This window comes from Caballeronia udeis, from assembly GCF_044909315.1.
GTDB classification, from domain to species: Bacteria; Pseudomonadota; Gammaproteobacteria; order Burkholderiales; family Burkholderiaceae; genus Caballeronia; species Caballeronia udeis_A.
In genome coordinates, this window is sequence record NZ_JBIYEB010000015.1 from 169,317 (window position 1) to 215,224 (window position 45,908).

At 58.9% G+C, this 45,908-nt stretch carries 40 protein-coding genes and 3 pseudogenes (1 of these 43 only partly in view); 30 read left to right on the plus strand and 13 right to left on the minus strand.

The window, feature by feature from the left end:
- Both gsiD and ABH944_RS23930 read left to right on the plus strand, forming a co-directional pair.
- Positions 1–624 carry the 3' portion of a glutathione ABC transporter permease GsiD gene (gsiD, locus tag ABH944_RS23925; RefSeq protein WP_404609835.1) on the plus strand. The gene continues 279 nt to the left of window position 1, outside the view, so 624 of the gene's 903 nt are visible here — the last part of the coding sequence; its start codon lies beyond the left edge, outside the window; its stop codon occupies positions 622–624.
- A 137-nt stretch (positions 625–761) separates the two neighbouring features.
- Positions 762–1,595, plus strand: coding sequence for a M55 family metallopeptidase (locus ABH944_RS23930; RefSeq protein WP_404609682.1), 834 nt, complete (start codon positions 762–764; stop codon positions 1,593–1,595).
- Positions 1,596–1,661: 66 nt separating this feature from the next.
- On the opposite strand, the gene ABH944_RS23935 is transcribed toward ABH944_RS23930, so the two are convergent.
- The 3 genes from ABH944_RS23935 to ABH944_RS23945 all read right to left on the minus strand — a co-directional run bounded on the left by ABH944_RS23935 (position 1,662) and on the right by ABH944_RS23945 (position 5,510).
- Positions 1,662–2,576 carry a PhzF family phenazine biosynthesis protein gene (locus ABH944_RS23935; RefSeq protein WP_404609681.1) on the minus strand — a complete coding sequence of 305 codons (915 nt, stop codon included), beginning with the start codon at positions 2,574–2,576 and terminating at the stop codon, positions 1,662–1,664.
- A gap of 172 nt (positions 2,577–2,748) precedes the next feature.
- Positions 2,749–3,363, minus strand: coding sequence for an ankyrin repeat domain-containing protein (locus tag ABH944_RS23940; protein WP_404609680.1), 615 nt, complete (start codon positions 3,361–3,363; stop codon positions 2,749–2,751).
- 92 nt (positions 3,364–3,455) lie between these two features.
- Entirely contained in the window at positions 3,456–5,510 is a 2,055-nt protein-coding gene (locus ABH944_RS23945; RefSeq protein ID WP_404609679.1) for a M3 family metallopeptidase, read from the minus strand.
- A gap of 529 nt (positions 5,511–6,039) precedes the next feature.
- Between ABH944_RS23945 and ABH944_RS23950 the strand changes: the two genes are divergently transcribed.
- The 7 genes from ABH944_RS23950 to ABH944_RS23980 all read left to right on the plus strand — a co-directional run bounded on the left by ABH944_RS23950 (position 6,040) and on the right by ABH944_RS23980 (position 13,845).
- Positions 6,040–7,035: an ABC transporter substrate-binding protein gene (locus ABH944_RS23950; protein WP_404609678.1), complete on the plus strand. Its 996-nt coding sequence runs from the start codon at positions 6,040–6,042 to the stop codon at positions 7,033–7,035.
- Positions 7,032–7,901 carry an ABC transporter ATP-binding protein gene (locus ABH944_RS23955; protein WP_404609677.1) on the plus strand — a complete coding sequence of 290 codons (870 nt, stop codon included), beginning with the start codon at positions 7,032–7,034 and terminating at the stop codon, positions 7,899–7,901. The genes ABH944_RS23950 and ABH944_RS23955 overlap by 4 nt, the downstream gene beginning before the upstream one ends.
- A 16-nt stretch (positions 7,902–7,917) precedes the next feature.
- Positions 7,918–8,667, plus strand: a complete 750-nt coding sequence (locus tag ABH944_RS23960) for an ABC transporter permease (RefSeq protein ID WP_404609676.1) — start codon at positions 7,918–7,920, stop codon at positions 8,665–8,667.
- A gap of 37 nt (positions 8,668–8,704) precedes the next feature.
- Positions 8,705–9,436, plus strand: a complete 732-nt coding sequence (locus tag ABH944_RS23965; RefSeq protein ID WP_404609675.1) for an ABC transporter permease — start codon at positions 8,705–8,707, stop codon at positions 9,434–9,436.
- 154 nt (positions 9,437–9,590) lie between these two features.
- A complete protein-coding gene (locus ABH944_RS23970) occupies positions 9,591–10,385 on the plus strand; it encodes an FRG domain-containing protein (protein WP_404609674.1) in 795 nt (264 codons plus the stop codon).
- Between the two features lie 809 nt (positions 10,386–11,194).
- Complete coding sequence (locus tag ABH944_RS23975) at positions 11,195–11,461, plus strand: hypothetical protein (RefSeq protein WP_404609673.1); 267 nt, start codon at positions 11,195–11,197, stop codon at positions 11,459–11,461.
- Positions 11,462–11,826: 365 nt separating this feature from the next.
- Positions 11,827–13,845, plus strand: coding sequence for a hypothetical protein (locus ABH944_RS23980; protein WP_404609672.1), 2,019 nt, complete (start codon positions 11,827–11,829; stop codon positions 13,843–13,845).
- A 198-nt stretch (positions 13,846–14,043) separates the two neighbouring features.
- On the opposite strand, the gene ABH944_RS23985 is transcribed toward ABH944_RS23980, so the two are convergent.
- The gene (locus ABH944_RS23985) at positions 14,044–15,048 is read right to left on the minus strand and encodes a LysR substrate-binding domain-containing protein (RefSeq protein ID WP_404609671.1); all 1,005 of its coding nucleotides are present in this window, start codon (positions 15,046–15,048) and stop codon (positions 14,044–14,046) included.
- 323 nt (positions 15,049–15,371) lie between these two features.
- Here ABH944_RS23985 and ansP point away from each other — a divergent pair, with 323 nt between their 5' ends.
- The 5 genes from ansP (at position 15,372) to ABH944_RS24010 (ending at position 20,624) form a co-directional block, all read left to right on the plus strand.
- Positions 15,372–16,862 carry an L-asparagine permease gene (ansP, locus tag ABH944_RS23990; protein ID WP_404609670.1) on the plus strand — a complete coding sequence of 497 codons (1,491 nt, stop codon included), beginning with the start codon at positions 15,372–15,374 and terminating at the stop codon, positions 16,860–16,862.
- Positions 16,863–16,993: 131 nt separating this feature from the next.
- Positions 16,994–18,409: a circularly permuted type 2 ATP-grasp protein gene (locus tag ABH944_RS23995; RefSeq protein ID WP_404609669.1), complete on the plus strand. Its 1,416-nt coding sequence runs from the start codon at positions 16,994–16,996 to the stop codon at positions 18,407–18,409.
- Between the two features lie 110 nt (positions 18,410–18,519).
- Positions 18,520–19,461 (plus strand): alpha-E domain-containing protein, encoded by a 942-nt coding sequence (locus tag ABH944_RS24000; RefSeq protein WP_404609668.1) that lies wholly within the window; start codon positions 18,520–18,522, stop codon positions 19,459–19,461.
- An 8-nt stretch (positions 19,462–19,469) separates the two neighbouring features.
- Positions 19,470–20,276, plus strand: a complete 807-nt coding sequence (locus ABH944_RS24005; RefSeq protein ID WP_404609667.1) for a transglutaminase family protein — start codon at positions 19,470–19,472, stop codon at positions 20,274–20,276.
- A gap of 96 nt (positions 20,277–20,372) precedes the next feature.
- Entirely contained in the window at positions 20,373–20,624 is a 252-nt protein-coding gene (locus ABH944_RS24010; RefSeq protein WP_404609666.1) for an ElaB/YgaM/YqjD family protein, read from the plus strand.
- 91 nt (positions 20,625–20,715) lie between these two features.
- Here the strand turns inward: ABH944_RS24010 and ABH944_RS24015 are convergent, their stop codons facing one another.
- Complete coding sequence (locus tag ABH944_RS24015; protein WP_404609665.1) at positions 20,716–21,786, minus strand: helix-turn-helix domain-containing protein; 1,071 nt, start codon at positions 21,784–21,786, stop codon at positions 20,716–20,718.
- A 534-nt stretch (positions 21,787–22,320) separates the two neighbouring features.
- On the minus strand, positions 22,321–23,631 hold the full coding sequence (locus ABH944_RS24020) for an Nramp family divalent metal transporter (protein WP_404609664.1): 1,311 nt from the start codon (positions 23,629–23,631) through the stop codon (positions 22,321–22,323).
- Positions 23,632–24,071: 440 nt separating this feature from the next.
- Here ABH944_RS24020 and mntR point away from each other — a divergent pair, with 440 nt between their 5' ends.
- Both mntR and ABH944_RS24030 read left to right on the plus strand, forming a co-directional pair.
- Positions 24,072–24,518, plus strand: coding sequence for a manganese-binding transcriptional regulator MntR (gene mntR, locus ABH944_RS24025; RefSeq protein ID WP_097274635.1), 447 nt, complete (start codon positions 24,072–24,074; stop codon positions 24,516–24,518).
- Positions 24,519–24,778: 260 nt separating this feature from the next.
- The gene (locus ABH944_RS24030; protein ID WP_404609663.1) at positions 24,779–25,243 is read left to right on the plus strand and encodes a hypothetical protein; all 465 of its coding nucleotides are present in this window, start codon (positions 24,779–24,781) and stop codon (positions 25,241–25,243) included.
- A gap of 289 nt (positions 25,244–25,532) precedes the next feature.
- Here ABH944_RS24030 and ABH944_RS24035 read toward each other — a convergent pair whose 3' ends face one another.
- The 3 genes from ABH944_RS24035 to ABH944_RS24045 all read right to left on the minus strand — a co-directional run bounded on the left by ABH944_RS24035 (position 25,533) and on the right by ABH944_RS24045 (position 28,573).
- The gene (locus ABH944_RS24035) at positions 25,533–26,360 is read right to left on the minus strand and encodes an SDR family oxidoreductase (RefSeq protein ID WP_404609662.1); all 828 of its coding nucleotides are present in this window, start codon (positions 26,358–26,360) and stop codon (positions 25,533–25,535) included.
- Positions 26,361–26,766: 406 nt separating this feature from the next.
- A complete protein-coding gene (locus ABH944_RS24040; protein ID WP_404609661.1) occupies positions 26,767–27,396 on the minus strand; it encodes a TetR/AcrR family transcriptional regulator C-terminal domain-containing protein in 630 nt (209 codons plus the stop codon).
- Positions 27,397–27,655: 259 nt separating this feature from the next.
- On the minus strand, positions 27,656–28,573 hold the full coding sequence (locus tag ABH944_RS24045; protein WP_404609660.1) for an AraC family transcriptional regulator: 918 nt from the start codon (positions 28,571–28,573) through the stop codon (positions 27,656–27,658).
- Positions 28,574–28,737: 164 nt separating this feature from the next.
- Here ABH944_RS24045 and ABH944_RS24050 point away from each other — a divergent pair, with 164 nt between their 5' ends.
- The 9 genes from ABH944_RS24050 to ABH944_RS24090 all read left to right on the plus strand — a co-directional run bounded on the left by ABH944_RS24050 (position 28,738) and on the right by ABH944_RS24090 (position 36,172).
- Positions 28,738–29,496 carry an SDR family NAD(P)-dependent oxidoreductase gene (locus ABH944_RS24050; RefSeq protein WP_404609659.1) on the plus strand — a complete coding sequence of 253 codons (759 nt, stop codon included), beginning with the start codon at positions 28,738–28,740 and terminating at the stop codon, positions 29,494–29,496.
- A 9-nt stretch (positions 29,497–29,505) separates the two neighbouring features.
- Positions 29,506–29,994, plus strand: coding sequence for a LysE family transporter (locus ABH944_RS24055; protein ID WP_404609658.1), 489 nt, complete (start codon positions 29,506–29,508; stop codon positions 29,992–29,994).
- A 314-nt stretch (positions 29,995–30,308) separates the two neighbouring features.
- Positions 30,309–31,085: an IclR family transcriptional regulator gene (locus ABH944_RS24060; RefSeq protein ID WP_404609657.1), complete on the plus strand. Its 777-nt coding sequence runs from the start codon at positions 30,309–30,311 to the stop codon at positions 31,083–31,085.
- Positions 31,086–31,103: 18 nt separating this feature from the next.
- Positions 31,104–32,717, plus strand: coding sequence for an OPT/YSL family transporter (locus tag ABH944_RS24065; protein ID WP_404609656.1), 1,614 nt, complete (start codon positions 31,104–31,106; stop codon positions 32,715–32,717).
- Positions 32,718–32,766: 49 nt separating this feature from the next.
- Positions 32,767–33,708, plus strand: a complete 942-nt coding sequence (locus ABH944_RS24070) for a DUF1177 domain-containing protein (RefSeq protein ID WP_404609655.1) — start codon at positions 32,767–32,769, stop codon at positions 33,706–33,708.
- An 11-nt stretch (positions 33,709–33,719) separates the two neighbouring features.
- Positions 33,720–34,400 carry an AroM family protein gene (locus ABH944_RS24075; RefSeq protein WP_404609654.1) on the plus strand — a complete coding sequence of 227 codons (681 nt, stop codon included), beginning with the start codon at positions 33,720–33,722 and terminating at the stop codon, positions 34,398–34,400.
- A gap of 51 nt (positions 34,401–34,451) precedes the next feature.
- Complete coding sequence (gene pepE, locus ABH944_RS24080) at positions 34,452–35,150, plus strand: dipeptidase PepE (protein WP_404609653.1); 699 nt, start codon at positions 34,452–34,454, stop codon at positions 35,148–35,150.
- 450 nt (positions 35,151–35,600) lie between these two features.
- A complete protein-coding gene (locus tag ABH944_RS24085; protein WP_047847868.1) occupies positions 35,601–35,837 on the plus strand; it encodes a type II toxin-antitoxin system ParD family antitoxin in 237 nt (78 codons plus the stop codon).
- The gene (locus tag ABH944_RS24090; protein WP_404609652.1) at positions 35,834–36,172 is read left to right on the plus strand and encodes a type II toxin-antitoxin system RelE/ParE family toxin; all 339 of its coding nucleotides are present in this window, start codon (positions 35,834–35,836) and stop codon (positions 36,170–36,172) included. Before ABH944_RS24085 ends, ABH944_RS24090 begins: the two co-directional genes overlap by 4 nt.
- Before the next feature lie 750 nt (positions 36,173–36,922).
- Here ABH944_RS24090 and ABH944_RS24095 read toward each other — a convergent pair.
- On the minus strand, positions 36,923–37,345 hold the full coding sequence (locus ABH944_RS24095) for a PaaI family thioesterase (protein ID WP_404659517.1): 423 nt from the start codon (positions 37,343–37,345) through the stop codon (positions 36,923–36,925).
- Between the two features lie 14 nt (positions 37,346–37,359).
- The gene (locus tag ABH944_RS24100; RefSeq protein ID WP_200658276.1) at positions 37,360–38,169 is read right to left on the minus strand and encodes an IclR family transcriptional regulator; all 810 of its coding nucleotides are present in this window, start codon (positions 38,167–38,169) and stop codon (positions 37,360–37,362) included.
- Positions 38,170–38,280: 111 nt separating this feature from the next.
- Between ABH944_RS24100 and ABH944_RS24105 the strand changes: the two genes are divergently transcribed.
- From ABH944_RS24105 to ABH944_RS24125, 5 genes and pseudogenes are all read left to right on the plus strand, one after another.
- Positions 38,281–39,843 (plus strand): acetate--CoA ligase, encoded by a 1,563-nt coding sequence (locus ABH944_RS24105; RefSeq protein WP_404609650.1) that lies wholly within the window; start codon positions 38,281–38,283, stop codon positions 39,841–39,843.
- 18 nt (positions 39,844–39,861) lie between these two features.
- Entirely contained in the window at positions 39,862–40,998 is a 1,137-nt protein-coding gene (locus ABH944_RS24110; protein WP_200658274.1) for an FAS1-like dehydratase domain-containing protein, read from the plus strand.
- Between the two features lie 58 nt (positions 40,999–41,056).
- Complete coding sequence (locus ABH944_RS24115; RefSeq protein ID WP_404609649.1) at positions 41,057–42,295, plus strand: CaiB/BaiF CoA transferase family protein; 1,239 nt, start codon at positions 41,057–41,059, stop codon at positions 42,293–42,295.
- Between the two features lie 105 nt (positions 42,296–42,400).
- Positions 42,401–44,017, plus strand: a pseudogene (locus tag ABH944_RS24120) (MFS transporter); the annotation flags it as partial.
- Between the two features lie 262 nt (positions 44,018–44,279).
- Positions 44,280–45,509, plus strand: coding sequence for a porin (locus ABH944_RS24125; protein ID WP_404609648.1), 1,230 nt, complete (start codon positions 44,280–44,282; stop codon positions 45,507–45,509).
- A 133-nt stretch (positions 45,510–45,642) separates the two neighbouring features.
- Here ABH944_RS24125 and ABH944_RS24130 read toward each other — a convergent pair.
- Together ABH944_RS24130 and ABH944_RS24135 are read right to left on the minus strand one after the other, a co-directional pair.
- Positions 45,643–45,768, minus strand: a pseudogene (locus tag ABH944_RS24130) (Crp/Fnr family transcriptional regulator); the annotation flags it as partial.
- 47 nt (positions 45,769–45,815) lie between these two features.
- Positions 45,816–45,905 (minus strand): annotated as a pseudogene (locus ABH944_RS24135) (PAS domain-containing protein); the annotation flags it as partial.
- Between the last annotated feature and the right edge of the window lie 3 nt (positions 45,906–45,908).

Genomic DNA, 45,908 nt, shown 5'->3' on the forward strand with positions numbered 1-45,908 from the left:
TTGTCGGGTACGCGTATCTCGCTTTCAGCGGGTTTCCTGTCGGTTGCCATCGGTGCGGCGATCGGTACGTTCTTCGGTCTGCTTGCCGGTTACTACGAAGGCTGGTGGGATCGCATCACCATGCGTGTGGCGGATGTCCTGTTTGCATTTCCGGGCATCCTGCTCGCGATCGGCGTGGTGGCCATTCTCGGCAACGGCATGGTCAACGTGATCTGCGCGGTGTCCATCTTCAGCATTCCGGCGTTCGCACGGCTCGTGCGCGGCAATACGCTGATGCTCAAGCAACTGACCTATATTGAAGCCGCGCGAAGCATAGGCGCGTCGGACTGGACGATCATCATGCGGCATATCCTGCCAGGGACCATATCGTCGATCGTCGTGTATTTCACGATGCGAATTGGTACCTCGATCATCACCGCGGCGAGCCTGTCATTCCTCGGTCTTGGCGCGCAACCGCCTACGCCTGAGTGGGGCGCAATGCTCAACGAAGCACGCGCAGACATGGTGACGGCGCCGCATATCGCGTTGTTTCCGAGCCTCGCCATTTTCGTGACCGTGCTTGCGTTCAACCTGCTCGGCGACGGCTTGCGTGACGCGCTCGATCCGAAGCTCGACCGGCAATGAGCCACATGCACCTCGCGCGCCGGTCCTCTATTGGCGTATTGCCGTGCGGGCCGCGACGGCCATCGACGTCTTTCATTACTCGACGCCGCGCCCCGATTTCGCGCGGCTGTTGACCTGACCTGATCTAAATTTTCCCGATGAACATCCTGATTTCAGTCGATATAGAAGGCGTTGCCGGCGTGTTCCATCCCGAGCAAACTCGTGCGGGGAACGGCGAATATGAACGCGCCCGCCGCTGGATGACGCTTGAAGCCAACGCCGCGATACGAGGGGCATTTGCCGGCGGCGCAACCCAGGTCCGGGTCAACGATTCGCACGGTGGGTTTCGCAACGTGCTGCCGGATCTGCTGGATGCCCGGGCGCAGGTCGTGCTCGGCAAGCCCCGGACGCTTGGCATGATGGCGGGGCTGGAATACGGAACCGAACTCGTATTCATGATCGGATACCACGCGATGTCGCAGAGCCGCGGCATTCTCGCGCACACCATCAACAGCTTCGCGTTTGCGCGGGTGCTGCTGAACGGCGTGGAGACCGGTGAAGCAGGGTTGTATGGTGCGCTGGCAGCGGAATACGGTGCGAGGGTCGTGCTGCTTTCGGGCGACGATATTTTCGCCGGGGAAACGCGAGTGCAATTTCCCGACGCAAGCTTCGTTATTACCAAGAGCGCGACCGGTCACGCGAGCGGCATGACACAGACGCCAGAAAGCGCGTGCGTGGCGATCGAGCGCGCGGCGCGCGCGGTGGTTGAACGTCACGTGGCGGCCGGCGCAATCCGCGACTCCGACCGTGTGTTACCCGCACCGGTTGAATGCGAACTGCGTGTGCAGACTACTGCGCTTGCCGATCTGTTTTGCCAGTGGCCGTCGCTTACGCGAGTGGACGGTGTGACACTGCGCTTTAACGCAGCGTCCGTCGAACATGTGGTGCGGATGTTGAACTGCCTGTCGGCGATGTCGTTCATGCTGAGATGAGTGTTCGGAGTCTCATGCAGGGCGTTCCACACAGAACTGACTGACAGCCTGGTCCGCCTGGTCCGTCTAAACCGAAGAGGCGAGCCGAAACGATCCTTCCATGACGCTGACACACTTGCCGCCAATCCGGGTCCGTGTCTTGCCGTGGTGCGTATCCACATTGGCGATCAAGACGCTCGGCCGCCCCATGTCTACTCCTTGACCCACTCGCAGCACCAGATTCGATACGCCCCGGACCTGTGCAACGAGTGCGGCCATGGCCCCCGTTGCGCTGCCTGTTGCCGGGTCTTCGGTCATGCGTGGCGTGAACATGCGGGCTTGCACATCGCAGTCAGCGTTAGTCACGTCCTGGCCTGCATCGCGCGTGTAGGCGTAGATAGACACCGCTCCGTCGATTGGCAACACCCTTTTGTAAGCGCCGAGGTCAGGCGTACACCTGCGGAGTGCATCCCTGGACCTAAGCTCGACAATGACGAACGGGAGGCCGACCGAGGCCACTTGCGGCGGGTGAGCGTCGATCAGGATATCGGCGGGGTCTAGTGAAAGACAGGCGGCTACGCGGTCTTGCGGCACGTGCGACAGCCGGTTTAGCGGCTCCGGCGCAACGAGTTCCGCTCCAACCAGCTTCCCGTCCTCTTTCAGTTGAGTGACCGGCACCAGGCCCGCTGCCTCCTCAAACACGAGTTGATCGTGTAGAGGCGTTGGACCCGCCGCCGCTCTTGCAGCCAGTACAAATGCCGTACCAATGTTCGGGTGCCCCGCGAAAGGAATCTCGCGGCTTGGCGTAAAGATTCTTACCCAGGCAGTGTTGGCGGGATCGCGAGGCGGCAAGACAAAGGTTGTTTCGCTATACCCGAATTCGGCCGTAATCGCCTGCATCTGATTCGTCGACAAGCCCTCAGCGTCCAACACGACGGCAACCGGATTACCCTTGAATTTCTCGTCCGTGAATACATCTGCCGTGACATAGCGACGGTTCATGAATGCCCCCTGGGTTCATTAAGCTTGAATGAGCTCGATTAAGCTCGCCAACGACGAACTCCTATTGTTACGCGATGAACCGTCAACACGCCCTGTACAGATACGCAATGATGAATCGGGCCAGTAGCGCCAATTCAAAGCCCTCATGCGCAAGTGTCTTGCATGCTGTTCTTCAGCCACCCAACCGGTCGATGATCTCTTTGGGCAGGCGTCTTGGGCGCGCGATGTCCACCGCGTCGCGGCCCGCAGAATCCGCTATAGCCGGGTTCGCGCCCGCTTTGATGAGGAGGTCCAGTGTCTTGAGCCGCTTAAGCCGGGCGGCATAGAAAATGGGTGTCTCACCATGCGCTCTGAGATTGAGATCAGGTTTGGATTTGAGGAGCGCGCGGCATAGAAGATCGTCGTCGCGCCATACTGCCGCCCAAAGTGAATAGCTGGCGTTCGCGCCGCGTTGCAAAAGGAATTTGACCAGAGTTAGGTTCTCCCCTCGTGCGACTGCATACCACAGCGGCGTTACCCGAAAATCGCCTTCGTCCTCGTTCATCGGCACTTCGCGTTCAAGCTCCGCACCGGCTTCGAGAAGGGTGGTAACGGTGCTGATCCCGTTCGGTTCGCGGAGTTGGGAATTACTCCCAGGTTTGACCGCGCAAGCACGATGCAGGGCGGTACGTCCCTGTGGATCGGTGACCCTGGCCAGCTCCGGCGCCAAGGCCATCGCCGCTTCGACCGAAGCGGCGTCCCACAGGCTGGCAGCAGTAAACAGTGATGTTCTGGAAGGCTTGGCCATCTCCGAATCCCGTATGCGACTGGCGCAAACATGACGCGCTGCATTTCCAGCAGAAGTGACGCGCGTGACCCCGGTCGCTCCTTGCAAAGCCCTCATTCCTCCCGCAGCAAATCCCGTTTGCGCAACATCGGCTCGGCGCGCGGATCACGGCCGCGAAATGCCCGGAACGCCGAGCGTTGTTCGCGGCTGTCGCCTGCGCTGTACACGTACCGCTGCAGTTTGTCCGCTAGCGCGGAATCGAACGCGTTGCCGGCTTCTTCGAATGCATCGAATGCATCGGCTTCGAGGACCTCGGCCCACATATAGACGTAATACCCGGCCGCGTAATAACCGCCGCTGAAGATATGGCCAAAGTGGGGCAACCGGTGGCGCATGCCCACTTCGCGCGGTACGCCGATACGCTCCCGCTCCGTCGCATCGAAGCGGGCGATGTCGATACCCGCAGGATCACTCTGCAAATGCAGCGCCATATCGATCAAAGCCGACGACGTGTAGGCCACGGTCTCAAACCCCTGGTTGAAGGTCTGTGAGGCCCTTATCCGCTCGATCAGCTCAGCCGGAATAGGCTCGCCAGTCGTCACGTGCCGGGCATGCTTCGCAAGCACTTCCGGCACGGTGGCCCAGTTCTCCATCAACTGCGAAGGGAGTTCCACATAGTCTTGCGGGACGTTGGTACCCGACAGACGGCCGTAGTTCACATCAGAAAGCAAGCCATGCAGGCCGTGGCCGAATTCATGAAACAGCGTGCGCACGTCGTCGAAACTGAGCAGCGTCGGACCTTTGTCCGTGCGGGCAAAATTGTTGTTGTTCACCACGATCGGCGTCACCTTGCCGCCATTGCGTGTTTGCCTCCGATAGATGTGCATCCACGCGCCGCCCTGTTTGTTGGGCCGGGCATAGTTGTCGCCGAGGAAGATACCCACCTGTTCGCCACCGCGGCGCACCTCCCACAGGCGAACGTCCGGGTGATACAGCGGCACGCCGGTTTGCTCGCTGGTTTGCTCGACAAACTGCAAACCAAACAAGCGTCCCGCGCAATCGAACATGGCGGCCAGCATCGCGTCCAGGCTGAAGTACGGTTTCACTTGTGCATCGTCGAGTGCATAGCGCGCGACCCGTACTTTTTCGGCCAGGTAATACCAGTCCCAAGGTTCAACCGACGTGGGTTCACCCAGCACGGCAGCTTGCTCCGCCAACGCCTGCCGCTCCTGCCCGGCGCTGGCCTTCGCCGGCTCCCATACCTGGCTAAGCAGTGCGTGAACCGCGGAGGCGTTGCCCGCCATGCGATCGGCAAGCGCATAGTCGGCGAAGGTTTCGTAGCCCAACAAACGCGCCTGCTCCTGCCGCAGCATCAGTATTTCGCGAGCAAGCGGCCGGTTGTCGCGCGCCGGGTTTTCTCCACGGCTGGTCCACGCGCGCCATGCGGTCTCGCGCAGATCCCGGCGGGTCGACCATGTAAGGAAGGGCTGCACCAGCGAACGCGAGAGCGTGATCACGTAGCCCTCCACACCGCGTTCCCTGGCGGCGCTCTGTGCCGACTCACGCAGAAAATCGGGCAAGCCGCCCAGGTCGGCTTCGGAGACAAGCGGCAACTGGTAGGTGGATTCGTCGGCGAGTATGTTCTGCGCGAACTGCGTCTGCAAATCTGCAAGCCGCGTGGCGATGGCCGCGAAACGCTCGCGTGCGGCCCCTTGCAACGTGGCGCCCGTACGAACGAAATCAGTATGCAGACGTTGCAGCAAGCGCTGTTGCTCTTCGCTGAGATCCAGCATGGCGGCTTGCTGGTGAACAGCGTCGAGCCTGGCAAAGAAACCGGCGTGCATCGCCACCTTGCTGTCGTGCGCCGCCAGCAGCGGCGCCATTTCGCGCTGCACCGCCTGCAACGCGGGCGGCGACTCGGAGGAGCACAGGTTTTCGAAGGTCAGCCTGACACGATCAAGCCGGGCGCCGGCTGCATCGAACGCGGCTACGGTATTGTCGAATGTCGGCGCGGCCGGGTTTTCAGCGAGTGCATCGATTTCCGCCAGATGCCGCTCGAAGAGCACCGCGAAGGCGGGCGCGAAGTGTTCGCTTCGGATCTGCCGGAACGGCGGTAACTGATACGGCGTGTGCCAGTCCTGTAGCAGCGGGTTACCGTTGTCGGTCATGTCGATCCGCCTCGCGCGGTAGGGATGGTCGGGAAGTGAACATGATATGACATTGCCGATGAACGTTTTCGGCTCGGTCAGCCCGGCGCTTTGGAGGCCCAGGCTGCACGCCTGCTTCAAAAGTTGGATGATTGACCCTGGGGCATCATTCATCTTCACCTGGGATGCTCAGCGAGAATCTGCTTCAGGAACCGTTATCGGGTTGCCAATCCGGGTTCCAATCCACCTCGTGCTGCTTTCTAATGCTCCGTTGCACCATTGCCGGGAGGCCGGCGCCGTCAAGATAATTGGGTTGTGTACGCTATTTATCCTGCGGTTTTCGCAGCCAGTTTGTTCGCGTATTTTTTGATTCAGTAAACTGAAGAATGCTAGGTGAATATTGAAACAAAGCCTGGTTTCAAAGGGGTCCACCGGGCGATATCACCCGGCATGCTTCACGCATAAGAATTGAAAATAACAGGTGTACGCTCTTTTTGACTGTGTAATCTAAAGCAAGTGATCCTCTCTCTATCCTGGTCCGGAGTAACCAATGAAGTCATTCATCACGCGTGCGGTCACGTCGTTTAGTATGTCACTACTCCTCGCTGCCGCCCCCGTGCGATTCAACGTCGCGCATGCTGATGAAATCTCGGTAACGCAATGGGGCAGCAGCTTATATGGACTTCCGTATGCAGTCGCCATGCATGACGGACTCTTCAAGAAGGCGGGCGTCGACATCACCGGCATCCTCAGCTCCGGCGGCGGAGGCACGACCGTTCGCAATATTCTCGCCAGTAAAACACCCTATGGCGAAGTGGCTGTTTCGGCGGCGCTCGCGGCCCAGCGCCAGGGACTCGACCTCGTTATCGTGAATGTGGGGACACGCAGCGTCGCCGAGGCGTCGATGGTGACCATGCCCAACTCTGACGTCAAAAATGTAGGTGACCTCGCCGGCAAGAAGGTCGCCATTACATCGCCGAAAGGGGTGTCTGAAATGTTGCTGCTGATGGTCCTCAAGGAAAAGGGCATAGACGCGAGCAAGGTCACGCGGATCGCATCGGGCGGGTATGTGAACGGCTTGACGCTGCTGGAGCAGGGTGGCGTGTCAGGGGCCGTATTGATCGAACCTCTTTCAATCATTCGCAACACTAAGTACCGCACGGTATATCGCGCCGGCGATATCCTCCAGCCCATGACCACCTCGGTTGGCATTACTACCCGGGAGTTTGCAAAAGAACATCCTGATACCTTGCGCGCGATCATCGCCGGACGGCGCGCGGGTGTCGATGCAACCTACGCGAATCCAGCCGCCGCGGCAGCATTGCTGCAGGAGAGTTTCAAACTGACGCCTGAAGTGGCAAAGACGGCAGTGGACAACATGGTCAAGTCGCGCATGTGGAGCACCGGCGAGTTCGATCGCACAGAACTTGATCGCATGACAGACGGTCTCAAGCTGATCGGCGAACTCAACGGCAACGTGGACTGGCCCAAGCTTGTTGACACAAGTTTCCTTCCCGCAGACCTGAAGGCCAAAGGAAAACCATGACCGCGGCGAACACATCCTTGAACCGGTCCGCGCCACTCAGGGTCCTGGACACGTCGCCGTCGCAGACGCCTGAGGAGGCGCACGCGACGCTCACCGGCGTTACGCGGCATTTCACGAAGAATGGCTCGAAGGAACTTTTTCATGCGCTGGGCCCAATCGACCTGACGCTGATGAAGGGTGAATTCTTTTCGGTGGTCGGGCCCTCGGGTTGTGGCAAGTCCACCTTGCTCGACGCACTCGCGGGCCTGTCCGAACCGAGCAGCGGAACCGTCATGTTCGAGGGGCGCCCGGTCAAGGGCGTACCGGATGGCGTAGGCGTCGTCTTCCAGGAAGACGCGTCGTTCCCATGGCTGAATGTGCGCGACAACATTTCGTTCGGGTTACGCATGGCGGGCATGGACGGCGCCGAGATCAAGCGCAGAACCGACTACGCAATGGGCTTCATGGGCCTGAAGGATTTCGCGGGCGCTTATCCGGCGCAATTGTCGGGAGGCATGCGTCAGCGCGTGTGTATCGCCCGTACGCTTGTAACGCAACCGCGGCTGATCCTGCTCGATGAACCCTTTGGCGCGCTCGACCAGCAAACGCGGCTGCTCATGGGGGACGAATTGCTGCGGCTGTGGCGCGAGACTTCCGCCACCGTGCTGCTGATTACGCACGCGCTCGACGAAGCCGCGATGCTGTCCGATCGTGTCGGCGTGATGTCGGCACGCCCCGGTTTGTTTATCGACATTGTGGAAACGGGCTGGAACCGGTCGCGCGACAGCCGCATTGTCTCAACGCCGCGTTTTGGCGAAGTCAACGCGAGGCTGTGGGAAAAGCTGCGCGTTGAATCGATGAAGGTGATGGGCACGGCCGCGCACTAACCAACCGGAACTCAACGTGAAGACCGAGAACATCTTGCGGGCGGTGGTGGTCATCAGCTTCATCGCGCTGATCGAAGTGCTATGCCGCCTGGGCGTCATCCCGGCGAGCGTGCTGCTGGCCCCTTCGGCAATGGTGACGCATGGTGTCGAGTTGCTGCGCGCGGGCAAGTTCAATCACGACATCGGGATCAGCCTCCTGGAGATCGTGACGGCATCAGTCATCTCGGTACTGCTGGGCTTTGTTGCCGGTTTGAGTATTCATGCGTTACCGCGGATGCGTCGGGCGCTTGAGCCCCTGTTGTCCAGCTACTACGCGGTGCCTACATTCATATTTTATCCGGTGTTCATCGTGGTGCTGGGCGTGGGCCCGCTGCCGATCATCGCCATCGCGGTATTGCTCGCCGTGGTGACCATGATTACCGCGACCCTCGACGGCCTCGATCGCATTCCCCGTGCGCTTCACAAAAGCGGGCTGGTCATGCGCCTGCCGGCATGGCGCTCGGCTTTTTTCATCAAGCTGCCCGCCGCGCTCCCGTATCTTTTCACGGGGGTAAAGCTGGCGGTGGCGTATTCGTTCATCGGCGTGATTGCGTCTGAATTCATCTTGTCCGGATCGGGCGTTGGGTATGCGATCGGCTACGCCTATAACAACTTCCAGAACGACGACATGTACTCGCTGATGTTGCTGATCCTGATTACCGTGACCCTGGTGAACATGTTGCTGAATCGCATCGATCACCGGTTCCAGTCCCGCCGTCAGCGCTAATCAAACCTCAAGCCTCATGCCATCCGCCGGAGCGCTCATGAAACATCCCTTCGACCCGTTGATTGTTGCCGCGGTCATTGTTGCTTGCTGGCAAGTGCTGCATCTGACGGTTGGGGACGGTTCGCTGTCCTCGCCCTGGTCGACGCTGACAGAGCTCGCGCATATGCTTGGCACACAAGCCTTCTGGTCCAATGCAAGCGAGACCGCAAAGGCGCTCGGGCTGGCGCTCATCATTGCGCTCGCGGGAGGCATTCTGCTGGGTGTGGTGCTCGGCGTGAACCGCATGTCCGGCGTTGTCGCCGAGCCGATTTTGCTGAACCTCTATTCGCTGCCGAAAGTGACGCTTTACCCGCTGGTGCTACTCGTGTTTGGCCTTGGACTGTCGGCCAAGGTCGCGTTCGGCGTCATGCACGGGTTGATCCCCATTTTGATGTTCACCATGAATGCGATCCGCCAGATGCGGCCGGTGTATTTGCGCGCGTCGCGGACCATGCGCCTGCCGCTGCATCGAACGATCCTTCATGTGGTGTTGCCCGCTGTGTTCCCCGAGATTGTCTCGGGACTGCGCCTGGGATTCTCCCTGACGCTGCTGGGTGTGCTGATTGGTGAAATGTTCGCGTCGCAGCGCGGGCTTGGCTACATGCTGACCAGCGCGATGAACCTTGGCGATATTCGCACCATCATGGCCGTCGCGTTGTTCCTTACCTTGTTTGCGCTGCTGTGCAACGGCCTGCTGTTGATGGCGAACCGCCGCCTGCAACACGGTTGATTGTCATGGTTCATCGTCATCATTGAGGCTGACCATAGTGAACAAGCTCCTCCCGGCGGGACCCGCGCTTTACGTTTTCCACTCGACTGTTTCTGCCACGTCCGGAACAGGTGATCGGGCACGAATCAGCGAGTGCTACTCTGGATAATTGACGATGCAAACTATCATTGTGTCGAGTTGGCAAGAGTTCATGGATCTCACCATTGAACTCGACGGTTGGGCGTTTCGGGGTCAGCAAGACGCCCGATGGCAATTGCAAAGCTCACTCTCGCGCTACCTGTCCGCGTTCGTTCCGGACCGCTCAGCGTGGCGCATTCAGGAACAGCGCGCCATTCGCATCTTCAGGCGCAAGGCGCACAACTATCTTTCCGATGTTCGCGCGCTGTCCGACGACCTGCGTTGCCTTGGCTTGATGCAACATCACGGCGCACCAACCAGGTTGCTCGATTTCACCAAGTCGCCCTTTGTTGCCGCGTTCTTTGCGCTCGAGCGCGCAGTGTCCAGCGCCGCTGTTTTTGCGGTCAATACGCCGGCGCTGTGGACGGATCGCGCCGTTCCTGTTTCGGCGCCGCATCTGGTGCGCGAAATGATCGACCCGCGCCTGGCCGGGAACTTCGAGAAGTTTTATCTCAGCGACGAAAACCCGGTGATGTGGTTCGGGGAGCCCGCCGAAATGGATCAGCGGCTGATTGCGCAAGCCGGCACCTTTGTGTTGCCCGGCCTGTTGCGCCAGCCGCTGGACATGATCCTCGATCAATACACCTGCAGCGACGAACTGCTGCGCAAGATCGTGTTGCCGTCGGATCTACGGGACGAAGCCATGCGTTCGCTCTACAGGATGAACATCACGAACGCATCGCTGTTCCCGGACCTTGAAGGACTCGCGCGTTCAATTGCGCTTGAACTGGAGATCGTATGGCCTGCACAGGTCATGAAAGCGCAGGTTTGATCCCGGCTTGATCAGGGGCAGGGCGGACGCAGTATTTCCCTAGCGTCGGTGATCGGATGGCTCAAGAATCAGACTCACTCGCTTAGCTCGGGATTGTTCCTGGTCGCCGCGATAATCGCAGTCGCTGGTATGGCCGTTATCATTCTTATCCCGGCAAAGCTGGTCAACCGACAACAATCAGGTAACGGAGGCACGCATGCTGTCTCCGTTCAATCGTTGCCCAGGGTATTTCGCTGTATTGACTCAGGAAGCGTCGCCAGAAACGCTTGGCCTTCCTTTGAATTCAAATTGAGCGCCCAGAGCGGCCGAATTGCAGTCAACTGCGTGTTAACCCACCCCTTCAGATAAGAAGCGAAAAGGGTAACGGTGCTTTCCTTGCAACGCGCACTCTGACTTTCTCCCCGACAGATAAAACCCCAACGTCCCCTAACGAAAGCAGTTCGTAATAGCGCATCCTTGCCATGCATTGAGACCGACCGAGGAAACGCCATTGACCGCCGCGTCGTAGCCCGAAAGTTTGAGCCGGGCATATTATATTTTTCGATAGATATTATGATTTGTTTGATAATGCGCTAATACCATTTATCATCCGGTCAACCTGCATCTCGCGCGGGCTGTGCGCTGAAAAGTGCCCTGGAGTAGGAGCAGCCGGCTGGTGGGCACGTCGGCATGGTGAGTACCGCACGCGCGGCAGTCGCCTGAACGCGACGTTTAATATCTGCGTTTTCACACGTTTCACACGATGTTGCGTAAGCATGCCGCAGTTGTGATTTGAACCCAAACAATGCGTAGCGTGGAGACGAGAACACATGCCCAGGCTTCCAGCCCTGAAGCAAAACAAGAATTCCCCGCTGATCATCGGCCCAATGCCACAACTAATCGAGCTTCGCCAATCCAGCGATCTGAAAATAGGTTTGGGGCGACGTGCGCCTCAATCGACCATTAGGCGTTTATCAGTTTATTCATCAGACAATATAACCAACAATCTTCAAGCGCTGCTCGACGGCAATTTAATGGGCTTCAGCGATCGTCTTCACGCAAAGACGGGTCTTCTGCGGAAATCCCGCTGCATCTAAAAATGCCGGACTCCCGCCGGACAGGCGGGGGCTTTTATCTTTCCGCACCGAAATGAACAATGATAAAACTCGATAAAGTTTCGATGTTTCTTGTGATCACCAGCGTATTTCTAAGCGCATGCGGAGGCGGCGGAGGGGGAAGCGACTCAACCAGTGCATCGGGTCAACCCAATGGCGTTTCCGGCTCGGCAGGTAGTCCGTCTTCGGCCAGCGGCGCGTCGGGCTCCAGCGGCGCAAGTAGCCCTGCCGCAGCTTCAAGTTCCTCAGGCGCTGCAACGGGGTCGTCCAGTCCCGCGTCGGCGGCATCAACGCCCGCTCAAACCTCGTCAGCCGGTTCGAGTACGTCGGTGCCAGGCGCCATTGTCATGCCTCTGGAAGTGATGAGTGCGAGCAGCGGCAAGATCATCAGTGCAACGCTTAGTGTTCCAAACGGCGCGTCGGCTAAAGTCCTGACCATGCAGGTCAACAATCTGTCGTACGACGCTAAAGGCTCCATTCAGATAAATGGCGGAAACTGGATTGATTTAACCAACGCGAACGTCACGGTGCTGGGCAATGCAAAATTGTACGGCGGCATAGGAGGGGGCTACGACACCATCAGCTTGAATGTGCCCGTCTCCGGTGCGGTCAATGGCAGCAACGTAGTCAACTTCCGGTTCAACACAACAGATGGAGTCAGTTCCGGATACAGGGTTTTGTCGTTCAACCTGCAGGATGGCTCCGGGCAAAATTTGATCCCGGCGAGTGCTTTCACTCAAGACGATCCTACCCAATGGACCACGCCGCTTCCCGGAGCCAGTGATATCAGTGCAGGCCAGACATTGTGGCAAAGCGCCACGTTGATAGATTCGCCAATCAACGCGGGTCAGCAGCTTAAGGCTCACTGCATGGACTGTCATTCCGCCAGCGGCAGTGACTTGTTCAAATTCAATTTTTCGAATAATTCGATTGTTGTGCGAAGCGAATATCACGGCTTGACTCAAAACCAGGGCCTGCAAATTGCCAGCTATATCCGCAGCCTGGCGAACCGGTACCCCACGCCGGGTCCGAACTGCAGACCATGGAACCCGCCTTATCAGCCGGGGCCGGGCTTGGACAGCGCTCCCGTCAGCGACTGGACATGCGGCGCCGGAATTAACGCGGTATCCGAGAACGACCTGGACACCCTTGCCGCGATTTTTCCGGGCGGGATAAACAAAGCTGCCATAGCGACCAAAGGGCAGATCAACATTCGCGAAATACCCATCGGTTTTCAGTTGCCGGACTGGAATCACTGGGTTCCTCACATTCATCCCAAGGACGCATGGGGCGACTATTTCACCAACAGCAACTTGAACAAGTTATATGCGGGTGAGGGTACGGGGAACGGAACATACAATATGAAAACCCAGCTTGCGACGGGCGGGACACCTTACGCGCAAGGCAAGACGGGCGATATTTTCAACGATCTCTATTACTGGGGCGTCGCACTCGGTGAGAACTTCGCTCCACCCAATGCGGGGGTGTCAGGAAGCTATACCATTCCTCAACAAGAAAATCTCTATGGGACGGTGCAGTGGCAGCTTGTGAAGTCCTGGGAACTGGCCCAGGACTACTCCCTCGAAGTCAATTGCCCGGCCGCATGGGTCAATGAGGAGCAAGCTCCCAAGGCTGAAGCACGGGGCTGGTGCGGATATTGGAGGTTCATATTCAATGCCTCCCCGCAAATACAGAATTTTCCGGTTGCGAACAGCATGTTCGGTAGTCCCGTTGCCCATTACGTGAAGGCAAATCAATGGTATTACCTGCAGATTTTGCTGAACCCTGGATCGGGAGCTCACAACGTACATTTGCCGACCGACTGGCAATACGCGTATGGCCTGCTTAACAACCTCTATCAGAGCAGCGGCAGACCCGAGCCGATCAGGAACTTCCTGTATGTCCTGAAGGGCGCCCAGGAAATGGATAACGGCGTGGGGGTCACCAACGTCGACCGTGGCTGGACCATTCGGGATTCCAGTCCCCTGGATGTGTGGAACGGCGGACAGAGCGGCGTTTGGAAAGGCACCAGCCTCGCGACGGAGCAGGCGATTGTCGGCGCATTCCTGTCGAACTGGATGGATACGACCACAAGCTTCGACATCAACACGTGGCAGCGTGAAGGCCAGCCGAACGCTGTACCCGGCGAAACGACCTGCTACTGGAGCATGAGGAGCTTATGCGCGATCAACTATGTCCACGGGACGCTGTCCGGCGGCACGGTCGAGAATTTCCCCACCTGGACGTGGAACCAGATCCCTCTGATGCAAGGCGAGGGAATCGATAAAGTGCAGGTGAACCGGCTGGCGACGTGGCTGAACATTGCCTATCCGAGCGGCAACTACCTGAGCCTGCTTCAGAACTGACCAGCGGCTGCGCGTGAGGTTTGAGGCTCGCGCTGCCCGGCAATACCGCAGTATTGTCGGGCAGCGGCCATTGGGGAAAGGGGGGGATGTCCGGCGGTGCGCTTGACGAGGTCGATCTGGCGTTTGCCAGGAATACGGTCAGGATGACGAACAGGCCGCCGGCTGCTTAGCCGGAGACAACAGGCCGTTCGTTGAAAGCTATTTGGAAGAATAGGATTGCGATGTAATCTCCGCAGGGACAAATTCTTGTCTATACAGTCCCCGGCTCTCCGATGGTCCCTTTACGCCCGTCTGAGGCGTCTGTTGTTCAACGTAAGACCATAGCTGTTCCGCTGCTCGACCTCTCTGCTTACCGGAACGGTACAGACGTATTTCCAGTTCGGTAGTCCACGCGTCAGAGCTCGCCCGGACAAGCGTGCCGTCGCTCAATTCCTTGGCAATACAGCTCTCCGGCAACCAGCCGATACCGTGGCCTGCCACCACCATACCTTTCAAGGCTTCGGACATGTGGGTCTCGAAGCATCTGTACAGAGCGTACGGCTCGGTTGCATTCAGCAACAGCATTTCGACCACGTTCCCGAGGAACGCTCCTGACGAATAAGCCAGCAAAGGCAGGGGTTTACTGCTTTTTCCGGGTAGCTCGAATAACGGTTTGCCATTGCTGCCCGCGGCAGAGACGGGCAGAACCCGCTCGACACCCAAGGTAAGGAACGGAAAGAGATTGGGGTCCAGCCCAATGGGAAGATGCGGATGGTGGTAGCCCATCAGCAGGTCGCTGTCACCGGCGAGAAGATGTTGCACGCCTTCGGGGACATTGACCGCCTGGACCCGGGCCATGATGTCGCCGAACCTGGCCGTAAGCCGCTTGAGCCAGTCCGGGAAAAGCGTGAACACCAGCGTGTGAGCGACCGAAAAATGAATCACATGATCACTGTCGGCAAACTGCTCATAACCGCCCACCATATTACGGGCAGCATACATACTCTTCAGGATGTCCGTTGCCAGGCTGCGGAATATGCGGCCCGCGGGCGTGAGCGAGATCGGGTTGACGCTGCGGTCCACCAGTTTCGTGCCCATCCAGGTCTCGAGGGCGACAATGCGCCGGCTAAATGCCGACTGCGTTAAATCCCGGTTGCGGGCCGACCGGGAAAAGCTTTTTGTCTCCGCAAGACTGAGGAAATCTTCCAGCCATTTCGCTTCCATAGTCATCGCTCTTATAAGGACGTCGACCGCTGCCATGGGTCAATAAGTTTCTCTAGCGTGCCACAGGTCGACTAACCGCCAATATCTATTTTCGAATGGCCTTAGTCGAAAATTGCATAGGCATTGCACCCGCCAATTTGGCACCCTAATTTGGGGCGTCCCTGGCTAAGTCCACATGTCGCCCGGCATGTCGATCGGGGTCTACGTCACTTGATAGCGTTTGCAAGACTGAGCCGGGAGGCTTTGGACAGGCACGACCCTACCGCCAAAGCTCAGCGCCAGTCTGTCAAATTTTGAAAACCGTTCTTGAGCAGGAGATGATTATGGCTACAGCACCCGATCAATCATCGGTTCAAACGCCTGGTGAGTTGGACAAGCAAAGCTGGCTGGAATCCCATGAAGCGGGGTACCACAAGACTTTAGGTAATCGTCAGGTTCAGATGATTGCAATCGGCGGCGCCATTGGCACCGGACTATTCTTGGGCGCGGGCGCGCGCTTGCAAATAGCCGGTCCGGCCCTGGCGCTGGTCTATCTCGTATGCGGTGCCTTCTCATTCCTGATCCTGCGCGCGCTGGGCGAACTGGTCATGCACCGACCCAGCAGTGGCAGCTTTGTCTCGTATGCACGTGAGTTCCTGGGGGAGAAGGCGTCGTTTGTCGCCGGCTGGATGTACTTCCTCAACTGGGCGATGACCGGCATTGTCGACATCACCGCGGTCGCGCTGTACATGCATTACTGGGCGGCATTCAGCGCCGTTCCCCAATGGTTGTTCGCATTACTGGCCTTATGCATTGTCGCCACGATGAACCTGATCGGCGTGAAATGGTTCGCCGAAATGGAGTTCTGGTTCGCCTTGATCAAGGTGGCGGCCATCTCGCTGTTCCTGCTGATCGGCGTCGCCATCCTGGGCACGGGTACGCCCGTCGCCGGACACGCAACGGGCTCTCATCTGATCACGGAGAACGGCGGGCTGTTCCCGCATGGCCTGATGGCTGCGCTGGTCCTCGTCCAGGGTGTGGTGTTCGCCTTTGCGGGGGTGGAACTGGTCGGCACGGCCGCGGGAGAGTGCAAGGACGCCCGCAAGGTGCTGCCGCGTGCGATCAACAGCGTGATCTGGCGTATCGCACTCTTTTACGTGGGATCCGTGGTCCTTCTCGTTTGCTTGCTGCCGTGGAGCGCCTATAAGGCGGGGCAGAGCCCGTTCGTCACGTTCTTTGGCGCGCTTGGCGTGCCTGGCGTCGGCTCGGTGATGAATATCGTGGTTCTCTCGGCCGCGCTGTCGAGCCTCAACTCGGGACTGTACTCGACCGGACGCGTGTTGCGCGCACTGTCAATGGGCGGCTCCGCGCCGCACTTCCTCTCACGCATGAGTTCGCAATCGGTTCCGTACGCCGGCATCCTGGTGACGGTGGCGATCTACATCCTGGGCGTGGTGCTCAACTATTTCGTTCCGTCGAGCGTGTTTGAGATCGTGCTGAATGTGGCGTCGCTTGGCATTCTCAGCACCTGGGGGTTCATCGTTGTCTGCCAGATGAAGTTGCGCCAGGCAGTGGCCCGCGGTGAAGCCGAGCCCGCTACCTTCAAGATGCCCGGCGCGCCGGTGACGTCCTGGCTGACACTGGCGTTTCTGCTCGGCGTGCTGGTGTTGATGGCGTTCGACTACCCGAACGGAACGTGGACGGTCGCGTCGATTCCCGTGGTGGTCCTGCTGCTGGTGGCCGGGTGGTATGGAGTGCGCCGCCGCGCACTGACCATGATGAAACCGACGATCCCGTCGGTCGCGCTGACCCAGAGCATTCTCGAAGACAACTAGAGCTAAGCGTGCCGGCACGGATGCGATCGTGACACCCGCATGGGTCGCGCTCGCGTGCTTTCCGGCCGCCCACGCGAATTCTGCGGCCACGCGAGCACCTTCCAATCCAACAAAAACCGCGGAGAAGTTACGTGAAGCCATTCGATGAGATGCTGACATCCGGTGATGGAGTCCGCCCGCCGTATAACCTGCTCAAGCAATGGCTGGATACGCAGAATCCCATGAATCTCGCGCAGAAGGCGCGCGACGCAGAAAGTGTTTTCCGCAAGACGGGCATTACGTTCGCCGTGTACGGAGAAGCAGAGGCAGCCGAACGCCTGATACCGTTCGACATCATTCCTCGCATCATTTCGGATACCGAATGGAATCGCCTGTCGCAGGGAATTGAGCAGCGTGTCATTGCGATCAACGCGTTTCTTCACGACATCTATCATCGGCAGGAGATCGTGAGGGCCGGGATCATTCCGAAGGAACTGATTGCCGATAACGAAGCCTTCCTGCCGGAGATGATCGGCTTTCGACCGCCGGGGAATGTCTACACGCACGTCATTGGCGTGGATATTGTGCGCACGGCTGAAAACCAGTTCTATGTGCTCGAAGACAACGCCCGCACGCCATCGGGTGTCTCCTACATGCTGGAGAACCGCGAGACGATGATGCAGCTTTTCCCCGAGCTTTTTCAACGGGTCAAGGTGCGTCCGGTCGAAACCTATCCGCAACTACTGCGGCAGTCGCTGGCGGCCGTGTGTCCGCCTGGCGGTAACGAAGCCAATCCGACCATCGCCGTGCTCACGCCCGGCATTCACAATTCCGCGTACTACGAACACTCGTTCCTCGCCGACCAGATGGGCGTTCATCTGGTCGAGGGCAGCGACCTTCAGGTGGTGGACGGCAGGGTCGTCATGCGCATGACGGAAGGCTTTCGCCCGATCGACGTGCTGTATCGCCGGCTGGATGACGCCTTCCTCGATCCACTGACCTTCCGGCACGATTCGGTGCTGGGCGTGCCGGGCATCATGGACGTCTACCGCGCCGGGAATATCACCATTGCCAACGCGCCAGGCACCGGGATCGCGGACGACAAGGCGATCTATTCCTACATGCCGGAGATTGTCGAGTTCTATACAGGCCGCAAGTCGATCCTGGAGAACGTGCCGACCTGGCGCTGTGCCGAGCCGGACAGTCTTCGATACGTACTGGACCATCTTGAAGAGCTCGTCGTGAAAGAGGTCCACGGTTCAGGCGGTTACGGCATGCTGGTCGGGCCGGCCGCGTCGAAGCAGGAGCGCGACGAGTTCGCCGTCAAGCTCAAGACCTGGCCGGGCAACTACATCGCACAACCCACGCTTGCGCTCTCCACCACGCCAATCCTGACCGAACAAGGCCTCGCGCCGCGCCACGTCGATCTTCGTCCGTTTGTGCTGGTGTCCGACCGTATCCACATTACTCCCGGTGGGTTGACACGGGTGGCATTGAAGGAAGGCTCGCTCGTGGTCAATTCGAGCCAGGGCGGCGGCACCAAGGACACCTGGGTGCTGGCTGAATGAGTTGGCTGAATGCGCCGCCTTGCGCGGCGTTGCATGTCATTCGTGCCGGGACGCGAGCGCGCCTCGCAGAAGGTCAACGGCATTAAACAAATATTGGAGTTGGACAGGACATGCTTCTTGGACGCACTGCAAGCGGTCTCTACTGGATGCACCGCTATATCGAGCGCGCTGAAAACATGGCGCGGATTGTCGACGCGGGCCTGCGCATGGCGCTGACCCGAACCTCCGATGCTCCCGCGGAATGGTCATCCGTCGTGGTGAGCGCGGGTACCGAGGACGGCTTTGGCAAGAAGCACGACGTCTATTCCGCCGGCACGGTCTCCGACTACCTGCTGCGCGACAGCGACAATCCGTCAAGCGTCCTGTCATGCATCGAGGCGGCGCGCTCGAACGCCCGCATGGTTCGCACAGCGCTGACCCGCGAGGCCTGGGAGAGTGTCAACGAAGCGTGGATGGTGATCAGGAGGGCACTGGCGAGCGCTGTGCCGGCGAGTGATCTGCCGGTTGTGCTCGACCAGATCAAGCGCGAGACCGCGCTCATTTGCGGCACCTTCCACGGCACGATGCTCAGGAACGAAATCTTCGACTTCGCGCGCATTGGGACGTTCATTGAACGCGCCGACAACACGGCTCGCATCCTTGACGTCAAGTATCACCTGCTGTTGCCGTCGGTGTCATATGTGGGCACGACCCTCGACAATTATCAGTGGGAGTCGATCCTTCGTTCCGTGGCCGCGCATAGGTCGTACCGCTGGGTCTACGATGTCCAGTACAAGCCCGTGCATATAGCGGACTATCTGATGCTCAACGGGCGCATGCCGCGTTCGCTGCATTTCTGCTATCTCAACATTGTCGAGAACCTGGGCTATCTCGCTGAAGACTACGGTATCCGCCACGCTTGCCACGAGACTGCTGACGACACATTGGCCACGCTCAAGGGCAACACGACCCAAAAGATCTTTGCAGATGGCCTGCACGAATTCCTGACCCGGTTCATCGGCCAGAACAACCGTCTCGGCTTCGATATTGCCGAAACCTACAACTTCGATTGAGTCCGGCCATGCGTCTCGCGATCCGTCATATTTCCCGGTATCACTATGATCAGCCCGTGCCTTACGCGCTGCAGCGGTTGCGGCTTCGTCCCCAGTCGGGTCCCGGGCAGAACGTCGTCGACTGGCAGGTGAGCGTCGATGATATTGAGCCGACAGTGTCATATGTTGACGGGTTCGGTAATCGCGTCGATCTCGTCCGTCACGAGCGCAATACACAGAAGATCGTGATTGTGGCGGGAGGGACGGTGGAAACCGAAGACACAGCAGGAATATTCGGCACGATGGATGGCATCGCGCCGCCCTGGATCTTCGAGCGGGTGACCAAGCTGACGCATGCCGGAGAATGTATCGAGGCGCTCACGGCTTCCCTGCGTTCCCGAGGCACGCAGCTCGACTTGCTGCATGAGTTGATGAGCGGATTGCACAGCCGCATCGCTTATCGGCCCGGTACAACCGAAGTCGGCACGGACGCGGAGACGGCGTTACGCAACGGGCAGGGGGTTTGCCAGGACCACGCGCATGTCTTTATTGCCGCTGCGCGTCTTCTTCGAATTCCCGCGCGCTACGTTTCGGGCTATCTGCTGATGGACGACATGCCGGCACAAACAGCGAGCCATGCGTGGGCCGAAGCGTACCTCGACGGACTTGGTTGGGTCGGGTTCGACGCAGCGAATGACACTTGTCCGGATGAGCGTTATGTGCGGATTGCGACCGGCCTGGATTATCGCGATGCAATGCCCATTTCGGGTGTGCGCACGGGGAAGGGTGCGGAGACGTTGTCAGTTGAGATCGAAATCGTGCGTTCGCCGGTTTGACGCTGACGGCGGTTGAGGGCTCGGAGCCATGACGCTGCCTTGCAACGATTGCTTTAGATGTTGTGTTTTCCTAACCATGAGTATGGAGGTACTAGCATGTCAGATTCCTACAATGCGTTGAACGATGTGGATAAAACTCTGGAAACGGGGACACTTGACTCTCGCAAGGTACGAGCACGTCTTAAGCACGCCCGGAAAAAGGTGGCCGATGCCCAGGTCGTAGTCATCACGCGCGGGCGCGAATCAGCGAAGCTGGCGGACAACTACGTGCACGACCGTCCATGGGAGACCGCCGGGGTGGCCCTGGGTGTCGGGTTACTCATTGGGTGGCTGGCCGGCCGGAGATAGCGGCCGATGGAACCGTGACGGGGGGCGCTCGGCCATCGGTGCAGCCGTGATGGGGACGCCGAGCGCCAACCCTGTGTCCAGCACCGCCCGTCTATCTGAAGCTCCCCACGGGCCAGGAAGCATGCCGCTCTCGCCTTGCAGGTTCGCCCCGGAGCAACGGCGCATACGCGTGCAGTTCTCGAGGCGCGATGTCGAAAGCACGGCGGAATGCGCGCGTAAAGCTCGACGCATCATTGAAACCCAGCCCCGAAGCAATGTCCTGCACCTCCACATGCGGAAAGCGAACCAGTTCATCGGCGGCCCTTCGCAACCTGCGGCTTCGGATATAAGCGGCCAGGCCGCCTTCATACTCGAATAGACGGTACACGCTGGCGCGCGATAACCGCAGCGATGCCAGCACGCTTTCGGGCGACAAGCCCGGGTCGTGCAGATTGGCCTCGACGTAGCGCCGCACCTGTTCATAGACTGCGGCGCGCAACGCCGCGCGGGCGTTGCCCGAAAGACCTGCTTGCCGGCTGAACACCGCGGCCAGCAGCTCAACCGCGGTGAGCATGGCATGATGCGCCGCGTCTTTGCTCAGGCCGGCGATTTGCCGATTGAGTGCCACCAGGTGCGCTATCAGCGTGCGCGCCAGGGGCGTGGTGGCCTGAACCAGACGTCCATGCAGCGAGGCGGCGTCCGGAAACGCCTTTTCGATCATCGCGCGCGGTACAAAAAGCAGCAGTATCCGGCCATGAGTGCTCCGGACGGTGCATGGCTGATCCATGTCCAGCGCGAGGATGCTTGGCACGGACGGAACGTGCGGTACGTCGGACCGTTGCTTGTTGCCCAGGAAGTGCCCGGGCGGACCTTCCAGGAACACACTGAAGCTGACATCGCAAATGCTTTCCGTCGACACGCGCCCCAGGGATCGCACGGCCAGGTTGGGGCTGGTGCGGATATCGAAGAAGCTCAGATTGTCGATCGAGTAACGAGACAACCCCGCGTCGAACGTTTCCTCACCGTGCTTCGATGAAGGCTGTATGTCGTAGACCGGACTCATGCGTTCCTGCCAGGCCACGAAACTGTGACGGGCGTCGCCTTGCACGCTGAAGCTGCTGTGCACAATACCCGGCGCAAGCGTGGGTGCCTCCGGCGGCAACAACAGGCGGCTCAGCGACATATGCTCGGGTGGCGGGCACCGGGTCCATGGGTGTGCATTGCTGGTTTCGATCCAGTTGTGATCCGCCCGGTGCGGTGGTTTTCAGGTTGAGCCCCAAGGCCGCCCCGTGCGCGCTGACGCTGATGCGGGTAGCGAAGCTTATCCTGTCCAGGCTATCGGCGCCAAGCGGCGGCAGCAGGTGAAACAACAGGTTGGCGATCCGCCGGAAACCCGCAAAAGATCAAGCGAACAAGGGGTATCGAAACAAAATGATGATGCCAATGACGAACAACATGACCGAGGCCGTGACCGTGGTCCTCGTCCTTAGTGCAGATGCCCTGGTTGAGCAGCCTGCCTCCCATGCGAGAAAAGCAAAACCAACGACGGCAAGCAATAAGCCAACAGCAGTTGCCAATATCATGTGCAGCCAATGCCGCAGGGAGTGTCCGTCAAGTAAGGCAATTGCGAAGTTCAGTGTGCTCGGGCGGCAAGCAGTGGGTGAGAACCAGGTGCCGGTAGGCACCGGGAAGCCCTGCAAGGAAGGGAAGTTTGAATCTAATTCGAAGGCAACCCTGGCACCTTGACGCCGCAAGTCTGAAGCAGCAAAACCATATTCAAAGCGAGAATAATGACAGTGGCCACGACCGCCACCATGTGGGTCAGACGAGTGTTGGCAAACTCGCCCATGATGTCCTTGCGGCGGGTGAAGAGGACCAGGGCCACCATGGGGATCGGCAAGGCGAATGACAGTACGACCTGGCTGAGCACGAGTGCCTGCGTGGCATTCACCCCAAGCGCGACAACAATGAAGGCAGGCACCATGGTGACGAGGCGCCGCAGCCAGACGGGGATACGAAAGCCGACGAAACCCTGCATGATCATCTGGCCGGCCATCGTGCCAACCACCGAACTGGAAACGCCGGAACTGATGAGGGAAATCAGGAACACGGCGGCAGCGCCTGCGCCGAGCAGCGGGGTGAGCGTGTGGTAAGCGGTTTCGATTTCCGCTACATCGCTGTGGCCGGCATGAAAAGCGGAGCTCGCCATGATGACCATCGCCATATTGATGACACCGGCGATGGAAAGGGCAATGACGACCTCCCAGTTCGAGAAACGCAGCAGAATCCGCCTTTCGCGCGGATTGCTCCCCGGGACTCGTCCCTGCGTCAGCCCCGAGTGGAGGTAGATTGCGTGTGGCATGACGGTCGCTCCGACAATGCCGACCGAGATTGTCAGTGCTTCGGCGTTAGGGAGGGTCGGGACGACGGAATGAAACCCTACCAGTCCCCAAGTGACGGGCGCGATAAACATCTCGGCGAGATAACACAGCCCGATCACGCCCACGAACGCCCCAATGATGATCTCCATTGGCCGGAAACCGTTCTTTTCAAACAGCAGGATGCCGTAGGTGACAATAGCCGTGATCAACATGCCGGCGATCAGAGGCAGCTTGAAAAGTAGCGACAGCGCAATCGCACCACCGAGAAATTCGGCCAGGTCAGTGGCCATGGCAGCCACTTCACTGATGCCCCACATTGCATGAACCACCGGGCGGGAAAACTGCTCACGGCACATCTCGGCCAGGTTGCGGCCCGTCACGATCCCGAGTTTGGCCGACAATGCCTGGAACAACATGGCGATCAAATTCGCCATCAGCACAACCCAAAGCAGCGAATAACCGAACCGCGACCCTGCCTGGATATTCGTGGCGAAGTTGCCGGGATCCATATAGGCGATCGACGCAATCACCGCGGGCCCCGCGAATAGCAACACGGAACGCAGCCCTTGCCGCCGGCCAGCCAGCACGTCTTGAATCGCCTCTGTCGTGCGGTCGGTCAGGGTGCTGCTGCTCGTGGTACTCGACATGGCTATCCTTTGTTCGCGACGGCGCTTTGGTGGCATCGATTGTCAATTGCTATGCAGCAGATGACCGAGAGGATCGTGTCCCCAAATTGCACGCCCCCGGCTAAATGAGTCGACCACTACCCGAGCCCACGGAGCCGACCGATACGCTATGACCGGTCTTCGCTTTCAGGGCCGGCAATTCCACGCTGATGGGGCAGTCGACGCACTTCGCCTGTATTGCATTACGTGTTCCTGGTCGATCTGGATGCAATCCGGGCAGCAGGAATCGCTATGGCTCCACTATATACCCTTTGCTATATTACATCGACGATGCTTGTTTTCAACGGCCCGGAGCATGAATAGTCCACGTATACCCTCAAGAAAGAATCAAAGCGTATGCTATAAATATTGAAGATGTTGCATGATGGCCCACACCATACATATCAAGAACACGGAAACATATGCGCGAATTCGTGCCACGTGAGAAGCCACTTATCGATGCCGACAGCCATTCGGAAGGGTTTCGTCATGCACGCGAGGCCAGTCGTCTGGCACTGGTCGAAGACTATGTTGAGCTGATTGCCGATTTGATCGAGGATGGCAATGAAGCACGGCAGGTAGATATTGCCGCACGGCTCGGCGTCGCGCAGCCAACCGTGGCGAAGATGCTGGCGCGTCTGACGGCGAAGGGCCTGATTTCGCGCAAGCCTTATCGTGGCGTCTTTTTGACCGAAGCAGGTCGCGAAGTCGCGCATCAAAGCCGGGTGCGCCACCAGATCGTAGAAGGTTTTCTTCTCTCGCTCGGCGTGAGCGCCGAAACGGCTCGGCGGGACGCCGAAGGCATCGAGCATTACGTGAGCGCGGAGACCCTTAAAGCGTTCCGTCGCGCCATGAACAAGGTTCGCTGAGTCGAAGGCGATCAGGAGTCAAGTGCGCGCTCCGAAGAACATTGGCGGAGACTACGCGCCCGCGAACTCGAAGACGCCCGATGAGCGATGGTGGTGGTTGTCGACAATGACAACGGGTAAGGGTGCAAAAGAGCGGCTGTCATACGTCAGAGGAAACCAATCGAACGGGGTACCGCCGCGGGCATTAGAATGGCTTGGACGCTCTCCGTCGGATATCTCGGCGAGAGACCCTGTCACATTGATTAAGAACTGGGAGAGATGTGGATATTTTTTATCATTGGAAGGACTTCGCGCTCGATGTAAAGGAGGGCCGCATTGGTACGCTCGGGTCTGACGGAGCCATGCTGGAACAACTGAAGGAGCGCCTCCCGCGCAAGGTGTGGACGTTTACAACGCCGAAGGGGAGAAAGGATCGGCTACAACTTATCGGCTCGTTTTTAATCACCGAGTCGAAGCCTGTCTCATTCGTCCCTAAATGGAAACACAACCTGTTTTACGACGCAGCGTCCCCCCGATCAGTCCTTTATACCGACTCGGCCCTCCCGGAAAAAATCGACGAAGTGAGCGACTACTTCAATCGGCGATTCAACGCGACTGGCAAATTCAGTTTGCATGGGGAAAAGGGCATCCGGGAAATGGAAGCGGATGTGGTGCGCGGTTTCGAGAATCTGGTGCAAGGCTATGCGACGGTGCAGTTAATGGATGGATTGGCCGGGATGCTCTGACTCCCCGATCAGGAACATGCATTAGGCGCATCTCGGCGGCGAAGGTGCGAATGGAATGTTCTCGTAGCCGGAAAGCAATAACCGTGGAAAAGCGCTTCTGCGTTCTTGATCGTCCAATGGGCAGCACCCGCCTCACTTGAAATCTGCATGAAAGCGCTTGGGTGGATGAACCCGAGCGCTTCAGCGGTATCGCAAAGTGAGAGGCATGGAGCGTCACATGCCGGCGCAACGGCGGTCTTCGGGAAACGGCAGCGGCACCATGATTTTGTCGCTGCCATGCGGATGAACCTTAGCCCGCGTTTCCCTGCGCCGCTTTGGACACCGCCTCCCATTGTCTCCACGTAGCAAGCCGGTCTGCATACGTGTGCTCCGCGATCTGAAGCGTACTTCCGCCGAGCAGCAGGCGCAGCGGCGGCGATGACGTGTCGACCACCTGAAGAATCGCGTCGGCCGTGGCCGACGGGTCGCCGAGCGTGCGAGAACCGTAAGCCGCCGCAAGCTTCTCACGCAAGCCGGTATAAACATCCATCTTTGTCACATGGTGTGCCGAGCTACCACGCCAGTCGGTGTTGTACGCTCCTGGCTCGATCAGCGTCACCTTGATGCCGAAGTCGGCAACCTCCTTCGCCAAGGTCTCACACAGGCCCTCAAGCGCCCATTTGGAGGCGCCATAGACCCCTGCGGTCGGAAATGTGATCACACCGCCAATGCTGGATACTGCGAGCACATGGCCGCAGCCTTGTGCGCGGAGCAATGGCAGGGCGGCCTGGATGACCCACAGCGCACCAAAGAAATTCGTCTCGATCTGCGCTCGTGCCGCGAATTCGTCCGTTTCCTCGATCGCACCAAACAAGCCATAACCGGCGTTGCTCAACACAACATCCAGCCGGCCGAAGTGCCGGTGTGCCTGCTCAACCGCGGCGAACACAGCGCGGCGATCGGTGACGTCGAGTGTGAGAGGAAGAATTGCCTCGCCGTGCAACTTGACGAGATCGTCAAGAGACGCGACATCGCGCGCGGTTGCAGCGACGCTGTCGCCGCGTGCCAGAGCCGCCTTGGTCCAGACGTGACCGAAACCACGCGAAGCGCCCGTGATAAACCAGATTTTCCTGTTCATGTTCCTTCATTCCGAAAAAGGCCGAACCGCAGGCCAGGATTGACGTGAAACCGCTGCAATCATAATTTGATTTGGATAACTTACGATTATTAATACGATGCCGTCAAATGCCAACGCACAATGAATGCGGGCGCGCTGCTAGCGGATGGAGAAGACCAATAGGAGAGGTGAGTACCTATTGTCGTTCAAGCAGATGCGCCACCTCGGCATTGGACTCGCTCTTGACGCCACTGCCACAGCGCGACTCGTCTGCACGATCACCGCCCCTGCGCAACATTGCTTCCAGCCGGCAATGCGCCGGCGCTCAGCAGCACAAAACGCTTTCCGCACCTGAGCAGCACGTTGAGCTTCCTTGCTGAGTCAAGATCATCTAACAACATTAGATTAAACTAACGTTGTTAGATAGTCAAATCTCTGCAACCTTGCTCTTGAAACCGCGTATCAGAAGATCAAGTCCGAGCGCGAAGCGCTGGTCGAAGTTGCGGTTGAAGATATCGTCAGCCGCATCATGCGCATGGGGATAACCAGTGCTCGCAAGCGCGACGAATGCCGCTTGGCGAGCCTTCATGTCAATGCCATTTTCCGGGCCGAGCGCCTGCTCCTCCATCACGAAGCCGAGCACATAGTAGAGCACGCTGAACGCACCCCACGCGGAGAGCCGTGAGTCTGCGCCAGCGTCGGCCAGTGCGGCGATCAGGGCGTTGCCGACCCGCATTACATTGTCGGTGACACCGTTGCTGCCGGCGAACACGCGCGCGCCGTCCCGATGCTTCAGCATTGCGCGGCGAATCTCGACCGCGATTTGACGCAACTGTTCATCCCACGCGCGCTTGCGCGGCACTTTTCGCGCGACGTTCTCCATCAGCAGGTCGGCGATGCCATCCATCAGCGCCTGCTTGTTCGCAAAGTGCCAGTACAGCGAAGCCGCTTTGATGTCCAGCGCCTGCGCGAGTTTGCGCATTGTCATACCGTCGATTCCAAGTTCATCGAGGAGTTCCATTGCAACCTGGATGACTTGTTCCTTTTGTATCGCCATGGGGACCGTGTGTGAATATTGTCGATGAGAATACGAAAGGCCTGCAATTTCGGTTCCCTGAATTTCCTGCCGCCGTGACTTGTTCCCGTAGCAAAGGAATAAACGGGCGTACCCTCCAAGACTAACGGCGTTAGCTCTGTGAGGGCAGTGCGTTGTGCTGCGACACGCGTAATTTATCGTATCGTTGTCCACAACCGCTATGGCGCAGCCGATGAACACGACCAGCAAGCCGGATGCCGAGATCAAGCATCTTCAGCCATCAATCAGCGCCCGCTGCAGCGCGGTCTTCTCGAAGCACGGTTTGCATCCGCGTCACATCACGTTTCGGAGATGCACCGAACATGCGTGCATATTCCCGGCTGAACTGTGACGGACTTTCATAGCCAACCAGAACGGATGCCGTCTCAGCATTAACAGCGCTCGAAATCATCAGCCGGCGGGCATCCAGCAGACGAAGCTGCTTCTGATACTGCAGAGGCGTCAACGAAGTCAGCGCCTTGAACTGACGGTGGAAAGCCGAAGGGCTCATCTGCGCGACCTCAGCCAGTTCCGCAATCCGAACCGTCTCCCTGAAGCGATTCCGCAAGCTGTGCATGGCGTTCATCACCCGCTGCGATGGGCCGTTCGACAAGGTCATTCTGGCGACATCTCGCCCATGAGGACCAGTCAGTAGCCAATAGCAAATTTCGCGCATGATGACCGGGTAGAGTGTCGGAATCGCCTTGGGCGTGTCTAGCAGGCGTACCAGGCGCAGCGCGCAGTCGGCAAGCGGACCTCGGAAATCCGTCACGAAAACGCCGCGGCCGGGTTCCCCGCCAGGCTTGGGCGGCGCATCCAGTCCATCTGCAACGCTGCGCATGATCGCGAGGTCGAGTTCAAACGCAAGGACAAGACAAGGCTCGCCGGGACTCGCTTCGACAACCCGGCCGATGGAGGGCGCCTCGACGCCTACGACGAGCGCCTGTCCCGCCCGGTACTCAAGTCGATTGCCGCCGAAGGTTGCCCACTTGGCACCCTGGGCCACGATGCACATGGCTGGTTTGGACATCATGTGGGTAGGCGGTTTTGGATGATCCGACCGCAGGATGGCAAGTCCGTCGATCGGCGTTATAAACGGACTCGCGCCGGGCTGACCGTCCGTATAGCGCAGGAGCGCTTGCGCCAATTGATCTGGCATATCCGACCTTTCCTTTTACGTTGGAACCACGATCAAATGTATCTCTATCGCTAGGAATAGGCAAGAAAACGGAGTGTTTCGGCATTCCGGTAGCGGCCTTTGGCCGTCACAATGAGTGAACGTAACCCACCGCGATATACGCGATTCCAACAGGAAGATCAGTTATGCGAAATAGTAAACTTGCGATCGTCACCGGCGGCAGCCGGGGAATTGGCCGTAACACTGTCCTCTGCCTCGCCAGGCGAGGGGTCCACTCAATATTCACCTACATCTCGAATCGTGCAGAAGCCGACAAAGTGGTCGCGCTAGCCGTGGAGGCCGGCGTGCAGGCATTTGCGCTGCAGCTGGACACGGGCAATGTTGCTACGTTCGACAGCTTCGTTGGTCATGTGAAGGAAACGCTTGTCGAACTGGGAGTTGAGCGTTTCGATTACCTCGTCAACAATGCGGGCACCTCATCCAACGCCAGCCTTGAGACCATAACTGAAGTAGAGATGGACGGGCTCTATAACGTTCACTTCAAGGGCGTGTTGTTCCTCACGCAAAAATTGCTGCCGCTCATGAACGAGGGCGGTCGCATCGTGAACATTTCCTCGGGACTGGCTCGCTTCGCCATGCCAAACCGTGTTGGGTACGGTCCGATAAAAGCGGCCGTAGAGGCGCTGACGCGCTACATGGCCGTGGAGCTGGCACCGCGCCGGATCGCGGCCAACGTGATCGCACCGGGCGCCATCGCCACCGATTTCAGCGGTGGCATTGTCCGGGACAATCAACAGGTCAACAAGGCGGTCTCCGATCACACCGCGCTCGGACGCGCCGGCGTTCCGGAGGATGTTGGGCCGGTGATCGCTGCGCTACTGTCCGACGACTTCGGCTGGGTCAATGCCCAGCGGATCGAAGTCGCGGGCGGCATCCATATTTAACGCGCCGCCATGCAAGCATCGCCCCTGAAAAACCCCGCCGGTCCCAAGGCGTACATCATCACCGGCCGGACTTCAGGCATGGGTCGGCTAGCGGCGCTCGAACTGGCCAGCCACGGCGTGGTCGTCCTGGTCGGCCGCGACCGCCAGAAGCTTGAGGAGGTCCGACAGACTATCGAAGAAGGAGGGCGGCGCGCGGTATCGGTCCTATGCGGCGCGGGCATGGCCGTCACCTTGGGTAATCCCAAGCTCATGGTGTTCTACATCGCCCTGTTGCCGTCGCTCATTGACCTCTCGTCCGCAGGTTTTCAGGAGTGGGCCATTCTTTCGTGCGTCACGCTCGTTACGCTCGTCACGTTGGCTACGATCGACTTGAGCTGGACATTTCTGGCCCATAAGGCGCGCCTCCTTTTGCGGACACCTCGCGCGGTTCGCATCGCCAATCGTGTTGGAGCATTTGCACTCGGCGGTGCGGCGGCCGCTATTGCGAGCCGCAACTGAAGATGCAATTGGAAGTCAGGGTAGCCAGCCCCAGAGACCTTGGGTCTGAAACCGGGCTACCTTGAAACACGACGGCGTGCACATCTGACGCGCCCCGATTCCACGATTGTCCACATGGCGAAAAACCACTGACCTGAAGACCTTGCTTCTTCAACGGCGCCTCCATTCGAAGACCCGGCTGCACCGGCGAAATGGCACGGCCGCGAAATGGACAAGCACGCGCCTGCGAAACTTTTTTTTGACGATCTTCCGATTCGAATACCATTAACTCACACAACGGAACTCGGTTCCATTTTATGGAACCACGGTGAGCGATGAGCATTCTCGAAACAGCAACTGCCGTTCTGCGCCTGATGGCCTTGCGGCAGTCGGAAGTCACCATGACCGACTTGGTCGAACATCTTTCAATGCCGAAAAGTTCGGCTTCGCGCGTCCTCAAGCAAATGGCGGAGGAGGGCTTGCTTGTGCGCAATTCGACAACGCTCGCGTATCGGCCCTCGCTGCTGCTGCTTGAACTCGCCCACATCGTGCGCTCGTCGACACCGCTGATCGAAATGTGCGCGCAGGCCATGGATACGCTTGGCACCGAAACTGGTCACACCGGCTATATCTCGCTGCTTGACCATAACGACGTTGTTGTCCTGCGCGTTCGTCCTGGCTCACAGGCTTTGCGGGCGATGACGAATGCCGGCCGCCGTTTGCCTTCCTGGGCGACATCGACCGGCCGGGCATTGCTGGCGCGCGAAAGCGACGCGCAGATTCGCGAACGCTTCCCCGACGGATTGCCGGTTGAAACCCCTAGCACGGCACCGATCGGCGGCCCGGCGACGGTCAGTGAACTCATCCGGGCGCTGGACGAGACGCGCCGCCAGCGCTACGCCGTTGCCCGGAACGAGGCGCTCTCGGGCGTCTGTTCAGTCGGCTGCGCAGTTGCCGATCCTGCCAGCGGCGAATGCTTGTCGTTCTGCCTGACCTTTCCCAGCAGCAATCTCGGCGCGGACGACATCGGGCATCTCGCGCGCCGCATCACGTCTCATGCGGAACTGATCGGCCGTTCACTCGGCGATGCATTCTGGACCACGATGCCCTAACTTTTCCACTTACTTTCCATGCAACCGCCGACCCTAGCCGACTCGCAGCAAACGGGCGTTGTCCCACCGCAGCATCCGTCCACGTTCTCGTTTGCCAACCTGCTGTTGCTCGTGGTGCTGAGCGTGTTTGGCGCGGTGATCGGTATCGAACTGCTGGTCAAGCTTGGCGTGACACCGAATACGTCCATCATCGGCGCACTCGTGGCCATGATCTGTGCGCGTGTGCCGTTGCAGTTCTTCGCCAACTACCGTTCCATTCACGTCCAGAATCTTGCACAAAGTGCGATCTCCGCAGCGACCTTCGGCGCGGCGAACAGCTTGCTGCTGCCAATAGGCATCCCGTTCCTGATGGGTCGCGCCGATCTCGTCATGCCGATGTTCGTGGGCGTGTCGCTGGCCATGCTGCTCGACGGCTATATGCTTTACCGGATGTTCGGCAGCAAGATCTTTCCCGCAACAGGCACGTGGCCGCAAGGCGTCGCCGCGGCCGAGGCGATCAAGGCCGGCGATGAAGGCGGCAAACAGGCGCGTCTTCTCGGCGTGGGGCTCGGCGTGGGTGTGATCGGTTCATGGCTCGGGATTCCAATGTCGGCGTTCGGCACCGCGTTCATCGGCAACATCTGGGCGCTCGGCATGCTTGGCCTAGGCTTTTTGCTGCGCGGTTATTCGATGCCGTTGTTCGGCATCGCCATCGACAAGGCGTACATCCCGCACGGCATGATGATAGGCGCCGGTCTGGTCGCGCTGCTGCAGGTGGGATGGCTCGTGGTGCGCGACAAGAAGCCCGTGCTGAATACCCAGTCCCCGGCGGTCCAGGACGCGCCCGGTATCCGCAGTTCGCTCAAGTTCGGCGGCATTGCGTATGTCGCGCTCGCTGCGCTGGTCTCGTTCGGCAGCGGCCTGTACGCCGGCATGTCGCCGGGCATGCTGCTCGGGTTCATCGTCTATGCGGCGTTAGCGGCATTCGTCCACGAACTGATTGTAGGCATCGCGGCCATGCATTCGGGCTGGTTTCCGGCCTTCGCGGTGGCACTGATTACGTTGCTGATCGGCATGTTGATCGGCTTCCCGCCGGAGGCGCTCGTGATCCTTTGCGGCTTCTCTGCTGCAACCGGTCCGGCGTTCGCCGACATGGGCTATGACCTGAAGGCGGGCTTCATCCTCCGCGGCCACGGCAAGGATCCCGCGTTCGAACTCGCCGGCCGGCGTCAGCAATTGCTCGCCGCCATGCTCGCTTTCGTGGTTGCCATCCCGGTGGTCTACTTCGCGCATACGAGCTTCTTTGCGAACGGCCAGATCCCGCCGGTCGCAAAGGTGTATGTGTCGACGATCAAGGCGGGCGTCGCCCCCGGCGTGATGCACTCGCTGATCGTCTGGGCGATTGCGGGCGCCGCGCTGCAGCTGATCGGCGGCCCGAAGCGTCAGCTCGGCGTGCTGTTCGCGACCGGCCTCCTGATCGCCAATCCGGCAGCGGGCTGGGCCGTCATGGTCGGCATTGCGTTGCGTGTTGCGATTGAGCGCCGTGGCGGCGCGGCGATGAAAAGCGCAATGGAAGTATTCGCCGCCGGCGTGATCGCAGGAGACGCGATCTATAGTTTTTGCAATTCACTGATTCGTACCCGCTCGCATTGAACGAGGAAAGTTCGCACGGATCGACTACGTTTCAAAGAGACAACACACTATGAGCCTTTCGCAAACTCTTCAAGTATTCGAAGCCTTCGACAGCCGCTTCGCCTCGGGCCAGACGGTCGTCGACCTGCTCGCGCCGTATCGCGGCCAGGGGGTCACGGTTGAAGTCCTCAAGATCAGTGGTCCGAAGGGATCGACCGATTTCGTGAAAATCCATATTCCGGGCGAGTCGGGCAAACGCGCCGGCGGCACGGCGAAGAGTCTTGGCATTGTCGGGCGTCTTGGTGGCATCGGCGCACGGCCTTCGCGCATCGGCCTGGTCTCCGACGCCGATGGCGCTATCGCCGCGGTTGCGTCTGCGTTGAAGCTCGCGCAAATGCGCGGGCAAGGCGATGCGCTGCCCGGCGATGTTTTCCTGACCACGCACATTTGTCCCGATGCTCCGACGCGCCCGCATGATCCGGTCGATTTCATGGATTCGCCGATCGACACGGAAGACATCAATGCCCACGAGGTCTGGGATGAGATGGACGCTGTGCTCTCCATCGATACGACCAAGGGTAATCGCATTATCAACCACAAGGGTTACGCGCTCTCGCCGACAGTGAAAGAGGGCTACATCCTGCGCGTCTCGGAGGACTTGCTGCGCATCATGGAAATGACCAGCGGCCGCCCGGCCGTGACGTTTCCCATCACGACGCAGGACATCACGCCGTACGGCAACGGCGTACATCATCTGAACAGCATCATGCAGCCGTCGATTGCCACGAGCGCGCCGGTCGTCGGCGTGGCGATCACGTCCGAGAGCGTTGTGCCCGGCTGTGGCACCGGCGCGAGCCACGAAACCGATATTGCCGCAACGGTGAAGTTCGCAGTCGAGGTTGCGAAGGAGTTCGGCCGCGGCACGTGCGCGTTCTATGATGTCCTTGAATATGCACGCCTGATCGAGCTTTACGGTTCGCTCGCGCATCTGCAAAAACGGCAGGCTCTTTAAGGTTAATCGACATGACGACCAGCAAACTCGGTACGCTGACAATCGGACAGGCTCCGCGTTCGGATATCACGCCTATCCTGAACACCCATCTTCCTGCCGGCCTGCAGTGCGTTCACTCGGGCGTGCTCGACGGCAGGACGCGCGAAGATATTGACGCGGTCTTCGCGCCGCAGCCAGGCAACGCGACACTCGTTTCACGGTTGTTGAGCGGCGAAGCGGTGGTGCTGGACAAGCCTGCTGTCAGGCGCGTGCTACAGCAGAAGATCGACGCGCTCGAAGCGCAAGGCTGCACCGTGGTGCTGATCCTGTGCACGGGTGAGTTCGAAGGGCTGCAATGCAAATCTGCCTGGCTCGTCGAACCGGACCGGATCGTGCCGCCAGCGGCGGCAGCGCTGGCGGGTGCGCGGCAGGCGGGCATTGTGGTGCCGCTCGAAAGCCAGATCCAGAGCGAGTATCACAAGTGGGCCGGCTTGCAGTGTCCACCGGTCTGCGCGGCGGCTTCACCTTATGTAGACAACGATGACGCACTAGCCGAAGCAGCGCGCAGTCTGCGCGAGCAGGGCGCCGACATCCTGATTCTCGACTGCATGGGCTTCGTCGAACGGCATCGCGAGGTGGCAAAAACCGCGTCGGGATTACCGGTTATTGTCTCGAACGCGTTGATCGCGCGCTTGACGGCCGAACTGCTCTAAGAAACATTCCTGATGCATAGGCGAGTGAGCTAAAACCCGGAGAAACCATCCATGAAACTACTTCTCTTGAGTAATTCCCGCGGTCCCGATGGCCGTTATCTCGCTCACGCACTCGACGCCATCACAGCGCTCGCCGGTTCGCGGCGACGGGCCGTGTTTATTCCGTTTGCCGGCGTGACAATGAGCTGGAGCGACTACACCGCCACAGTGCGTGAAGCGCTCGAACCGGTTGGCATCGAAGTCGAATCCATCGATGAAGCCGGTTCCGTGCAAGCGCAGCAGGCCGCTATCGCGGGGGCCGAACTGGTGATTGTGGGCGGCGGTAACACGTTCCAGTTGCTGGCGACTTGTCGCGAGCGCGGCCTGCTCGACGCTATCGCGAGCGTCGTGCGCGGCGGCACGCCGTATCTTGGCTGGAGCGCAGGTGCGAATCTCGCATGTCCGACCATCAGCACCACGAACGACATGCCGATCGTGGATCCGAAGGGTTTCGGTGCGTTGAACCTGATTGATGTGCAGATCAATCCGCATTACACGAATGCGCTGCCGCAAGGGCATCGTGGAGAAACACGCAACCAGCGGATTGCGGAGTTTCTTGTCGCCAATTCGGACAAGACTGTGATCGGTCTGCCGGAAGGGGATTGGCTGGAGGTCGGCAGTGGGCTCACGGTTCTGCGCGGTCCATTTCCCGCACTCCGGTTCTCTGCGGGTCAGGAACCCGTCACGCTTGAGCCGGGTATGGCAATTTAACCGCTCAGGCCTCGCGGCTGGAAAACATCGCTCGCGGCTCGAAGGACGCGTATAGCTTCGCGCAAGAACCGTTGCAGGCTCACGGAGTTTGGTGCCCGGCCGATCGTGTTCCGATGCACGCGGGCTTGCCGGGCTAATGTTTGCAGGTCAATTTTGCACCGTTCATTGTCGTTGAAGCCGAATTCACGCCGTCCAGGCTCGATCACTCTATCAGGTAGCCTGTTACTTAAAAATGATAATTTATATTATGTCAAGTGAATACGTTATGAATTGACTAAGCGTACGGTCGAACACCGCGCGCACGGTCGCATATCCGGTTCTTTGTTCGCCGAACGCCAACTACCGTTCATTGTCTATGCGCACCAAAGCCGTAGCAGTCACTCTGTATCAGCCGCCTCATAACACCGAATCACTTTGGCAAAATTTGCCAAAGCGTGCTAGAGTTGTTCCATGACGACTATGAACATTTCCCTACCGGATTCGCTGAAGGTCTACGTCGACGAACAGGTTGGCGAGGGCGGGTACGGCACGAGTAGCGAATACGTCCGCGAACTGATCCGAAAAGACCAAGATCGCAAGCGTCTGCGCGCAATAATCCTGCAGGGCGCAACGTCCGGCCTCGCCGCCCCTGTTGACGCCGACTACTTCGAATCGCTGCGCGCTCGCGTGCGTACTTCTCGCAAATGAGGGCTAAGCCCGTCATACCGACAAGGCTAGCCAGGCAGGACGTGGAGGACGAGGTGACGCACTACCTCGTAGACGAAGGCTCGGAGCAGGCTGCGCTCGGATTCATCGCGGAGATCGAGCAGGCTTACGAGCGTCTCTCCAAGCACCCGAACATCGGGTCTCTCCGTTACGCGTACGAGCTGGGTATCCCAGACCTGCGGTCGTGGCCACTGGATCGGTATCCGCACTTAATCTTCTATATTGAGCGCGAGGCTCATGTGGAAGTCTGGCGCGTGCTCAACGGCAAGCGTGATATTCCGGCTTGGCTGGAGAGCAACGACGATGAGACTCATTGACAGCCTCTGCACGACATCAGGTCCGTGAGGAGCATTCACGCACTTCCCCTTTTGCCGCCCCATCGTGCGCTGACATCGCGTCTAACCAGCAGCCCTCCCCGCCATGCGCAGACTGTCACCTCGCACCTTGGAGGCACCATATATCCGAATTTGTGCAGCGGCCCGCTGCACAAATTGATAACCCGCTCGTCTTAATACGCATAGGAATGCGAACTAAATTTCGATCATTTAGTTTATGTCAAATCAAATCAGTCGCGATCGCACGGCTCGTTGACCAACGGCTACGCGCATAGATCCGTTCGGCAGATTGACGCCTATCTGCATGTGCTGTGAACTCGGGCACCGCATCTCCGATCGCCGACCCCGTTTCGACAACGAGATTGTCTTCGACCAAGTGGGCAAGAGACCGGAAGGTAAGTTTCAGGCACAACACCGAGCCTTTGGTGTTGCCATTCGTAACGATGGTTCGGACTGGCCTCACCTCTAAATTAATTTTCCGGTGAGCAAACCTATCGATTGAGCATTTTGCGTCGTATCCGCAATGCCCGACCGTCGGCCAGACGGCGGCGGACCGTTCCACTTCGAGATTCCGCGCAATCTTGATGCCCGAATTTGTCCCTAAACGGGTGATGCCAGAATCCCCGCGTTTGAGGAAAATCTGTCTGACGACGTGCCATCCGCAAATCATTTCGACAAAGCCCGGGTCAAGCCGACGATGACCGACAGGAACTCCGGCACGCTGTTGCTATTTCAGTGACTAGAGACTGCCTGAAGAATTTTGAGCACTGCGTTACCGGTTGCCACGATGGTCATCGAAACCGTCAACTCACCGCGTGCGAAAACGATCTCCCGCGTTTTTTTCACCACCTCTGCCCGTGCTTCCACAAAAGCTCCCGCTTTGACGGCCGAGAGAAACTGCGCATCAAGCTGTATGGTGACGCACGGCAGGCGTCCCACCGCCTGCCATGAAGCAGTGCTAATCACCTGGTCAAGCAGCGTCGCCAGCATGCCTCCGTGAACGAGCCCGGCGGGATTCAAATGATCCTCCCCCGCGATGAGTCCAAATGCGAGAATGCCTTGTTCAGTCCGACTCCACAGCGGACCGATCAACCCGGTGAAGCCCTTTGGAGCGTGCCTGCGCCATCCCTGCTGCGCCAGCCGTTCGGCCGTCATACGTATGTCCATGATCACCGCACCGATACGACGGTCGACGCCAGTTCAGTCGACGCTTTACTGAGATCGTTCGCAAGCGCGCTCACCTGGGTTGCGCTCAGCTGGCTCATCAGTCCGACGGCGGCAAGACCAAACACCATCCGTTGCTTCGAGTCCAATACCGGCGTACCGACGACGGTTACGCCGGCGATGTAATTTCCCCGGTCGATGCCATAACCGTGCGTTCGGGTGGTGTCGACTTCTTTCATCCAGGCTTCGAATGTTGGCGGGTTCTGCCATCGCAGCGACTCGAAACCGCTTTTCAGTTCAGCAGGCGTGTAGTCGCCGAATGCGGCTACGCAGCGTCCTGTCGCGCTGATCAGGGCGGGAAAGCGGCTTCCCAGCTCGACATGCAGACTCACCGGTAACTCGGACACAGATAACGCCTTCACGACCATGTGCTTAAGGCCGCTCGGCTCGACGCCCATTGCAGTGACGCCATATCGCGAAGCCAGATCGTCCAGGTAAGGCTGCACGAGATCGCTGAAACCACCGCTCTTCAGTGCGCTTCGCGCGAGTGACAGCATGCCGGCGCCGACTGAGTAACGCTTGGTAGATGCGTCGATCTTGACGAGCTCCTCGTCGACCAATACCCGCAGGATGTGCAAACACGTACTGGGGACTAACTGCAGTTCGTCAGCGATCGCCTTGACGCCGAGCGGCGCCGCGCTGTTGCCAAGTAGCCGCAGGATCGCAATTGATCGTGTGACTGCCGGCACAGGGCGCACACGGGGGCCTGCTGTCTTCTTTTCATCGTTCTGTGCTGCCTTCCTGATGACTACCATCTTGCCTCCGTTTGTATATATACAAAACTACATGCTATTTGACAAAAAGACAAGCGACGCCTAAAGTGGGTTCAACGAAATGATCTAGAAAAAAAGCGGAGACACATCAAGATGACCAAACTGACGGCATACACGTCTTATGCCGATGCCCAGAAGCACTTCAGTGCGCAGAAACTGTGGGAACTCGTCGACGGCGAACCCCCGCTCCTGAACATCGGACACGAATGCATCGACAGACACGTAGACGGAGACCGGATTGCTGTCATCATCGCCCATGCCGATGGGCATGACGAAATTCTGAGCTTTCGCGAAATATCCGAAACCTCTTCGCGGGTGGCGCACTACCTGCATGCACAGGGTATACGTGCAGGGGACCGCATCGGCATCATGCTGGAACCTTCTCTCGCTTTTTATGCTTCATTATTCGGAGTCCTGAAGCTGGGCGCGATCGCGGTGCCGCTGTTTACGCTTTTCGGCCCCGACGGGCTTCAACTTCGCATTAAGGACTGCGAACCGCGGATCCTGATCACGAACGAGGCGAAAGCCGCCGTGGCGGCGACGGTACCCGAAGTCAGGACGGTGATCGCAAACGAGAATTGGCTCAACGAACTGGCGGTTTATCCGGCGCAATTCTCGACGGCGACGCATAGTGACGACCTGTCGATATTCCAGTACACCTCGGGCACGACACGCGAATTGCCTGACGCCGTTCGTCACACTCATCGGGCGTTGGTCATGGTCCTGCGCGCGGCGCTGTACGGGACCGGCGTGCGGCCAGGCGAGCGTTTCTTCTGCCCTTCGTCGCCGGCTTGGGGACACGGACTATGGCACGGGACGCTCGCGCCTCTCGCACTTGGCGCCACTATCGGTGCCTATGCTGGAAAATTCTCTGCCGAGCGCTTGCTGAAAGCACTGCATGAACATCGCTTCGTCAACATCTCCGCTGCCGCGACTCACTATCGGATGATCAAAAACTCCGGTGTCGCCGACCAATACACCTATGCAATCGAAAAACTGTCATTTACCGGCGAGCCGATCGATAGCGATACGACCGAGTTCGTGCGGCAGACCTTTGGCCGCGCGGTATGCAGCATGTACGGCACCACCGAGATTGGCGTAATCCTGGTCAGCTATCCGGGCGCATTTGATTTTCCGGTGAAGGCAGGCTCGCTCGGCAAGGCGGTTCCCGGCGTGCTCGTTGAAGTCCACGATGCAGAAGCGCGTCCGTGCGGGCCTGAAGTGACAGGCGAGCTGGCCGTCTGGCGGGGCAGCAAGTGGGTTCCGACAAAGGATCTCGGCCGGATCGACGAGGACGGTTATTTTTATCACCGTGGCCGTGCCGACGACGTGATCATTTCCGCAGGCTGGACGATCAGCGCGGTGGAGATCGAGGACGCAGTTCTGAAGCATCCTGATGTGCTCGAGGCTGCGGCCATCGGCGTAGCCGATACGCTACGCGGTCAGATCGTCAAGGCGTTCGTGGTTGCTGAGCGTCCTGGTGATGAAAACTTTACCAAGGAAATTCAGGATTCCGTAAGAAATTACCTGAGTCAGCATGAATATCCGCGGGAAGTAGCCTACGTTAGCGAACTCCCCAAGAATCCCGCGGGCAAAGTCAATCGAAAAGCATTGCGTGACCGCGAGCGGGCGGCCACGTCGGTAATTCCCAATTGATGTCACCAGGAGAAATGCATGGCCGAAGATCAGGTAATGTTCCCCAAGATCACCGAAAGCGGTCTTGAAGAGTTGAGCAAGCGAATAGGCGTGGAGGTGGGAGCAACGGCCGAGCCGTGGTGCTACGAGGCGACGCGCGACAACATCCGTCACTACGCGCACGGTATTGGCGACGACAATCCGCTTTGGTGCGACCCGGACTATGCGGCAAAGACCCGCCATGAGGGAATCATTGCGCTACCCAGTTTCCTTTTCACGACAAGTCGGATTGTTTCCGGATACGTCGGCGGTTTGCCTGGCGTTCATGCCATGTGGTCAGGCGCCGACTGGAACTGGCACAAGCCTGTAAAGCGCAACGACGTAATCAGGACCGAAGCCAAGCTGAAAGACTTGGTCGAACATGACACGCGCTTCGCCGGTCGTGCGATCCAGCAGACTTATCATGTCGATTTTTATAACCAGCATGGGGACCTTGTCGCCGATGCGGACAGCTGGTGTTTCCGGACGGAACGTGATCATGCGCGCGAGTTGGGCACGAAATACAGCGATGTCAAATCAAGACCGCCGCGCGTCTACACGGAAGAAGAGCTCTCAGCAGCCTACGAACTCTACCGGAGCGAGCAGGTTCGCGGCGCCGAGACCCGCTATTGGGAAGATGTCACTGAAGGCGAGGCGCTTCCCGTGATGTTCAAGGGACCCATGACAGTAACCGGATTCATTGCCTACGCCCAGGGCTGGGGCGGCCTGTATATCCGCGCCAATAAACTCGCCTGGCAACTGATCGACGCGCACCCGGGCGTTGGTATCAAGAACCGCTTCGGAATTCCGGATTGCCCGGAGCGCGTGCATTGGGAAGAGGATTTTGCGCTTCGCGTCGGCGCGCCGGGCGCATATGACTATGGTCCGGAACGCTGTTCGTGGCTGACCCACCACATGACAAACTGGATGGGCGACAACGGTTTCCTGCGCCGCGCGACTTGCAAGATTCGACGCCATAATCCTGCCGGCGACATGTTGTTCATCAAGGGCCACGTCAAGCGCAAGTTCATCGAGAACGGCCGCCATCTGGTCGAGATCGAACAAGAGGCCCGCAACCAGGATGACGAGCTTTCCGTGCTTGGCAGCGGCGTCGTCGAGTTGCCGAGCCGCGGCTAGCTCATCGAATTCGAGGGCCGAGCATAACAGCCCATTCGATCACAATCAGGAGACGCGAATGACCGAAGCACCAGGGGATCTGCATAACGACAGTACAGCCGCGCGCGGCGCCTTGTACGGTTTGAAGGTCCTCGATCTGTCCCGTGTACTCGCCGGCCCTCTAGCTGCCCAGATGCTTGCCGATCACGGTGCCGACGTTACCAAGATCGAACCGCCCCAGGGAGACGAGACCCGTGAACTGGGGCCGCCCTTCGTGCGCGAGAGTGCGGCCTACTTTGAAGGGTTGAACCGGAACAAGCGCGCGATGTCGCTCGATCTTGCTCATCCGGAGGGCCGCAAAGTCCTGTTGAAACTGCTTGTCGACGCCGACGTACTGGTGGAAAACTTTCTTCCCTGTACGATGAAAAAGTGGGGGCTGGATTATACCGACGTCTTGCAGAAACAGTTTCCCCGGCTCATCTACTGCCGTATTTCCGGCTTTGGCAACAGCGGGCCGCTCTCGTCGATGCCCGGCTACGATGCCGTGCTTCAGGCGTTCTGCGGGTTGATGAGTATCAACGGTCATCGCGAATCGGGGCCGACCAGAATTGGAATCCCGATTGTGGATACCGCGGTAGGCATGTCCTCAGTAATTGGAATCCTGTTGGCGGTGACGGAAAGAGCATGCTCGGGCATGGGCCAACTCGTCGACACATCTCTCTTCGAAACCGCCCTGAGCCTGCTGCATCCGCATACGGCCAATTGGTTCGCGTCCGGCAACACGCCGGTGCTCAGCGGCAACGCGCATCCCAACATCTGCCCCTACGATACATTTACCGCGGCGCGCGGCGAAGTCTTCATCGGCGTCGTCAACGACGGCCAGTTCCAGCGATTCTGCAATGTGATCGAGCGCGCGGATCTTGTCAGCAATCCCCGCTTTAACACCAACCGCGCGCGCGTCGAGAACCGGGCCGCGTTGCGCCTGGAGATCGAACCCGCGTTACGCGACATCGACGCCACGGATCTGTGCCGCAGGCTGACGGATGCGGGCGTATCCGCATCGCAGATCAATTCGGTTGCGGACGTGCTTCGACATCCCCACACGTTGGCACGCGAGATGGTCGTGGAGCTTGCCGGCTACAAGGGCATCGGCATACCGGTGAAGCTCTCGCGGACACCGGGTTCGGTACGCAAAGTCCCTCCTGCCTTCGCCGCCGATACTGAATCGGTGCTACGTGAAGCCGGCTACGACCGCGACGCCACCGACGCACTCATCGCGTCAGGCGTTACACCCAAACACAGACGCAAAAAGACCTGACGTACCCCGTCGCGCCAAGCGCATGTACCGTTGAATAACAAGGCTGCCCAACGCGGCAGCCGGAAGGAGACAGGCATGGCTAACAACGATAGCCGGGACGCACGCATGTCGCGTGGCGACCGGCGTGTTCTCATCGCGTCGTCCCTTGGCGCGGTGTTCGAGGCCTACGATTTTTATCTGGCCGGCTCTCTCGCGGTGATCATCAGCAAGCAGTTCTTCTCGGGCGTCAATCCTGGTGCAGCGTTTGTATTCACGCTTCTCAGTTTTGCCGCCGGCTTCGCCGTACGGCCGTTCGGGTCGGTCGTATTCGGCCGCATCGGCGATAAAATCGGCCGCAAATACACATTCCTGTTCACCATTTCAGTGATGGGGATCTCCACATTCCTCATAGGTCTGCTGCCGGGCTTCAATCAGATTGGCATTGCCGCTCCGATCATCTTCATTTTTCTCAGGCTGTTGCAGGGGCTCTCGCTTGGTGGCGAATACAGTGGCGCGGCCACCTATGTCGCCGAACATGCTCCCGCGGCGAAGCGCGGAGCATGGACCGCCTGGATACAAACGCCCGCAACGCTCAGCCTGTTGCTCTCACTCGTAGTCATCCTTGGAGCGCGCTACGTCCTAGGTGACGATGCCTTCACCGCCTGGGGCTGGCGCGTGCCGTTCCTGTTGTCCGCTGTCCTGCTCGCAGCCTCCGTATGGATCCGGCTGAAGCTTCACGAGTCGCCCGTGTTCACCCGCATGAAAAAGCAAAACAAGGGCTCCAGGGCGCCACTGAAAGAGGCGTTCGGTCAATGGCGAAATTTGCGGCTCTCCCTGATTGCGTTGTTCGGGCTTGTTGCCGGCCAGGCCGTCGTCCTTTATACAGGCCAGTTCTACGCGCTCTTCTTTCTGACTCAGACGCTCAAGGTCGACATCATGACCGCGAACATGCTGATTGGTATCGCATTGATCGCCTGTACGCCGTTTTTCATTCTATTTGGCGCGCTGTCGGACAGAGTCGGCCGCAAGCCCGTGATTATGGTCGGCTTGCTGATCGCCGCGTTCGCTTATTTCCCTCTGTTCAAGGGCCTCACGCACTACGTCAATCCCGCATTGGAGAGTGCGTTGGAGCGTTCGCCGATTTCGGTCGTCGCCAACCCGGCCGACTGCTCCTTTCAGTTCAATCCGACCGGTACGGCGCATTTCACGAACTCCTGCGACATCGCCAAACAGGCGCTTGCGAAGGCTGGTCTAAGCTACAGCAATGTTGCGGCCACCGACTCGTCGATAGCATTTGTTCGTGTCGGAACCGATAGCATCCCGGCCTATGTGGCAACCGGCCCGCAAGCGAAGCAAGAGGAGATCCGCTTTGCGGCTGCATTGACCGGCGCACTAACCAAAGCCGGCTACCCGCGCCGTGCCGATCCAGCACAAATCAACTGGGGCATGGCGCTACTTATTCTGATCTGTCTCGGTTTGCTCATCACCGCGACGTATGGCCCCGTGGCGGCTGTGCTCGCAGAGATGTTTCCTACCCGGATCCGCTACACCGCTGTCTCCCTGCCCTACAACATCGGCAACGGATGGTTTGGCGGCTTTCTGCCCGCCACCGCGTTTGCAATCGTGGCCGCCAGCGGCGACATCTATGCGGGCCTCTGGTATCCGGTCAGTATCATTGCGCTGACCTTTATCATTGGCATGGTTCTCTTGCCGGAAACGAAGGGCACCGATCTCGAAGCGGAGCCGGCATTCCAGCCTCCCGAGCCTGAAAATGAGCGATATCCATCTGTCCACTCCCCGCCCAAACCTGGAGGAGCCGATCCTGGATAAATACCGCTCTTGGCAGTTGCGATTGTTTTTACAATAATTAGTATTACTTATATAAAACCAGACATAGTCTCTTCGCACGCTGGGATTCGCGGGATTAACCCCCTGTCGAAAGGCCGTCCGCGATGGCGGGCCGGCTGTTGCCACGTCTGCAAGAAACCAAGACAGGAGTGAATAAATGAAAACGAGCGCTCTATTGATCGCAGTCGTGCCGGGCCTTCTTGCGTCCACAGGCGCCATCGCGCAATCTTCGGTCACGCTTTACGGAATCATTGATCAGGGTGTCAACTACATCAGCAATGCGCAATCGATCGATGCATCGGCTCATCGGGTAAGCCGAACTCAGTACACCACGAGCAGTACTGTCATGGCGGGCAATCAGTTGGGGTTCCGTGGAGTCGAGGATCTCGGTCAGGGATACAAGGCGCTCTTTACACTGGAAACCGGTTTCGACATCGGCACGGGCAAGTTTCAGGAAGGTGGCACGTTTTTCGGGCGGCAGGCGTTCGTGGGGCTCAGCGCACCGTTTGGAACGTTGACGCTTGGGCGGCAGTACGATTCAGTCGTCGATTTTCTTCGCCCATTGAGCGCTGCGGCAGCGGGGGGCGGCGGGACGTTTACGGCACATGGTAACGACATCGATAATTTCGCGGACACCTATCGCACCAACAATGCGATCAAATTCACGAGTACGTCGTATCACGGTTTCGTTGTAAGCGGCATGTACAGCTTCGGGGGTGTGGCAGGCTCGGTGTCGCGCAACAGCATCTATTCGTTCGGCGCGTCGTTCGCGAACGGTCCAGCCAAGGTCGCAGCTGCCTACCTTAAGGTTCGCGATCCGAATCAATCATTCTTCGGTGACAACCAACTCAGTTCGACGACGGCGAATAACCTCGGTGCCACCACGGGCGTTCAAGGCAATCCTGTCTATGGAGGCTTTGCATCGGCGAGTACCTACCAGGTAGTCGCGGTCGGCGGTCAGTATGGAACCAGTATGTTTTCTGTCGGCGCCAATTATTCCAACATCCGTTTTGGCTCCCTTGGCGATCCGGCCTCTGGAACGCTTTCACTAACGAACCCGTTTGGTTACAGCGGCAATGCAGTGTTCAACAGCTATGCCGCATACGTCCGCTATCTGGTGACGCCGGCGGTTATATTAACGGGCGCGTATGACTTTCTGACGGGTGGGGCAATCGATGGCAAGGCGCCTGCACACTACAACCAATTCAACGCAGCGCTCCACTATCTGCTATCGAAACGCACGGACATCTATTGCCTTGGCACCTACGTGATCGCAAGTGGCACCGACTCCACACGGCAGTCCTCAGTTGCGTCCATCCTGACGGTGACGCCATCGGATAGCGCACGGCAATTCATTTTGCGGTTCGGCATCATGCATTTCTTTTGAGCATTTGGCGCACTCTCGCCGCCGAGACGGGGACGTACCTGTTCCCAGTACAGAAAGGGCGACGGTCTCGTGCCGCGCGTCCGACTGATTCGCCGATACACACGACTAGAGCCCCTCAATAGCAAGACAACCCTCAGCAAACTTCCTCAGCCTGACGCACGCGCGGCAGCATCCGGTCGAACTCGCGCTTGACGATGCCGTAGCATTCGCACGCACGGGCTTCCAGACCGGCGCGATCGAGCACCTTGATACAACCACGGCCGCGCGTTCAACTTCGAGCGAGGCCACACCACGCGGCGGTTTACGGCCGAGCATTTCAGACTTGCTGAACCCGAAGACTCGCTCGGATTTTTCGTTCCAGCCAACGATCCTGTGGTTCATATCGGTGACTACCACCGG

Excerpts from the sequence above, each read along its gene's own strand:
- pepE (WP_404609653.1), top strand. The coding sequence starts at position 34,452 with ATGAAACTACTTCTCTTGAGTAATTCCCGCGGTCCCGATGGCCGTTAT.
- ABH944_RS24010 (WP_404609666.1), top strand. The coding sequence starts at position 20,373 with ATGTCAGATTCCTACAATGCGTTGAACGATGTGGATAAAACTCTGGAA.
- ABH944_RS23955 (WP_404609677.1), top strand. The coding sequence starts at position 7,032 with ATGACCGCGGCGAACACATCCTTGAACCGGTCCGCGCCACTCAGGGTC.
- ABH944_RS24035 (WP_404609662.1), bottom strand. The coding sequence starts at position 26,360 with ATGAACAGGAAAATCTGGTTTATCACGGGCGCTTCGCGTGGTTTCGGT.
- ABH944_RS24070 (WP_404609655.1), top strand. The coding sequence starts at position 32,767 with ATGAGCCTTTCGCAAACTCTTCAAGTATTCGAAGCCTTCGACAGCCGC.
- ABH944_RS24095 (WP_404659517.1), bottom strand. The coding sequence starts at position 37,345 with ATGACGGCCGAACGGCTGGCGCAGCAGGGATGGCGCAGGCACGCTCCA.
- ABH944_RS23975 (WP_404609673.1), top strand. The coding sequence starts at position 11,195 with ATGCCCAGGCTTCCAGCCCTGAAGCAAAACAAGAATTCCCCGCTGATC.
- ABH944_RS24015 (WP_404609665.1), bottom strand. The coding sequence starts at position 21,786 with ATGTCGCTGAGCCGCCTGTTGTTGCCGCCGGAGGCACCCACGCTTGCG.
- ABH944_RS24115 (WP_404609649.1), top strand. The coding sequence starts at position 41,057 with ATGACCGAAGCACCAGGGGATCTGCATAACGACAGTACAGCCGCGCGC.
- ABH944_RS24090 (WP_404609652.1), top strand. The coding sequence starts at position 35,834 with ATGAGGGCTAAGCCCGTCATACCGACAAGGCTAGCCAGGCAGGACGTG.
- ABH944_RS23940 (WP_404609680.1), bottom strand. The coding sequence starts at position 3,363 with ATGGCCAAGCCTTCCAGAACATCACTGTTTACTGCTGCCAGCCTGTGG.
- ABH944_RS23945 (WP_404609679.1), bottom strand. The coding sequence starts at position 5,510 with ATGACCGACAACGGTAACCCGCTGCTACAGGACTGGCACACGCCGTAT.
- ABH944_RS24000 (WP_404609668.1), top strand. The coding sequence starts at position 18,520 with ATGCTTCTTGGACGCACTGCAAGCGGTCTCTACTGGATGCACCGCTAT.
- ABH944_RS24045 (WP_404609660.1), bottom strand. The coding sequence starts at position 28,573 with ATGCCAGATCAATTGGCGCAAGCGCTCCTGCGCTATACGGACGGTCAG.
- ABH944_RS24105 (WP_404609650.1), top strand. The coding sequence starts at position 38,281 with ATGACCAAACTGACGGCATACACGTCTTATGCCGATGCCCAGAAGCAC.
- ABH944_RS23950 (WP_404609678.1), top strand. The coding sequence starts at position 6,040 with ATGAAGTCATTCATCACGCGTGCGGTCACGTCGTTTAGTATGTCACTA.
- ABH944_RS24125 (WP_404609648.1), top strand. The coding sequence starts at position 44,280 with ATGAAAACGAGCGCTCTATTGATCGCAGTCGTGCCGGGCCTTCTTGCG.
- ansP (WP_404609670.1), top strand. The coding sequence starts at position 15,372 with ATGGCTACAGCACCCGATCAATCATCGGTTCAAACGCCTGGTGAGTTG.
- ABH944_RS24005 (WP_404609667.1), top strand. The coding sequence starts at position 19,470 with ATGCGTCTCGCGATCCGTCATATTTCCCGGTATCACTATGATCAGCCC.
- ABH944_RS24040 (WP_404609661.1), bottom strand. The coding sequence starts at position 27,396 with ATGGCGATACAAAAGGAACAAGTCATCCAGGTTGCAATGGAACTCCTC.
- ABH944_RS23970 (WP_404609674.1), top strand. The coding sequence starts at position 9,591 with ATGCAAACTATCATTGTGTCGAGTTGGCAAGAGTTCATGGATCTCACC.
- ABH944_RS23935 (WP_404609681.1), bottom strand. The coding sequence starts at position 2,576 with ATGAACCGTCGCTATGTCACGGCAGATGTATTCACGGACGAGAAATTC.
- ABH944_RS24020 (WP_404609664.1), bottom strand. The coding sequence starts at position 23,631 with ATGTCGAGTACCACGAGCAGCAGCACCCTGACCGACCGCACGACAGAG.
- ABH944_RS24075 (WP_404609654.1), top strand. The coding sequence starts at position 33,720 with ATGACGACCAGCAAACTCGGTACGCTGACAATCGGACAGGCTCCGCGT.
- ABH944_RS23965 (WP_404609675.1), top strand. The coding sequence starts at position 8,705 with ATGAAACATCCCTTCGACCCGTTGATTGTTGCCGCGGTCATTGTTGCT.
- ABH944_RS24050 (WP_404609659.1), top strand. The coding sequence starts at position 28,738 with ATGCGAAATAGTAAACTTGCGATCGTCACCGGCGGCAGCCGGGGAATT.
- ABH944_RS24110 (WP_200658274.1), top strand. The coding sequence starts at position 39,862 with ATGGCCGAAGATCAGGTAATGTTCCCCAAGATCACCGAAAGCGGTCTT.
- ABH944_RS24060 (WP_404609657.1), top strand. The coding sequence starts at position 30,309 with ATGAGCATTCTCGAAACAGCAACTGCCGTTCTGCGCCTGATGGCCTTG.
- mntR (WP_097274635.1), top strand. The coding sequence starts at position 24,072 with ATGCGCGAATTCGTGCCACGTGAGAAGCCACTTATCGATGCCGACAGC.
- ABH944_RS23985 (WP_404609671.1), bottom strand. The coding sequence starts at position 15,048 with ATGGAAGCGAAATGGCTGGAAGATTTCCTCAGTCTTGCGGAGACAAAA.
- ABH944_RS23980 (WP_404609672.1), top strand. The coding sequence starts at position 11,827 with ATGCCTCTGGAAGTGATGAGTGCGAGCAGCGGCAAGATCATCAGTGCA.
- ABH944_RS24085 (WP_047847868.1), top strand. The coding sequence starts at position 35,601 with ATGACGACTATGAACATTTCCCTACCGGATTCGCTGAAGGTCTACGTC.
- ABH944_RS24065 (WP_404609656.1), top strand. The coding sequence starts at position 31,104 with ATGCAACCGCCGACCCTAGCCGACTCGCAGCAAACGGGCGTTGTCCCA.
- ABH944_RS24100 (WP_200658276.1), bottom strand. The coding sequence starts at position 38,169 with ATGGTAGTCATCAGGAAGGCAGCACAGAACGATGAAAAGAAGACAGCA.
- ABH944_RS23930 (WP_404609682.1), top strand. The coding sequence starts at position 762 with ATGAACATCCTGATTTCAGTCGATATAGAAGGCGTTGCCGGCGTGTTC.
- ABH944_RS24055 (WP_404609658.1), top strand. The coding sequence starts at position 29,506 with ATGCAAGCATCGCCCCTGAAAAACCCCGCCGGTCCCAAGGCGTACATC.